Annotated in this window: 54 protein-coding genes and 1 pseudogene (1 of these 55 running past the window's edge); 21 read left to right on the top strand and 34 right to left on the bottom strand. The window is 66.0% G+C overall.

Annotated elements, in window-relative coordinates; all coding sequences use genetic code 11:
* Positions 1-329: the beginning of a glucokinase gene (glk, locus tag CFR72_RS09535; protein WP_110913725.1), read on the bottom strand. The gene continues 640 nt to the left of window position 1, outside the view; only the first 329 of its 969 coding nucleotides appear in the window; its start codon is at positions 327-329; its stop codon lies beyond the left edge, outside the window.
* Between the two features lie 208 nt (positions 330-537).
* Positions 538-1,371: an SDR family NAD(P)-dependent oxidoreductase gene (locus CFR72_RS09530; protein WP_110913724.1), complete on the bottom strand. Its 834-nt coding sequence runs from the start codon at positions 1,369-1,371 to the stop codon at positions 538-540.
* A gap of 153 nt (positions 1,372-1,524) precedes the next feature.
* On the opposite strand from CFR72_RS09530, the gene CFR72_RS09525 reads away from it, so the two are divergent.
* Complete coding sequence (locus CFR72_RS09525) at positions 1,525-2,694, top strand: hypothetical protein (protein ID WP_110913723.1); 1,170 nt, start codon at positions 1,525-1,527, stop codon at positions 2,692-2,694.
* A gap of 165 nt (positions 2,695-2,859) precedes the next feature.
* Here the strand turns inward: CFR72_RS09525 and thiL are convergent, their stop codons facing one another.
* From thiL to CFR72_RS09470, 11 genes are all read right to left on the bottom strand, one after another.
* Complete coding sequence (thiL, locus tag CFR72_RS09520) at positions 2,860-3,846, bottom strand: thiamine-phosphate kinase (RefSeq protein ID WP_110913722.1); 987 nt, start codon at positions 3,844-3,846, stop codon at positions 2,860-2,862.
* Between the two features lie 41 nt (positions 3,847-3,887).
* The gene (nusB, locus tag CFR72_RS09515; RefSeq protein ID WP_110913721.1) at positions 3,888-4,448 is read right to left on the bottom strand and encodes a transcription antitermination factor NusB; all 561 of its coding nucleotides are present in this window, start codon (positions 4,446-4,448) and stop codon (positions 3,888-3,890) included.
* Between the two features lie 85 nt (positions 4,449-4,533).
* Positions 4,534-5,040, bottom strand: coding sequence for a transcriptional regulator NrdR (gene nrdR / locus CFR72_RS09510; protein ID WP_110913720.1), 507 nt, complete (start codon positions 5,038-5,040; stop codon positions 4,534-4,536).
* Positions 5,041-5,172: 132 nt separating this feature from the next.
* Positions 5,173-7,008 carry a DNA helicase RecQ gene (recQ, locus tag CFR72_RS09505; protein WP_110913719.1) on the bottom strand — a complete coding sequence of 612 codons (1,836 nt, stop codon included), beginning with the start codon at positions 7,006-7,008 and terminating at the stop codon, positions 5,173-5,175.
* A 61-nt stretch (positions 7,009-7,069) separates the two neighbouring features.
* Positions 7,070-7,444, bottom strand: coding sequence for an OmpA family protein (locus tag CFR72_RS09500; RefSeq protein ID WP_110913718.1), 375 nt, complete (start codon positions 7,442-7,444; stop codon positions 7,070-7,072).
* A gap of 152 nt (positions 7,445-7,596) precedes the next feature.
* A complete protein-coding gene (cydC, locus tag CFR72_RS09495) occupies positions 7,597-9,294 on the bottom strand; it encodes a thiol reductant ABC exporter subunit CydC (protein WP_110913745.1) in 1,698 nt (565 codons plus the stop codon).
* Positions 9,294-11,018 (bottom strand): thiol reductant ABC exporter subunit CydD, encoded by a 1,725-nt coding sequence (cydD, locus tag CFR72_RS09490; protein WP_110913717.1) that lies wholly within the window; start codon positions 11,016-11,018, stop codon positions 9,294-9,296. Before cydD ends, cydC begins: the two co-directional genes overlap by 1 nt.
* A gap of 96 nt (positions 11,019-11,114) precedes the next feature.
* Positions 11,115-12,926 carry a sensor histidine kinase gene (locus CFR72_RS09485; RefSeq protein ID WP_390670335.1) on the bottom strand — a complete coding sequence of 604 codons (1,812 nt, stop codon included), beginning with the start codon at positions 12,924-12,926 and terminating at the stop codon, positions 11,115-11,117.
* Positions 12,927-13,109: a NepR family anti-sigma factor gene (locus tag CFR72_RS09480; RefSeq protein WP_110913743.1), complete on the bottom strand. Its 183-nt coding sequence runs from the start codon at positions 13,107-13,109 to the stop codon at positions 12,927-12,929.
* 176 nt (positions 13,110-13,285) lie between these two features.
* The gene (locus tag CFR72_RS09475; RefSeq protein WP_110913716.1) at positions 13,286-13,858 is read right to left on the bottom strand and encodes a sigma-70 family RNA polymerase sigma factor; all 573 of its coding nucleotides are present in this window, start codon (positions 13,856-13,858) and stop codon (positions 13,286-13,288) included.
* Positions 13,859-13,964: 106 nt separating this feature from the next.
* A complete protein-coding gene (locus tag CFR72_RS09470) occupies positions 13,965-14,510 on the bottom strand; it encodes a sigma-70 family RNA polymerase sigma factor (RefSeq protein ID WP_244182239.1) in 546 nt (181 codons plus the stop codon).
* 99 nt (positions 14,511-14,609) lie between these two features.
* Here CFR72_RS09470 and CFR72_RS09465 point away from each other — a divergent pair, with 99 nt between their 5' ends.
* The 3 genes from CFR72_RS09465 to CFR72_RS09455 all read left to right on the top strand — a co-directional run bounded on the left by CFR72_RS09465 (position 14,610) and on the right by CFR72_RS09455 (position 18,801).
* The gene (locus CFR72_RS09465; RefSeq protein ID WP_110913715.1) at positions 14,610-15,347 is read left to right on the top strand and encodes a response regulator; all 738 of its coding nucleotides are present in this window, start codon (positions 14,610-14,612) and stop codon (positions 15,345-15,347) included.
* 210 nt (positions 15,348-15,557) lie between these two features.
* Entirely contained in the window at positions 15,558-16,934 is a 1,377-nt protein-coding gene (locus tag CFR72_RS09460) for an alpha,alpha-trehalose-phosphate synthase (UDP-forming) (RefSeq protein ID WP_110913741.1), read from the top strand.
* 55 nt (positions 16,935-16,989) lie between these two features.
* The gene (locus tag CFR72_RS09455; RefSeq protein WP_110913714.1) at positions 16,990-18,801 is read left to right on the top strand and encodes an ABC-F family ATP-binding cassette domain-containing protein; all 1,812 of its coding nucleotides are present in this window, start codon (positions 16,990-16,992) and stop codon (positions 18,799-18,801) included.
* A gap of 114 nt (positions 18,802-18,915) precedes the next feature.
* On the opposite strand, the gene CFR72_RS09450 is transcribed toward CFR72_RS09455, so the two are convergent.
* The gene (locus CFR72_RS09450; protein WP_110913713.1) at positions 18,916-19,929 is read right to left on the bottom strand and encodes a Gfo/Idh/MocA family protein; all 1,014 of its coding nucleotides are present in this window, start codon (positions 19,927-19,929) and stop codon (positions 18,916-18,918) included.
* 294 nt (positions 19,930-20,223) lie between these two features.
* Here CFR72_RS09450 and secD point away from each other — a divergent pair, with 294 nt between their 5' ends.
* Together secD and secF are read left to right on the top strand one after the other, a co-directional pair.
* On the top strand, positions 20,224-21,777 hold the full coding sequence (gene secD / locus CFR72_RS09445; RefSeq protein ID WP_110913712.1) for a protein translocase subunit SecD: 1,554 nt from the start codon (positions 20,224-20,226) through the stop codon (positions 21,775-21,777).
* Positions 21,778-21,788: 11 nt separating this feature from the next.
* Complete coding sequence (gene secF, locus CFR72_RS09440) at positions 21,789-22,742, top strand: protein translocase subunit SecF (protein ID WP_110913711.1); 954 nt, start codon at positions 21,789-21,791, stop codon at positions 22,740-22,742.
* A gap of 128 nt (positions 22,743-22,870) precedes the next feature.
* Here secF and CFR72_RS09435 read toward each other — a convergent pair whose 3' ends face one another.
* Together CFR72_RS09435 and mscL are read right to left on the bottom strand one after the other, a co-directional pair.
* Positions 22,871-23,257, bottom strand: a complete 387-nt coding sequence (locus CFR72_RS09435) for a hypothetical protein (protein WP_110913710.1) — start codon at positions 23,255-23,257, stop codon at positions 22,871-22,873.
* 190 nt (positions 23,258-23,447) lie between these two features.
* Complete coding sequence (mscL, locus tag CFR72_RS09430) at positions 23,448-23,939, bottom strand: large-conductance mechanosensitive channel protein MscL (protein ID WP_110913709.1); 492 nt, start codon at positions 23,937-23,939, stop codon at positions 23,448-23,450.
* Between the two features lie 307 nt (positions 23,940-24,246).
* On the opposite strand from mscL, the gene rpmE reads away from it, so the two are divergent.
* The 3 genes from rpmE (at position 24,247) to CFR72_RS09415 (ending at position 26,104) form a co-directional block, all read left to right on the top strand.
* Positions 24,247-24,477 (top strand): 50S ribosomal protein L31, encoded by a 231-nt coding sequence (gene rpmE / locus CFR72_RS09425; RefSeq protein ID WP_110913708.1) that lies wholly within the window; start codon positions 24,247-24,249, stop codon positions 24,475-24,477.
* A gap of 206 nt (positions 24,478-24,683) precedes the next feature.
* Positions 24,684-25,274 (top strand): Hsp20 family protein, encoded by a 591-nt coding sequence (locus CFR72_RS09420; RefSeq protein WP_233045115.1) that lies wholly within the window; start codon positions 24,684-24,686, stop codon positions 25,272-25,274.
* Between the two features lie 251 nt (positions 25,275-25,525).
* The gene (locus CFR72_RS09415; RefSeq protein ID WP_110913740.1) at positions 25,526-26,104 is read left to right on the top strand and encodes a DUF1013 domain-containing protein; all 579 of its coding nucleotides are present in this window, start codon (positions 25,526-25,528) and stop codon (positions 26,102-26,104) included.
* A 62-nt stretch (positions 26,105-26,166) separates the two neighbouring features.
* On the opposite strand, the gene CFR72_RS09410 is transcribed toward CFR72_RS09415, so the two are convergent.
* Positions 26,167-26,337, bottom strand: a complete 171-nt coding sequence (locus tag CFR72_RS09410; protein WP_110913707.1) for a YdcH family protein — start codon at positions 26,335-26,337, stop codon at positions 26,167-26,169.
* 163 nt (positions 26,338-26,500) lie between these two features.
* Between CFR72_RS09410 and CFR72_RS09405 the strand changes: the two genes are divergently transcribed.
* From CFR72_RS09405 to CFR72_RS09395, 3 genes are read left to right on the top strand one after another with little or no spacing between them, the layout of a single operon-like run.
* Entirely contained in the window at positions 26,501-26,701 is a 201-nt protein-coding gene (locus CFR72_RS09405) for a YdcH family protein (protein WP_110094011.1), read from the top strand.
* A 30-nt stretch (positions 26,702-26,731) separates the two neighbouring features.
* Entirely contained in the window at positions 26,732-27,292 is a 561-nt protein-coding gene (gene purE / locus CFR72_RS09400) for a 5-(carboxyamino)imidazole ribonucleotide mutase (RefSeq protein ID WP_261310365.1), read from the top strand.
* Positions 27,289-28,437 (top strand): 5-(carboxyamino)imidazole ribonucleotide synthase, encoded by a 1,149-nt coding sequence (locus CFR72_RS09395; protein ID WP_110913706.1) that lies wholly within the window; start codon positions 27,289-27,291, stop codon positions 28,435-28,437. Before purE ends, CFR72_RS09395 begins: the two co-directional genes overlap by 4 nt.
* Positions 28,438-28,553: 116 nt before the next feature.
* On the opposite strand, the gene CFR72_RS09390 is transcribed toward CFR72_RS09395, so the two are convergent.
* Positions 28,554-29,243 (bottom strand): JAB domain-containing protein, encoded by a 690-nt coding sequence (locus CFR72_RS09390; RefSeq protein WP_167400344.1) that lies wholly within the window; start codon positions 29,241-29,243, stop codon positions 28,554-28,556.
* Positions 29,244-29,348: 105 nt separating this feature from the next.
* Here CFR72_RS09390 and CFR72_RS09385 point away from each other — a divergent pair, with 105 nt between their 5' ends.
* Positions 29,349-30,050, top strand: coding sequence for an HAD hydrolase-like protein (locus CFR72_RS09385; RefSeq protein WP_110913705.1), 702 nt, complete (start codon positions 29,349-29,351; stop codon positions 30,048-30,050).
* A gap of 3 nt (positions 30,051-30,053) precedes the next feature.
* Here the strand turns inward: CFR72_RS09385 and CFR72_RS09380 are convergent, their stop codons facing one another.
* On the bottom strand, positions 30,054-30,761 hold the full coding sequence (locus CFR72_RS09380) for a JAB domain-containing protein (RefSeq protein WP_233045111.1): 708 nt from the start codon (positions 30,759-30,761) through the stop codon (positions 30,054-30,056).
* A gap of 129 nt (positions 30,762-30,890) precedes the next feature.
* Between CFR72_RS09380 and CFR72_RS09375 the strand changes: the two genes are divergently transcribed.
* From CFR72_RS09375 to CFR72_RS09355, 5 genes are all read left to right on the top strand, one after another.
* Positions 30,891-33,131: an ATP-dependent helicase gene (locus tag CFR72_RS09375; protein WP_110913736.1), complete on the top strand. Its 2,241-nt coding sequence runs from the start codon at positions 30,891-30,893 to the stop codon at positions 33,129-33,131.
* Positions 33,128-34,030, top strand: coding sequence for a 50S ribosomal protein L11 methyltransferase (locus tag CFR72_RS09370; protein ID WP_110913704.1), 903 nt, complete (start codon positions 33,128-33,130; stop codon positions 34,028-34,030). The genes CFR72_RS09375 and CFR72_RS09370 overlap by 4 nt, the downstream gene beginning before the upstream one ends.
* Entirely contained in the window at positions 34,023-34,544 is a 522-nt protein-coding gene (locus CFR72_RS09365; protein WP_110913703.1) for a GNAT family N-acetyltransferase, read from the top strand. Before CFR72_RS09370 ends, CFR72_RS09365 begins: the two co-directional genes overlap by 8 nt.
* Before the next feature lie 61 nt (positions 34,545-34,605).
* On the top strand, positions 34,606-36,378 hold the full coding sequence (locus CFR72_RS09360; protein WP_110913702.1) for an aminopeptidase P family protein: 1,773 nt from the start codon (positions 34,606-34,608) through the stop codon (positions 36,376-36,378).
* 177 nt (positions 36,379-36,555) lie between these two features.
* Positions 36,556-37,584: an isocitrate/isopropylmalate dehydrogenase family protein gene (locus tag CFR72_RS09355; RefSeq protein WP_110527166.1), complete on the top strand. Its 1,029-nt coding sequence runs from the start codon at positions 36,556-36,558 to the stop codon at positions 37,582-37,584.
* Positions 37,585-37,761: 177 nt separating this feature from the next.
* Here CFR72_RS09355 and uraH read toward each other — a convergent pair whose 3' ends face one another.
* From uraH to CFR72_RS09285, 15 genes are all read right to left on the bottom strand, one after another.
* Positions 37,762-38,118 carry a hydroxyisourate hydrolase gene (gene uraH, locus CFR72_RS09350; RefSeq protein WP_110913701.1) on the bottom strand — a complete coding sequence of 119 codons (357 nt, stop codon included), beginning with the start codon at positions 38,116-38,118 and terminating at the stop codon, positions 37,762-37,764.
* Positions 38,115-38,642, bottom strand: coding sequence for a 2-oxo-4-hydroxy-4-carboxy-5-ureidoimidazoline decarboxylase (uraD, locus tag CFR72_RS09345; protein WP_110913700.1), 528 nt, complete (start codon positions 38,640-38,642; stop codon positions 38,115-38,117). The genes uraH and uraD overlap by 4 nt, the downstream gene beginning before the upstream one ends.
* Complete coding sequence (gene puuE, locus CFR72_RS09340; RefSeq protein ID WP_110913735.1) at positions 38,639-39,550, bottom strand: allantoinase PuuE; 912 nt, start codon at positions 39,548-39,550, stop codon at positions 38,639-38,641. The genes uraD and puuE overlap by 4 nt, the downstream gene beginning before the upstream one ends.
* A gap of 4 nt (positions 39,551-39,554) precedes the next feature.
* Positions 39,555-40,784 carry a pyridoxal-phosphate-dependent aminotransferase family protein gene (locus CFR72_RS09335; protein ID WP_110913699.1) on the bottom strand — a complete coding sequence of 410 codons (1,230 nt, stop codon included), beginning with the start codon at positions 40,782-40,784 and terminating at the stop codon, positions 39,555-39,557.
* A complete protein-coding gene (locus CFR72_RS09330; protein WP_110913698.1) occupies positions 40,784-42,052 on the bottom strand; it encodes an allantoate amidohydrolase in 1,269 nt (422 codons plus the stop codon). The genes CFR72_RS09335 and CFR72_RS09330 overlap by 1 nt, the downstream gene beginning before the upstream one ends.
* Positions 42,046-43,641: a gamma-glutamyltransferase family protein gene (locus tag CFR72_RS09325; protein WP_110913697.1), complete on the bottom strand. Its 1,596-nt coding sequence runs from the start codon at positions 43,639-43,641 to the stop codon at positions 42,046-42,048. The genes CFR72_RS09330 and CFR72_RS09325 overlap by 7 nt, the downstream gene beginning before the upstream one ends.
* 6 nt (positions 43,642-43,647) lie before the next feature.
* The gene (locus tag CFR72_RS09320) at positions 43,648-45,015 is read right to left on the bottom strand and encodes an AtzE family amidohydrolase (RefSeq protein WP_110913696.1); all 1,368 of its coding nucleotides are present in this window, start codon (positions 45,013-45,015) and stop codon (positions 43,648-43,650) included.
* Complete coding sequence (locus CFR72_RS09315; protein WP_110913695.1) at positions 45,012-45,242, bottom strand: DUF4089 domain-containing protein; 231 nt, start codon at positions 45,240-45,242, stop codon at positions 45,012-45,014. Before CFR72_RS09315 ends, CFR72_RS09320 begins: the two co-directional genes overlap by 4 nt.
* A gap of 42 nt (positions 45,243-45,284) precedes the next feature.
* The gene (locus CFR72_RS09310; protein WP_208629999.1) at positions 45,285-46,751 is read right to left on the bottom strand and encodes an NAD(P)-binding domain-containing protein; all 1,467 of its coding nucleotides are present in this window, start codon (positions 46,749-46,751) and stop codon (positions 45,285-45,287) included.
* Between the two features lie 189 nt (positions 46,752-46,940).
* Positions 46,941-47,897: a LysR family transcriptional regulator gene (locus CFR72_RS09305; RefSeq protein WP_110913694.1), complete on the bottom strand. Its 957-nt coding sequence runs from the start codon at positions 47,895-47,897 to the stop codon at positions 46,941-46,943.
* A complete protein-coding gene (locus CFR72_RS17205; RefSeq protein ID WP_146220700.1) occupies positions 47,894-48,091 on the bottom strand; it encodes a hypothetical protein in 198 nt (65 codons plus the stop codon). Before CFR72_RS17205 ends, CFR72_RS09305 begins: the two co-directional genes overlap by 4 nt.
* A 45-nt stretch (positions 48,092-48,136) precedes the next feature.
* Positions 48,137-49,489 (bottom strand): amidohydrolase family protein, encoded by a 1,353-nt coding sequence (locus CFR72_RS09300; protein WP_244182238.1) that lies wholly within the window; start codon positions 49,487-49,489, stop codon positions 48,137-48,139.
* Positions 49,490-49,574: 85 nt separating this feature from the next.
* Positions 49,575-51,062 (bottom strand): Ppx/GppA family phosphatase, encoded by a 1,488-nt coding sequence (locus tag CFR72_RS09295; protein ID WP_110913693.1) that lies wholly within the window; start codon positions 51,060-51,062, stop codon positions 49,575-49,577.
* Between the two features lie 80 nt (positions 51,063-51,142).
* Positions 51,143-53,281: an RNA degradosome polyphosphate kinase gene (locus CFR72_RS09290; protein ID WP_227744541.1), complete on the bottom strand. Its 2,139-nt coding sequence runs from the start codon at positions 53,279-53,281 to the stop codon at positions 51,143-51,145.
* A 278-nt stretch (positions 53,282-53,559) separates the two neighbouring features.
* Entirely contained in the window at positions 53,560-54,333 is a 774-nt protein-coding gene (locus CFR72_RS09285) for a P-loop NTPase family protein (RefSeq protein ID WP_227744539.1), read from the bottom strand.
* 173 nt (positions 54,334-54,506) lie between these two features.
* Here CFR72_RS09285 and purM point away from each other — a divergent pair, with 173 nt between their 5' ends.
* The 3 genes and pseudogenes from purM to CFR72_RS18040 form a co-directional block, all read left to right on the top strand.
* Positions 54,507-55,625, top strand: a complete 1,119-nt coding sequence (gene purM / locus CFR72_RS09280) for a phosphoribosylformylglycinamidine cyclo-ligase (protein WP_110913691.1) — start codon at positions 54,507-54,509, stop codon at positions 55,623-55,625.
* A gap of 2 nt (positions 55,626-55,627) precedes the next feature.
* The gene (gene purN, locus CFR72_RS09275) at positions 55,628-56,254 is read left to right on the top strand and encodes a phosphoribosylglycinamide formyltransferase (protein ID WP_110913690.1); all 627 of its coding nucleotides are present in this window, start codon (positions 55,628-55,630) and stop codon (positions 56,252-56,254) included.
* A 133-nt stretch (positions 56,255-56,387) separates the two neighbouring features.
* Positions 56,388-56,510: pseudogene (locus tag CFR72_RS18040) on the top strand (IS5/IS1182 family transposase); the annotation flags it as partial.

The following is a 56,510-nucleotide window of genomic DNA, read 5'->3' as shown; positions in this document are numbered from 1 at the left end:
GCATGGGCGACAGCGCCGAAATCATTGACCAGCACATGCTCGTCAATGCCCAGCTTGGCCCCCAGTTGCGCGGGCTGGATGACCCACGGGTTGTTCGTCAGCTTCAGGATATCGCCCTTGATCGGGCATGCGACCGCAATGCCCGCCGCACGCGGCAGGGGCTTGCCCACCACGCGGCCAAATGCCTCCCACGCCAGTTGCAGGCTGGCATGTTCGGCGCATTTCAGGGTCGTGGCCTCGCCCAGGCTGACGACACGGCCGCCCTCCACCTGCGCCAGTGCGAAACGGGCATGGGTTCCACCGATATCGACGGCTACAATTTCTTTCATGTGGGATTATTCTCCGCAGTCAGCAGGCAATCTTCTTTCGGGGGTGCGGGCCCGTTGCACGCCATGAAACGTCGCAAGTCCCGTCCCCGTCAAATCAGATCCTCTAAAATAGTGATGGGTTGTCTCCCCAGCTAAGGCAGGGAGATGACGAATGACATTGATAAAAGTCACGTTATCCCATCAATTCCGACATCGGATCGCAGGAATATTATTTTTTCTGTCCATCCTGCGGTGCCTGCCCGCGCGGCACCTGGCCTGCCTTCAGCCGTGACAGGATCCACCGCTTCAGCGGCCATGGCACGATGACGTCCACAAAGCGCAGGATGGAAAACAGGAACGGGAACACCAGATGCGCCTGCCCGCGATCGACCGCATGGGCGATCTGCCGCGCGGCGGAGGCCGGGGTCTGCATGAACGGCTTGAAGCCCACCACGCGGCGGCTCATTGCCGTATCGACAAAGCCGGGGGAAACCAGCGTGACCCCGACCCCATGCGGCGCCAGCGCCATGTGCAGCGATTCCGAAAACCGCTTCAGCCCGGCCTTGGACCCGGAATAGGCGGCGGCGAACGGTATGGCATGGAAGGCCGCGACCGAGCCGATCAGCACGATATGCCCGTGTCCGCGCCGGACCATGGCCTCTGCCGCGGCGGCGGCCATGGCCGACGGGGTGGCGTAATTGACCAGCCCGAGTTCCAGCACCATCTCCGCCTTTTCGGTCACATCGTCGGCGGTCTTCATGTCGCCAAGCCCTGCGGCAAGGATGGCAAGGTCGATGGGGGTGGCGGCGTCATCCTCGCGGTAGGCCGCGATGGCGGCATGCCCGTCCTGCAGGTCAAGCGCGCGCGTCGTGACATTGACCCCGCAACCGCGGCAGTCGCGTGCGATGGCCTCCAGCCGGCCCGCATCACGCCCCCAGAGCAGGAGATTGCGCCCCTTCCGGGCATAAAGCCGCGCCAGTTCCGCGCCGATCCCCCCCGATGCACCGGTAATCAGCACCCGTCCATGGGCCCCGTTCATGGTCTGGCTGGGCTGTGCTTCCATTGTCTGTCTTCCTTTCCACCACCATTTTGTGCCATCAGCACAACGAACGGGTTATTCAACCTTTCTACACCACTCGCGGGCATCTCCGCCACGCCGTGCCCCGCCGCGCGGCACTGGCTGATGCGCGCACAGTCAGGAAGCTGCGGACAGGTCATGAACGAAGCCGACCAACTTGTCATTATTCCCGTTTCCGGTTTTCGTCAGATGACCACCTTCATCCAGTTGCCGCGCCTGCTTTATGCGGGGCTGCCGGGATATGTGGCCCCGCTCGACATGGTGCAGCGCGACCTGCTGCTGCCCACCCGCAACCCGTTCTTCCGCCGTGGGCAGGCGCAGTATTTCCTTGCCATGCGCAACGGGCAGGCCGTGGGCCGCATTTCCGCGCAGATCGACCCCGTCGCCATTGCCCATATCGGTGAGAAGGTCGGCTTCTTCGGCGCGCTGGACGCGGTGGACGACCTCAGCGTCGTTTCCGCGCTGATCGACGCGGCGGCGATGTGGCTGCGTGAACGCGGGATGAAGGTCATGCGCGGCCCGCAGACCCCCAACAGCAATGGCGAGTTCGGGATGATGATCGAGGGGCAGCACGAACTGCCCATGGTCGCCATGCCGTGGCATCCGCACTGGCTGCCGGGCATGATGGCGGCATGCGGGATGGTCGGGCAGGAAGACCTCCTTGCCTATCGCATCTTCACCGGCCCCGATGCGGAGGAAGCGCACCTTGTCCCCTCCAGCCTCAGGATGGGCGAAGGGCGACTGGGCAGCATCACCACGAGCGGGCTGGACATGAGCAGGCTGCATGAGGAAGGGGAGACCCTGCGCCAGCTTTACAACGATGCATGGCGCAACAACTGGGGCTCCCTGCCGCTGACCCGTGACGAGATGAACGGCATGATCAGCGAGCTTCGCCCCCTGCTCAGGCCCGAGCATTACGTCCTGATCGAGCAGGACAGCCAGCCCGTGGCCTTCGCGCTGGTGGTGCCCAATGTGTATGACATTTCTGCCGACCTTGGCGGCGCGCCGTCGCCCGTGGGGTGGCTGAAACTGGGCAAGCGGCTGTTGCGGCATGAATTCCATTCCGCCCGCGTCATCCTGCTTGGCGTCAGTTCCCGGCTGGAGGGAACGGCGCTTGGTGCGATCATGCCCGCGCTTGCGATCTCCGAACTCATGAAACGCGGGCGCAGCCTGCCCTACCGGACGGTGGAGCTTGGCTGGGTGCTGGAAAGCAACCTGCCGATCCGCCGCCTGATCGAACGGATCGCGCCACAGCCCTACAAGCGCTATCGCGTGTATGACCGCGCCCTGACCGACGACGACCTGTAAGCCACGGGGGGCCACCCTGTTTCTTGGGTGCCGGGCTGTGTGGGAGCTGCCGTTTTTCATTGGGGTGAGGCTTTTTGAAGCTTTTTGAAAAAAGCTTCACCAAAAACTTTTATAACCTTCAGTATATTACTGAAAACATCATCCCAAAAAAGAACCCTGCCGCCCCTACAGATGGCTCCACCCCGTGCGCGCGACCTTCACCGCAGCACCCTGCGCATCACGCAGCCGCACGCCAGCACCCCCTGCAGGATCGACGAAACGCCCGATGCGCGTCATGCGCACCCCGTGATGACGACCGCGCGCCAGCAGCGCCTGTTCATGCTCCGGCGGCACTGCAAGCAGCAGTTCGTAATCATCCCCACCCGTCAGGCAGGTTTCACGCCATTGCGGTCCCGCCGCCCGCGCGGCATCGGACAGGGGCACGCGATCGACCTCGATCACCACCCCCACCCCGCTCTCGCGCGCCAGATGGCCCGCATCCTGCACCAGCCCGTCGGAGACATCCATCGCGGCGGAGGCGATCCCATGCAGTCCCAGCCCAAGGCGCGGGCATGGCAGGCGATAACGCGTGGCAAGGACATGGCCCGGATCCGGCACCTGCCCACGCAGCGCCAGAAGCCCAAGCGCACCGTCCCCGATCGTGCCCGTCACCCACAGCCCATCGCCCACACGCGCCGTCGTACGGCGCAGCGCGCACCCGGGGGCCACATGCCCCACGATCGTCAGGGACAGCACCAGCGGCCCCGTGGTGGATGTCGTATCCCCACCCAGCAGGCCCAGCCCATACGTCTCCTGATCGGCATGCAGGCCGGCAGCAAAGGAGGTAAACCAGCCCTCCGCAACATGGCGGGGACGCGCCACCGTCAGCAGGTAGCCCAGCGGCGTCGCATCCATGGCGGCAAGGTCCGACAGGTTGCAGCGCAGCAGCTTGCGTCCCACCGTATCGGCGGGGTCATCGGGCAGGAAATGCACGCCCTCGACCATCGCATCGACCGCCATCACCATCTGCCGCCCCGCAGGCGGGGTCAGGACAGCGGCGTCGTCACGCAGGTCCAGCGCCCCCTCCCCCGCCAGCGGGCGGAATATGCGGCCGATGAAGCCGAATTCCGCAGGCAGGGCGTCAGTTTCGCCTGATGGGTGGGGGGTGGACATACCGTTCTCTCCAACCGGTCCCTGCGACATCCCGCGCGGGGTCAGGGGACCGAAGGTTCACCATCGGCCGCCGGAGTCGCAGGGGCGGCTTCGCCGCCCGCGATACGACGTGACATCGCATCGAGAACGCCGTTGAGCATGCGCGGTTCATCGCCGGAAAAGAAACCGTGCGCGACATCCATGTACTCATTGATGATCACGCGGCTTGGCGCCGGATCCTGCGCGGTCAGTTCCCCGCCCGCCGCACGCAGCAGCGCGCGCAGCACGGGATCAAGCCGTTCCATCGGCCAGGAGGACGGCAGGACATCGACCACCATCGCGTCGATCTCCTTCTGCCGGGCCACGCTGCCACGCACGATGGCGGTGAACAGGCGCACATCGGCGTCAGGCACCAGCCCTTCGGCATAACCGGACGAGGCCTTGCCGGTCGCAAGGCGATGGCGGGTGAACTGCGACACCACGGCTTCGGCATTGTCGCCCGCCTGCTCGATCTGGAACAGGGCCTGCACCGCGCCCACGCGCGATGCCGTACGTGAACGGTTCCTGCCGCCGCGGGGTGTCTCGCCCGAAGGGGTGTCACCGGGGGCACCTGTCTGTGTCATCTCAACTGTCTCCTGCTGTCGGGCGTCGTGCGCAATGCAGGGCTTCATCGCCTCTTTGGCGCATGGGGTCCATAGGCTTTTGCCGTCATTTGTCCTCCACGGGCGGGTTCTCCCCGTCCTGAGGGGCCGCATCCGCCGCGACCGAGGTGGAGATCGTCTCCAGTATCGCGGCGAAATCCTTGGTTTCCCTGAAATCCCAGTGCACGCTGGCAAAGCGGATATAGGCGACCGAATCGACTTCCCGCAAAGTTTCCATGACCCGCCGCCCGATATCGACCGACTTGATATCAGGCTCGCCCGCCGCCTCAAGGTGACGGACCAGTCCGTTGACGATGCGTTCGATACGTTCCTCGTCCACCGGGCGCTTGCGCAGCGCGATGCGCACGGACCGCGCCAGCTTGTCGCGTTCGAACGGCACGCGCCGGCCGTCCGCCTTGACCACGATCAGGTCACGCAACTGGATGCGCTCGATCGTCGTGAAACGCTGCCCGCATGACGCGCAGATGCGACGCCTGCGGATCGCGGCCCCGTCCTCGTGCGGGCGGCTGTCCTTGACCTGGGTATCTTCATGTCCACAAAATGGGCAACGCATGGCAACCACTCGATTCAGGCGGGAATACTGCGGGCCATGGGACCACACAATCCCGCATCTTCACATTATCATTAGCAGAAAAACATGTCCTTCGCAGGACCGGCATCAGGGGAACACGGCGTGGGACAGGCGTCAGGCCGTCGGTGTCGTGGACAGGACCTGCAGCACCGCATCGCCATAGCGTTCCAGCTTGGACGACCCCACCCCCTTTATGGTGCCGAGTTCATGCAGCGTGGTGGGATGTTCCTGCGCGATGTCATGCAGCACCGCGTCGTGGAAGATCACATAAGGCGGGATTTCCTGCTCCCGCGCCTCCCCCAGCCGCCATGCCTTGAGCGCGCGGTACACCGCCGCCACGTCGGGCGGCAGGGTATCGGGATCGAACCGGCCGCTGCCGCCACGCTTTTCCCCCGCCGCCGCGCGCAGGTCCTCGGTCGCGTCCTCCCGCAGGGAGACCACCTCCTCCCCCCGCAGGATGGGACGCGCGCGCGCCTCGTCAAGGGAGAGGGCATTATATTCGCCGCTGACACGGATGGCGCCACGCGCGATCAGTTGCCGGATCACGCCGCGCCAGAACGCCTCCGGCCGGTCCTTGCCAATGCCATAGACACTCAGCCGGTCATGGCCATGGCGCGCGGCCATGTCGGACGCCTTGCCGCGCAGGACGGTGGCCACATGCACCGCGCCAAAACGCTGCCCCGTGCGATAGATGGCCGAAAGCACCTTCTGCGCCGCCACCGTGCCGTCGAACGTGACCGCCGGGTTGCGGCAGTTGTCGCAATGGCCGCAGGGCTGTTCCAGCCGTTCGCCAAAGCATGCCAGCAGCGCCTCCGTCCGGCATCCCGTCGTCTCCGCCAGCGCGATCATCGCCTCCAGCCGTGCGCTCATGATGCGGCGCTGGGCCTCCGGCGCATTGGACTGCTCCAGCCAGTAGCGGGCGCGTGCGATGTCGTCGCCACCATACAGCAGCACCGTTTCCGCCGGTTCGCCGTCGCGTCCCGCACGCCCGATCTGCTGGTAATACCCCTCGGGCGAGGAGGGCATGTCCAGATGCACCACCGTGCGCACGTCGGGACGGTCGATCCCCATGCCGAACGCGATGGTCGCCACGATGACCACCGCCTCGCCCGAGCGGAAGCGCATCAGGGCGGCGCGCTTTTCCACCGGAGACAGGCCCGCATGGAACGCCAGCGCGACATAGCCGCGATCGCACAGGGATTTCGCAATCCGCTCCGTCTTGTTGCGGCTACCGCAATAGACGATCCCCGCCTCCCCCCTGTGACGGTCGAGGATGCTGACAAGCTGGCGCATCTCCGACGTCTTGGGACGTACCACGACGTCAAGGTTGGGGCGATGGAAGCTGGCCTTCAGCACCGTGGCGTCGGGCATCGCCAGTGCTTCGAGGATGTCGCTCTGCGTGCGCGGGTCCGCCGTCGCGGTCAGCGCGATGCGCGGCACGCCGGGAAAATGGTCCGGCAGGGTGGCAAGCGCGCGGTATTCAGGACGGAATTCATGCCCCCACGCGGAAATGCAGTGGGCCTCGTCAATCGCGATGACCGACAGCGTCAGCCGTGAGAGGCGTTCAAGCATGCCCGGCGACAGAAGACGCTCTGGCGAGACATAGAGGATGTCCAGACGCCCCGCCGCAAGGTCGGAGCGCACGCGCGTCGCGTCGTCGGCCTCCTGCTCGGAATGCAGGGCGCCCGCATTGACGCCAAGCTGCCGCAGGGCCGCGACCTGGTCATCCATCAGCGCGATCAGCGGGGAAATGACAAGCCCGGTGCCCGGACGGCTGAGGGCCGGCACCTGATAACAGACGCTCTTTCCCCCGCCCGTCGGCATCAGGACGAGGCAGTCCTGCCCGGCCATGACCTGATCCACCGCCTGCTGCTGCAGGCCGCGGAAATCAGGGAAGCCGAAGACACGCGACAATATGCCGCGCGGGGATGTGTCGATATCCGCAGCCATCGTCACACACCCGTCACGGCCGCAGGGGTCCACGCCATGCGCAAACGCGTCCCGTCGGGGATCAGTTGCGGGTGACCTCGATCTCGACCCGGCGGGAGGCAAGGGCGCCGTCCTCGTTGTTCACGGGACCACGGGGCTGCTGGCGGATGCGGCTGGCGTCCACGCCATCGACGACAAGCTGGCGGCCCACGATCTTGGCGCGGTCGATGGCAAGCAGTTCGTCAGCGGACAGGTCCTTGGACGCGGCGGCGTAGCCTTCGACGCGAACGGTGCCGTGACCGGCCAGCGCGCGCTGCGCCGCCTGCGAGATGACCGTCTGGGCGGGGGTGTCAAGCTGGGTGGAGTTCTGGGTGAAGAAAACAACGAACTTCGCGGGATGTCCCCCCGCGCAACCCGTCAGCAGACCAAGACCCAGAAGGAGAGACAGGCGACGCATGATGGACCACTCCATGATAAAAATATATTTACACGGGATCGTCGCGGCCGCGTTCCCTTGTTGTTACGCGGGTGCGATGTGACCCCTAATTTCCGCTACTTCGTGCCCGCTGAGTGCCCCTGCGTCAATCCTTTCCGGCCGCAGGGCGCCCATTACCGCGTCACCGCGACGGCCTGACCGCCCGAAATACGCCATATTTGATCCAGTTGCTCCACCCCCGTCAGGCGATGGGCGATCAGGATGACGGTACGCCCCTGCGTCACTTCGTTCAGGGTGCGCAGGAAATCCTGCTCCGTCGCGGCATCCAGTCCGGTGGCGGGTTCGTCAAGGATCAGGATCGGCGCCTGCGACAGCAGCGTCCGCGCCAGCGCGATGCGCCGCCCCTGCCCGCCGGAAACACGCGCGCCCCCTTCGCCCAGCCATGTATCGAGGCCTTCGGGCATGTCGCGCACCAGGTCGCCCACGCGCGCACGGTCAAGCGCCACCCACAGGTCGTCTTCGGTCGCATCGGGCCGGCCAAGCAGCAGGTTGGCCCGAATCGTATCCTCGAACAGGTGCGTCGCCTGCGACAGCCACGCCATGCGCTGGCGCAGGGCATCATCGTCGATGGTGGCGATATCCACCCCGCCCAGCAGCACACGCCCCGCATCCGGGGCCACGACTTTCAGCAGCAGCGCCGCCAGCGTGGACTTGCCCGCGCCGGACGGCCCCAGAACGGCCACGCGGCTTCCGGCGGGGATCTCCAGCGACAGGCCATAGAACACCGGCACGCGGTCGCTGGACCAGCGGAAATGGATGTCCTCGAACCGGATGTCCGTGCCCGCGGGCGCCGGGGCCGTGCCCTGCGTCGTCGCGCCATGGGGGTTTTCATCCACCGCGACCACACGTTCGGCCGCCCGCGTCACGTTCCCCGCCAGCGCGCCGGCGCGGGTCAGGCCGCCGATGCTTTCGAACGCCGCGACCGTCAAGAACAGCACGCCCGCCGCGGGCAGCGGGGCCAGCGGTCCCATGCCGCCGATGCCAAGTGCCGCCGCCAGCACGACGACCACCGCCACCTGCCCGCACAGGTACGACGCCATCCCCGCCAGCGCCAGCGCGCGTGACTGGCGCATCTGCGCGCGGTACAGGGCATCATCGCGCGCCGTGACATGCGCCAGCATGCGCCCTTCGGCGCCAAAGGTACGGATTTCACGCAGGCCACTGACCATGTCCAGCACGCCAATGCGCAACTGCGCCGCCTGATGGTTGACCAGTCCCCCGTCGCGTCGCGCCAGCACGGCGGCGCAGGCGGGCATCACGAACGCGCCAAGCGCGAACAGGATCGCAATGGCGATGGCCAGCGGCGAATTGACCAGGTTGATGGCAATGAACAGGAACGGCAGCACCAGCAGGGCACCGGCCAGCGGCACGATGATGCGCAGGTACAGGCCGTCCAGCGTCTCCACATCCGAGACCAGCCGCGACAGCAGGTCCCCCGCGCGCCGGAAGCCAAGCCCCGCCGCCGCACCGCGCGCCAGGTGGCGGAAGAACCAGACGCGCACGTCCGCCAGCGCGCGGAACATCGCATCATGGGTGACCAGACGTTCCACATACCGCATGACAACGCGCGCGACACCCAGCACGCGCAGCGCCGCGACCGTGATCACGATGCCGCCCATCGCCATGCCCGCGACACGGATCCCCGCCTCACGCATCAGCAGCAGGCCACACAGCAGCGCCAGCAGCGACAGGATGCACCCCGCCGTCAGCAATGGCGCACGCTGCCGCCAGATCGACAGGATCGTCAGGACAGGCCCCAGCACATGCACCCGCTGTCCGGTATGGTGACGATGTTCCGTGCGCGAGCGCATCATGCCGCCGTTTCCCCTGAAATCACCTGTCCATGGTCAAGATCGACCCGCTGCCCCGTAAACATGCCCACCGCCGTGGAATGGCTGGCCAGGATCACGGTGCGCCCCTGCGCCAGCCTGCGCAGGCAGTCGAAGACGTCCACCTCCGTCGCGGGATCGAGGTGCGACGTCGGTTCGTCAAGCAGCAGCAGCGGCGCATCCTTGAGGAAGGCGCGCGCAATCGCGATGCGCTGCGCCTGTCCGCCCGACAGGCCGAACCCACCTTCGCCAATGCGGGTTTCCAGTCCCTGCGGCAGACCATCGGCAAAGCGATCGACCGCAGCCGCGCGGATCGCCGCCTGCACGGCGGCCTCATCCGCGTCGGGACGGGCAAAAAGGATGTTTTCACGCAAGCTGCCCGCGAACAGGACCGGCTTCTGCCCGATCCATGAAATCATCTCGCTCAGCGCCTGCGGCATGATCGTCGTGATGTCGGTGTCATTGAACAGCACCCGCCCCTGCGCGGGCGTGATGAAGCCCAGCAGCATTTCCATGATGCTCGACTTGCCCGACCCCGACGGCCCGGCAAGGATCAGCGTCTGGCCCGCAGGCACGCTGAAGCTGACATCACGCAGGGTCGGCCCACGCGCCGCGTCCCATGTGAAATCGACATGTTCGAACCGCACGCCGACGCCATGACCGCCCGTGGCACCGGTGCCAAGGATCCTGTCCTCCGCCGTGCGGACCTGCGTCGCCGATGGCAGGGCCACCATGGCCGCCGCCGCACCCGAGGCATGGGCACGGTCCTGGTACGCCAGCGCCAGCCCCCGGAACGGCGCGAAGAATTCCGGCACCAGGAGCACCACGAACAGCGCGCGCACGGCGGTTTCCGTCATCTGCGCCGCCGGTGCCCCGGACTGGTGCAGCGCCATCAGCACGGCCCCGTTGCGCAGCGCGATCACCACCAGCGCTACCACCATGGCACAGTCGATGGAGGCCGAGGACAGGAACGCCACGCGCAGCACCTTCATCGTGCGCCGCCGCAGGTCATCGGCGGAGGCGGCCAGCCTGCGGGCCTCGTCCTCCGTCCGGCCGGCCAGCACGATGGTCGCGATCCCGCGCACGCGGTCAAGGAAACGCGCCTGAAGCCGCTGCATCGCAAGGAACTGGTTGCGGGAGGCGACGGCCGCGCCAATGCCGAAGATCGCCTGCCCGAACGGCACGGCAATCCCGCACAGCGCCATGACCAGCGCCGATCCCGGCTGCACGAAGGCCGCGATGACGCCAAGGATGAAGGGGGCGGCCATCCACAGGATGGATGCGGGGAGCCAGCGGGCGAAGAAACCGTCCAGTGCCTCGATCCGGTCCACCGCCAGCGCCGTCAGCGCGCCGCTGTGCTGCTGGCGCAGCAGGGCGGGGCCGCCATGGAGGATGGATGACACGACCTCACCACGCAGCCGCCTGCGTGCCTGCATGCCCGCGCGCGCCGCCGCCATGTCCGAAAGCGCCTGGCACACGGCCCGCAGCAGCGCGAGGACCACCAGTCCCGCCAGCGACCATCGCGCAGGTGTGCCCGCATCGGACGGCAGCAGCACATGGCCAAGGACATTGGCCACGCACCACACCTGCCCCGCCCCCAGCATGCTGGAGATCAGGCCAAGGCACACGACGGGCATGGCCTGCCTGCGCCCCAGACGTGACTGCGCCCGCGTCCACGCCTTCATCACTGTCTTGTCATCACTCATGATCGCTCCCTATACCGAATGAACCGGATCAGGGACAGTCATCAGGCCCCGTGGGGGTGTAACGCTGGCATGGGGCAGCCATGCAATTTTTGCCCCTCAGATATCATCCTGATCGGGTTCGGGCTGCTGCAGGACGAACACCAGCACGTAGCGCGTGCCGTTTTCCTCGAACATCTGTAACTCCCCGCCCAACTGCCGGGCGAACCCGCGGATCAGTTGCAGCCCGATGCCGCTGCGCTCCTCGCTCCCGCGGCGCACGCGCCCCGCCGCCATGCCCACGCCGTCATCGGCGATCCACAGGCAGGCGCGCATCTTGTCCACCTGCCGCAACCCGACCTCCAGCGTGCCGCGCGCACCATCGGGGAAGGCGTATTTTATGGTATTACTGACCGCCTCGGTCACGATCAGGGCCAGCGGCACCGCCTGGTCGGGGACCATCAGCAGGTCCTCCACCTGGATGTCGAGCGTGATGCGCCCGTCATCTGCCTCCCCGATCGCATGCATGATCTGCCCGCACAGTTCGCGCACGAAGCTCTGCATGTTCAGGTTGTACAGCCCCCCCTCGGCATAGAGGTAGCGGTGCAGCGTCGCCAGCGCGCGCACGCGGTCGCGGGCCTGGGCGAATTCCTCCCGCGCGGCAGGCTGCGTGATGCGCCCGGCCTGCAGGTTGAGCAGGGAGGCCACGATCTGCAGGTTGTTCTTGACCCGATGGTGCATTTCCTTGAGCAGCAGTTCCTGCCGCACGGCCGCGCGTTCCAGCCTGCGTTCATGCCGGGCAAGCCTGCGCGTCGCCTTGCTGAAGGCATGGGCAAGCTGGCGCACCTCGAACGGCATGGCCCAGTTGGAGCGGACATCATACACGCCGCCCAACTGCCACAGATTGACCGATGCCGTCAGCTTGCGCAGGGGGGAGACAATCAGCACGTCCGCGCTTTTCGACGCGCCCAGCAGGCCCGTCAGCAGCAGCAGCCCACCACCGACCAGCGCTATGGCGAACATCAGCACGGCGTGGCGTTCATTGGCGTTGCGCCGCGTCACCGCCAGCACGAAGACACCGCCTTCGACACGGCCAAGGGAGAATGCACCATCCGGCAGGGCGCCACTCGCATGGTCATGGCCACCGCGCATGATCCGCCGCACCCGCTCCATCAGCATGGCGGACGGCATGCGGGGCCAGTCGCAGTCCCCGCACAGGGGCGCCGCGGCGGAGCCATCGGGACTGAGCAGCCAGATCGCAACGGGATTGTCGCGCTGCACGATATCCAGGCGCGGGTCGCCCGGACGCAGTTTCCCGTCATCCCACGACAGCGGCATGATGGCCGTCAGGAAACCGCTGCGGGCAAGGTGGCCGCTGCCATCGCCGATCATGGTGGCGACGGTCACGCGAAAGGCGACGGGAATCCCGTGGGAATCCGCGCCCCCGTTGATGGCGGAAACACGCACATCCCCCTGGAAGCGCGGCATGTCGTCAAGCACGAGGCGCCTGCGTCCCTCCGCCCTGCCGACCTGCGTCACGATGTTGCCCAGCGCATCCACCAGCGCGATCTGGTCGTAATGATGCCCCGTCAGGGACTGCGCCAGTTCCAGCATGCGCCGGATACCTTCGTCATCCAGCGCCATATGGCCGACGACACGCAGCATGCTGCCCAGGTCATCGACCTCATGGCGGATCTCGAGGTTGAGGCGCTCCAGCGTCAGGTCGGTGCGGAAGCCGGGGGCGGCAATCGTCTTGTCATAATTGCGCCAGGCCTGCACCGCACCGATCAGGGCGATCGGCATCGCCGCGAACAGGATGATGGCCATCATGCGCATCCGCACCGCATCGAACAGCCGACCGATACGGAGCAGGGTGCGCCAGGGCCTGCCCTCGCCATTCCGGGATGCGGAACGGCGGAACATGGTTTTCATCTATTTCTTGCGCTCGCGGTCGTTTTCTATCAATCGCAGCAGTTCGTCAGGTACCGGTTCGTTGGCGACATCATCGAACAATTGGTGCAGTCCCCGCTTCAACCACAGTTCGAATGCGTCATTCGACCCGTTTTTGCTTTTCTTATCTGGTTGCCTAGGAGGACAGTTCTCCTTTAACGGCATCTCATTTTCCCGAAGCTTATACTCATCTACCCACAAACTTCGGATAAGCATCGCAGTTGCAATCTATTTTCCGAAAGAAGTCGGGAGCAAACCAGTTCCCGCCCCTTTCCCGTGCCACATTTTGATCACAATTCAAAGCATCATTTTAAGAATTGGTTACGTTCCCGATCCCTTCATCAGCCCATCTGGGTGCGCGCGGCGTCACGCGTGGCGCCCCCTGCGCGCAGGCGGGCGACGACACCACGCAGGCGCACCGTCTCCGTGCTATGCTCCTCGCCCTCGAGCCAGGTCTCAAGCTGGCGGCGGGCGCGAAAGACGCGGCTCTTGGCAGTCCCCACGGCGCAGCCACTGGCTTCGGCAAGTTCCTCGTAGCTCATGCCCTGCATGACGACCATCACCAGCGCCTCGCGCTGGTCGGCGGGCAGGCGGTCCATCGCGCTGGCGAGTTCCTTGACCGCGAGGCGTTCCTCATGCGCGCCGCTGCACGCCAGCGCGGAGGTGGGCACATCCTCGATATCGCCGGTCTCGCGCTTCTTGCGCAGGTCGGAGATGAAACGGTTGCGCAGGATACGGTGCATCCATGCGGGGAAATTCGTTCCGGGAGTAAAGCTGTGCTGCGCCGAAAGCGCATTGCACACCGCGTCCTGCACAAGGTCATCGGCAGCGGCGCGGTTGCGTGTCAAGGACAGGGCCTGGACCCGCAGTCGGGGCAGGAGGGCAATCACCTGGTCGTGAAAGTCATTTGTCATTGTCGTGTCCCCTTTCATACACGTCCAATGGACGGGCCGGCGAAAGGGTTGCATATAAAATGTAACGAAACCGTGAGTTGCAGCACATTCCCGCAACGCCACGGCCTCAGTCCTGTCCCCCGGGGTCGGGCGGTGGCGTTCCGTCAGGCGCGCTGGCGACCATCGCCATGATCTGCGCGCGTGCACGCGACACCCGCGCCTTGAGCGTGCCGACACTGACGCCGCAGACCTCCGCCGCCTCGGCATAGGTCATTTCCTGCACCCCCACGAGCAGCAGCGCCTCGCGCAGGCGGGGCGTCAGCCGCCAGATCACCTCGTCAAGGTCGCGCAGGTCGTCCCCCCTGCTGGCTGGCGCGTCGGCGCGGGCGAGGTCGGGGCTGGCGGCGTAATCGGACATCACGTCGCGTTCACGCCTGCGCCGGCGCGCGGTTTCATAAAAAAGGTTGCGTGCTATGGTATAGAGCCATGCACGCAGGTTCGTGCCCGGCTGGAACTGTTCCAGCGCGGCAAGCGCGCGCAGCACCGTTTCCTGCACCAGGTCATCGGCCGAGGAGACCTCCCCGGTCAAAAATCTGGCAAAGCCCCGCAATTGCGGCAAAATAGACATGATCTCCTTGCGCAGTTGGGTTACGGTCTGCGAATTGGCTGACATGCTCTGGGTCAGTGTGTTTGACTCTCCGTGTTCCGGCAGCGCAGCCTAACGCCGTAATGGTTTACGGTGTAACAATTTCTTCGGGGAGATGAAGTCCACATGCCGCTTTCCCGGCGTCAAGATCTGCTCCGCGCCCTTCCCTATGCCAGACGCTATGCAAGGGCGCTGTCCGGCAGCCAGTCACGGGGGGATCTCCTCGTGGCCGAGAGTCTGCGTGAACTTATCGCCGTCGATGATCCCGCCATGCGTCCGCGCCTGCGCCTGTACCAGTGGATATCGCGTCACTACACCTCCTCCACCACGCCGCCCGCGTCGGGCGACCTGACGGTGCTCGACCGGCAGTTGCTGCTGCTGACCGCACTGGAGGAACTCAGCCTTGCGGATGCCGCGCGCGTGCTGGGACTGGACGAGGCGACGGCGCGCACGACACTGGAACATGCCTATGCGGGCCTGCGTTCGTGCGCGCAGACGAATGTCCTGATCATCGAGGACGAACCCATCATCGCGATGGATATCGAGGAACTGGTCCACAAATGCGGGCACAAGATCGCCGGTGTCGCCGCGACGGAAAAGGAAGCGATCGAGATCGCGACCCGCACGCGCCCGGGCCTGATCCTTGCCGACATCAACCTTGGCGCGGGGGGCGACGGCATGACGGCGGTGTCGCAGATCCTGCAGCAGCAGAACATTCCCGTGATCTTCGTCACCGCCTACCCCGAGCGCCTTCTGACGGGCGAGAGGATCGAACCCGCCTTTGTCATCACCAAGCCGTTTGAGCCGCTGACACTGGCGATCGCGACCTATCAGGCGGTCAGCGGCGGCCTGCCGCTGGGCTGATCCCCGGCACGGCCGCCCCGGCACGCCGGCATGACCGACCGCCCGCGATGGCGGGATGCGGCAGATGGACGCAGAACAGTTACGCGATACAGGCATGACGATGACTGCCTTGCATCCGCTGCACACCCTGCGACATTGTGATTGCACCCGGATCACGCATGCCTGCGCAATGCACGCATCCCACGTGCGGACAGATTGGAAGAGGAAAACATGAAACGGCTGGTCATCGTCTCCAATCGCGTCCCCGTCCCCAAGGAAGGCCTGCGGCCCGGGGGGCTGGCGGTGGTGCTGCATGACCTGCTGGCGCTGCAGGGCGGGATGTGGTTCGGCTGGAACGGCACCACCAGTCCCGATGCGGAAACGACCCCGCCGCAGATCCAGCATGCAGGCGGCGTCGAATACGCCACGATCGGCCTGACGCCTGCCGAGCACAGGCATTACTATACCGGCTTTTCCAATTCGACCCTGTGTCCGATGATGCACTCCCTGCCGGAGTTCATCCATTTCGAACGCCGCGAACTCTCGACCTACTGGGCGGTGAACGAACGGTTCTGCGACAACCTGCTGCCGCTGCTGCGCGAAGACGACACGATCTGGATCCACGACTACCACCTGCTGCCCCTCGCCGCGCAACTGCGCCGCAAGGGCGTGCGCATGCCGATCGGCTTTTTCCTGCACACCCCCTTCCCCGCGCCGGACATGCTGGCCATAGCACCCGACGGGGGCACGTTCCTGCGTGACCTGCTGTGCGCGGACCTGCTGGGGTTCCAGACCGGCGACGACACCGCCAACTTCATCTTCGCCGCGCAACGCACGGCGGGCGCCAGGCTGGTCGCCCCCGACACGCTCTCGTTCGAGGGGCATACGGTGCGCGTCGGTGCCTTTGCGGTGGAAATCGACCCCGATGCCTTTGCCAAGACGGCAACCGACGCGGCGGAGGCCCCGGAACTGAAGCAGCTTCGCACCTCCCTTGCCGGGCGCAAGCTGATCTTCGGCGTGGACCGGATGGACCCGACCAAGGGCCTGTGCGACCGGCTTGCGGGTTATGACCGGCTGCTCGAAAGCTATCCCATCTGGCAGCGCAACGTCACATTCCTGCAGATCGCCGCCGAAAGCCGGGTGGACGTCGCCGCCTACAAGGCGCTGCGCAACGAGCTTGAAAGCATGATCGGGCGGCTCAACGCCAGGCGCGGGCAGCCCGACTGGACGCCGCTGCGCTTCCTGACGCGCGGCAGTCCGCGCCGCGTCGTGGCGGGCTACATGCGCCAGGCGCAGATCGGCTACATCACGCCGCTGCGCGACGGGATGAACCTTGTGGCCAAGGAATATATCGCAGCCCAGGACCCCGACGATCCGGGCGTGCTGATCCTGTCACGCATGGCCGGGGCCGCCAAGCAGCTTGAGGCGGCGCTGCTGGTCAACCCGCTGGACCATGACGACCTTGCCGATGCGCTGAACCGGGCCTTGGGCATGCCCAAGGCCGAACGCCGCGACCGCTGGCAGGCGTGCCGCGCGCACCTTGATGGCTGCACCGCGCTGGGCTGGGGGCAGGCGTTCCTGCGCACGCTCGAAGCCACGGTGGCCTGAACGCGCGGCCCATCGTTTCCCTTGCACGGGCGGCGGGAGTAGGTGACAAACGCGCATGGCCTTACCTCCGCTTCTTCTCCTTCAGGATATCACCCTGACCCTCGGTGGCGCGCCGCTCCTTGACGGGGCGGGTTTTGGCGTCGCCCCCGGCGAACGCATCTGCCTTGTCGGGCGCAATGGCTGTGGCAAGTCAACGCTGCTGCGCATCGCCACGGGCGAACTGCAGGCCGATGGCGGGACGCGCTTCCTCCAGCCCGGCACGACCGTGCGTTACCTGCCGCAGGAACCGGACCTGTCGGGGTTCGAGACCACGCTGGACTACGTTCTGGCGGGCATGGGACCGGGCGACCCGGATTACCGCGCGGCGGCGCTGCTGTCGGAACTGGGCATGACGGGACGCGAAAACCCGGCCAACCTGTCGGGGGGCGAGGCCCGGCGCTGCGCGCTGGCGCGGGCCCTTGAGCCGGAGCCTGACCTGCTGCTGCTGGATGAACCGACAAACCACCTCGACATGCCGACCATCGAATGGCTGGAACGCGAACTGCTGTCGCTGTCGTCGGCCATGGTCATCATCAGCCATGACCGCCGCCTGCTTGAAACGCTGTCACGTTCCGTCGTGTGGCTGGACCGTGGGGTGACGCGCCGGCTGGACCATGGGTTCGCGAAGTTCGAGGCCTGGCGCGAAGAAGTGCTGGAGCAGGAGGAACGCGACGCGCACAAGCCTGACCGCCAGATCGCGCGCGAAGAAGACTGGATGCGCTATGGCGTGACGGCACGGCGCAAGCGCAACGTCCGCCGCGTGGCCGAACTCGCCACCCTGCGCCAGACCCGGCGCGAGGCGATCAAGCCCGCCGTGGGTGCAAAGATGGAAGCGCGCGAGGCCGAACTGTCGGGCAAGCTGGTTTCCGTCGCCGAAGGCCTGTGCAAGTCCTATGGCGAACATGACATCGTGCGCGACCTTGACCTGCGTATCCTGCGCGGCGACAGGCTGGGCATTGTGGGCGCCAACGGGGCGGGCAAGAGTACGCTGCTGCGCCTGATGACGGGGCAGGACACGCCCGACAGCGGCACGGTCACGGTCGGCACGGCCCTGTCGATCGTGACGCTGGACCAGCAGCGCCGGCAGCTTGACCCCAACCGCACCCTTGCCGACACGCTGACGGGCGGTTGGGGTGACATGGTGCAGGTCGGGCACGAAAAGCGCCATGTCATCGGATACATGAAGGATTTCATGTTCCGCCCCGAACAGGCCCGCACCCCGGTCGGCGTCCTGTCGGGGGGGGAACGTGGGCGCCTGATGCTGGCCTGCGCGCTGGCGCGGCCGTCGAACCTGCTGGTGCTTGACGAACCGACCAACGACCTTGACCTTGAAACGCTCGACCTGCTTCAGGACATGCTGGCGCAGTATTCCGGCACCGTGCTGCTGGTCAGCCATGACCATGACTTCCTCGACCGTGTCGCTTCCTCCGTCCTGATGGCGGAAGGGGCAGGCCGGTGGGTCGAATATGCCGGTGGTTACAGCGACATGCTGGCACAGCGGCAGGACGAGACACTTGCCACCCGGCACGAGGCCCCTGCCCCGGCCAAGGCACGCCCGGCGCAGCAGCCTGCCGCGAAACCCGCCAGCCGCAAGCTGTCCTACAAGGACCAGCATGCGCTGGAGCGCCTGCCCGGACAGATCGCGGAGCTTGAGGCTGAGATCGAGGGCCTGCGCGCCACCCTGGCCGATCCCAACCTCTATGCCCGTGACCCGGACGGCTTCACCGCCACCACGCAGAAACTGGAGGACGCGCAGGCGAAGCTGACGGCGGCGGAAGAACGGTGGCTGGAGTTGGAGATGCTCAAGGAAACGCTGAAATCCGGCTAATCGAATTAGCAAAGTAGATAAAAGTTTCTGGGTGCCGCCTTTTTTAAAAAGGTGGCGTCTTTCGAAGCTTTTTGAAAAAAGCTTCACCAAAAACTTTTATCTTTGAATATCCTTTCACTCCGGGACGTGCAGCAGTCCCGACGCCTCCATGCGTGCGCGGGTATCGGCAATGCTCTGCCCCACGGCGAGGGCGGCGGCCAGCGCACGCCGCCCGGCCTGCGCATCCACCAGCACCGGCGCACCATCAAGGCAGGAGGCGGCAAAGGCCTCATGCTCCGCCGCCAGCGTGTCATGGTCGCTCCATGTCACGCTCTGCCGCCGGAAGCCTCCCGTCCCCGGCAGGGGCAGGCCGCTCCTGCGCCCGATCATCGTCAGTTCACGACGCACGAAATCGGCAGACAGGTAGCCTTCCTGCGAAAACAGGCGCATCCGCCGCTCGGTCTTGAGTGAAATGCGGCTGGCGGTGATGGTCGCGACACAGCCATTTTCAAACCGGACGCGGGCGTTGGCGATGTCTTCATGCTCCGAACTGACGGCGGCACCCAGCGCATCGACGCTGGCGATGGGGCTGTCCACGATTGCCAGCACCAGGTCGAGGTCATGGATCATCAGGTCGAGGATGACGGAAACATCCGTCCCGCGCGGCTTGTACGGCGCGATGCGCGTGGCCTCGATATACAGGGGGCGGCTGATACGTTCGGTAATTGCACGGTGTTCGGCCGAATAACGCAGAAGGTGGCCGACCTGCAGCACAAGCCCCCGCGCGGACGCCAGGGCGGCAAGGCGGTCGGCCTGCTCCAGCGTCGCGGCAATCGGCTTTTCCACCAGAACGTGACGCCCGGCCTCCAGCGCCTGCTGCGCCAGTTCGAAATGATACTCGGCAGGGGCCGCCACCACGATGGCGTCCGAGACCTCCAGCAGGTGCGCATATGACAGCGCAGGCGCCCCCCCGGCCTCCCGCCCGACCTTTTCGGCGCGCGCATGGTCGGGGTCGTAGATGCCCGAGAGGATTTCACGCGCGGACGCCGCAACCTTGAGCGCATGGTACCGCCCGAAATGCCCGGCCCCCGCGATTCCAACCCGCAGGCGGCGCCGCACCGCCGCGCCATCCGATCGTGCCTGCACCATGAACGCCGCTCCCAACCATCATTCCGCGTGCCTGAAGCAGTCTCATGAATGGGCGCGTTTCACAACCCGCCCCACGGACGCAGCCGCCATACAGGGCCGCCCCGGACCTCACGCAGATGCGACAAAACGGCAACGCAATGACCCTGACCACCGCAACAGCGGTTGCATCCTGCGCTGTGGACCGGCATGTTCCCGCCCTGTTGTCATTGCGCCATGACGCCATGACGCCACAGATACGACACCAACAGACAGGGAGCCGGTCGCGGCCGGGCGTGGGGAGCACTCCTTTCAGTCATGATGTATTATAGTCGGCTCAAGATGGCTTCGGTCATTGGCATATGCCTGATCGGCCTGGCGCTGTGCCTGCCCAATTTCATACGCCAGCCCGCAGCCTCGATCCCGTGGCGGCAGATCCACCTCGGGCTTGACCTGCGCGGCGGGTCCTACCTGCTGCTGCAGGTGGACATGCACAGCGTCACCTCCGACCGCCTGCGCACGCTGACCGATGAAACCCGCCAGACGCTGCTGAAGAACGGTCTGGGTTACCGCAACCTCACGACCGGGGCGCAGGCGGTGACCTTCACCCCGCGCGCACCGACGGAGGCCGAGGCCGACCTGAAGGCGCTGCGGGCGATGCCGATGAACGTGCCCTCGGAGTTCAGCGTCAGCCAGACGCCCGACGGCCTGATTTCCGTCGCCCTGTCTGAAGAAGCCAGCCACCAGCGCGCCCGCGACGCGATCACGCAGTCGATCGAGATCGTGCGCCGCCGCATTGACGCCACCGGCGCGATCGACCCGCAGATCACCCGCCAGGGCGAGGACCGGATCATCGTCGAACTGCCCGGCATCAGCGACCACGAGCGTGTGAAGCACCTGCTGGGCACCACGGCGAAGATGACCTTCCACCTTGTCGCGGATTCCGCGATCGGCTCCGCCGTGCCGCCTCCGGGCGTAAGCATCCTGCCGATGAGCGAGGCCGCGCAGGGCACGCTTCCGGTCTATAACCATGTGGATGTCGATGGCGCGGACCTGACGAACGCATCGGCCTCGATCGACCAGCAGAGTGGCGAGTGGGCCGTCAACTTCACCTTTGATTCCGTCGGCGCCCGCCAGTTTGGCGAGGTCACGCGCGCCAATGTCGGCAAGCGCTTTGCCATCGTGCTCGACAACAAGGTGATCGAGGCCCCGGTCATCCGCACCGCCATCACCGGCGGGTCGGGCCAGATCACCGGCGGGTTCAGCGCGCAGCAGGCGACCGACATGGCGCTGCTGCTGCGTGCCGGTGCGCTTCCCGCGCCGCTGAACGTGATCGAGCAGCGCTCCATCGGGCCGTCGCTGGGCGCCGATTCGATCCGTGCCGGCGCGATGAGCCTGCTGGCGGGCCTTGTCCTCGTCATCGCGTTCATGACGCTGTTCTATGGCCGGTTTGGCTGGTACGCGAACATCGCGCTGCTGGCGAACCTGGTGCTGATGATCGCCATCCTGTCGATGTTCGAGGCGACGCTGACGTTGCCGGGCATGGCGGGCATGCTGCTGACCCTTGGCATGGCGGTGGACGCCAACATCCTGATCAACGAACGCATCCGCGAGGAAATCGCGCGTGGCCGAACCGCGCTGCAGGCGATGCAGGCGGGATTTGAACGCGCGACCTCCACCATCATCGACAGCAATGCCACCGCGCTGCTGGCGCATGTCATGCTGTTCGTATTCGGAACCGGGCCGGTCAAGGGGTTCGCCCTGACCATCACGATCGGCATCGTGACGACCCTGTTCACCACCCTTGTGCTGTCACGGATGCTGATGGTGCGCTGGTATGCGCGCACCCGTCCGACAGTCCTGCCGGTCTGAGGCGCGCTGACATGATCCTTGATCGTCCCCTTCTGCGTTTTGTCCCCCGTGGCACGAAGATCGACTTCATGCGCGGGCGCTTCATCGGGCTTGCGACGTCGGCCGTGCTGTCGATCGCATCGCTGATCCTGTTCTTCCATCCCGGCCTGACGCTCGGCCTCGATTTCCGGGGCGGCATCGTCGTCGAAGCCCATACGCAGGGACCGGCCGACGTATCGGCCATCCGCACGGCCTTGGCGGCACAGCATGTCACGGCGGCGGGGGTGCAGTCCTTCGGCGGTCCCGATGACGTGCTGATCCGCCTCGACACCCCATCGCAGAGCGATCCCGCGCATGAGGCGCAGACACAGGCGCTGGTGGATTCCGTGCGCCATGCCATCGGCACCATTCCCGGCGCGCAGGTCCTGCGCGCGGATGCGGTCGGGGCCTCCGTCTCGGCCGAACTGTTCCGCAACGGCATGCTGGCGCTGGGCATCAGCCTGCTGATGATCCTCGCCTATATCTGGTTCCGCTTTGAGTGGGAGTTCGCGGTCAGCGCCGTGGTTACACTGGTGCTGGACCTGACCAAGACGGTCGGTTTCCTTGTGCTGACGCATTTCGAATTCGACCTTGTGATGGTCGCGGCGATCCTGACGATCCTTGGCTACTCCACCAATGACAAGGTGGTGGTGTATGACCGCATCCGCGAAAACCTGCGCAAGTACCGCTCCATGCCGCTGGCGGAACTGATCAACCTGTCGATCAATGAAACGCTGAGCCGCACGCTGGGCACGTCATCCACCGTGTTCCTTGCCGCGCTGCCGCTCGCACTGTTCGGGGGGGCAAGCCTGTCGGGCTTTGCGTGGGTCATGCTGTTCGGGATCGTGGTCGGCACGTCCTCGTCCATCTTCATCGCCGCCCCCCTGCTGCTCCTGCTTGGTGAAAAGCGGCTTCGGCGCAACGCACGGCCGGCCGTGCGGAAGTGAAAGCTGCCGGGGCAGTCATTTCATAAAGTCAGGAAAATTCCGGATGCCGCCCTTTTTCATAAGGGCGGCATTCTTTTTTGGAGCTTCGTGAACAAAGCCTTCACCCGGAACTTCTGTTTCCCAACGGGTTATCGTCCGGCATTCTTCAGCAGGGCGCGGGCGTCGGGGATGCAGCGCGGCGCGGGTGGTGCGTCCTTGCCCGACATATCCGGCTGGTCCGTGCAGGCGATGATCAGTTCGACCGCCTGGCGCGCGCGTTCACGCCTGCGGCGCGAGGGGTGCATCAGGTTGTTCAGGATCATCAGCTTGCCGTATTTCAGCGAAATCGACATGTCCTGCACCTGCTCACGCGACAGGGCCCCATCCTGCACACGGCTGAGCAGCCCTCCTTCGGCCATCGCATAGGACGTGACCAGCAGGTAGCTCTGCACATCGGGGGGCAGATGATTGACGTCGCGCACCTGCCCATGACAGGCCGCAAGGGTGCAGCAGCCGGCCATGGCGATAACCGACATGCGTAATTGCCTGAAAATACTTTTCATCAGGCCCCAAGCCTAGCACGTTCCCGCACGCCATGGGCAAGGGATCAGATCACGCGCCCTGTCCCGCCGGGGGCACGATGGCGCGGTGGATATAAAAAAAGGGCGGGCCCGGCGCACTGCCGGAACCCGCCCCGTCATGGACGTAACCACGCGTGACCGCGGATCAGGCGGTGGGCGGCGTCTTCGTCTTTTCCTGCGCCTTGAGGACATCAAGGATATACTGCAGCAGGAGTTCGCTGCGCGGCGGCGGCGGGGGTGCTGCGGGCGCTTCCTTCTTCGCGGCGAAGCGGGAAATGATCCGCACCACCCAGAAAATCACGAAACCGATGATGATGAACTGGATCACGGCGTTGAGGAACACGCCGATATTGAGCGTCACCGCACCGGCCTTCTGCGCATCCGCCAGGGTGGCCATGTGCGGGCCGCGCAGGGTGATGAACAGGTTGGTAAAGTCGATGCCCCCGATCAGCAGCCCGAGGAACGGAGTAAAGATGTCCTTCACCAGGCTGTTGACGATTGCAGTGAAGGCCGCGCCGATGATCACACCGACCGCAAGGTCCACCACGTTTCCGCGCATCAGGAACGCACGGAAATCCCCCAGCCAGCTTGGGGCATGGATGTCGGGCACATGCAGATGCGTAGGCTTTTGCGCCATCTGTATCTTCCTCTGAAAAGTATATTCTTCGATCTGTCTAACAACCCCCCGCCTTATTTACGACAGGGGAAATGACACGGTGTGTCATCAACAGTGCAGGTGAGGCTTACAGGTGACAGAATTCCGTCATTTGCACTGATATTTGTAACGTGGCGGATACATTTTGGATCCCGCCGAAGCGTGCAGATGCGCCATGGCCCGGCCCGCGGGCAATCAGATGTTGATCGGGCGTGCGTCCTCGTCTATACGCCAGCAAAAGTCATGCCCCGGTCGGCATCGGGGTCCTTCAGCGCGAAAGTTTTTGAACATGAAGTCCGGCATCCACCCCGATTACCACGAAATCAACGTCATCATGACCGATGGCACCGAATACAAGACCCGCTCCTGCTATGGCACGCCCGGCGCGACGCTGCGCCTTGATGTCGATCCGAAGTCGCATCCGGCGTGGACTGGCGTGCAGCGCATGCTCGACACCTGGGGCCAGGTTGCCAAGTTCAACAAGAAGTTCGGCGGTCTGGGCCAGCGCAAGAAGGGCTGAGGCACGTAACGCCTCCCTGTTTGTGTGTCAGGTCTGCCTGTCAGTATGCAAATGCCCGGCCCTTGAAAAAGGGACCGGGCATTTCCATTTCCAAGGGGTCGCAATGCCGCATGCCGGGTTGCGATGGATACCGACAGTACCGCGGTCCGCTCCGGCGTGAGGGACCGCATGACAGTAGACCTTGCTCTTATTCAGGAGGTTTTCTCATGAGTTACGATTTTGCCCCCCTGTTCCGCAGCGCCATCGGTTTCGACCGTCTGGCGCAACTGGTGGATACGGCGGCACAGAACCCCGTCAGCCCGTCCTATCCCCCTTACAATATCGAGAAGGTGGCGGATTCGCAGTATATGCTGACGATGGCGGTGGCGGGTTTCGGCCCTGACGACATCGAACTGACGGTGCAGGACAATACGCTGATCGTGGCCGGGCGCGTCGCCAGCACCCAGCCTGAACGTGAAATCCTGTATCGTGGCATCGCCAGGCGCGCGTTTGAACGCCGCTTCGTCCTTGCGGACCATATCGTGGTGGAAAATGCCAACCTCGATAACGGCCTGCTGTGCATCGCGGTGCGCCATGTCGTCCCCGAGGCGCTGAAGCCGCGCCGCATTCCCATCTCCTCGGGCACGCCCGCGACGGTGGAACAGGCGACGGCGGAACAGGCCGGGGCGGACGCATCCCCCGCAACGCAGGCCCTGCCTGCCGCCATACAGGATGAGGCCACGCCACAGTCACCCGCCATGCCCGCGCCCTTTGCGGGAACACCAAAGGACGCCACGCCATCCCGGCAGGCGGCCTGAGATCGTCCGGTGCGGACATGTGGGGAGGCTGCTTCTGCGGCCTCCCTTTTTTCATGCCCGGATTTTATGGCCTCCGCACGCACACGGCCCTTGACCTTTTGGGTGCGTCCCCTTCATATCCCTTGCTTCAAGTGCTTTTGTTTTTTGCGCGCCAGCAGGCACGCATGGTGTCGCCGGCGGCACTGACGATCTGCCCTTTCCCCAAGGTGCCTGCGCGTGGCGCCATCACACGCAGTAGGACCTGTTTTGCAATGAACGCTCTGCCCCTTATGCCCAAGGCCACCGCAGTGTGGCTGATTGAAAAGACTGCGCTGACCTTTACCCAGATCGCCGAATTCTGCGGCATGCACCCGCTTGAGGTGCAGGCCATCGCCGATGGTGAGGTCGCACAGGGGATCGTGGGCTACAACCCGGTGAAGAACCACCAGGTGACGCAGGCGGAAATCGAACGCTGTGAAAAGGACCCGGCCCAGCGCCTGAAGATCCTGCCTGCCCCCAACCCGATCCACCGCCGTTCCAAGGGCGCGCGCTATACCCCCGTGGCCAAGCGCAACGACCGCCCGGACGCGATTGCGTTCCTGCTGCGCAATTTCCCGCAACTGTCGGAAGTGCATATGGTCAAGCTGCTGGGCACGACCAAGGACACGATCGAAAAGGTCCGCACCCGCCAGCACTGGAACAGCGCGAACATCAAGCCGCGTGACCCGGTCATCCTTGGCCTGTGCAGCCAGACCGACCTCAATGCGATGGTCAATGCCGCCAACGAGCGCCTTGCCCGCGAAGGGCAGGCCGTGCCGCAGCCGATCGAACTCGACAACGACCCGATCTGATGGCGTGTTCCGGCCCCTGCCATTCCCATGGCGGGGCCGGATGATGCGCGATGGCGCGGGGTTCAGCCCCGCACGCTGAGCCGCTCGATCTCCTCCTTGAGCCGCAGCTTTTCAAGCTTGAGTCGCATCAGCACCCGCTGGTCGGGCATCGGTCGCCTGTCCTCGTCAAATATCCGGTCATCCAGACGGGCGTGACGTGTCTTGAGGCTGTTGATACGTGCTTCGTACAGCATGGACTCTCCTCCAGCATGTTTGGCTACGACGCGCGTACGCTAACGCAAGGCGCGCGCCAGATGCCATGACAAAATCGCAGGTGACGGCGAATTCGCGACCATTTCGTTTTTCGCGCGCGATGTGGTTAGGATGGGATCATGTTCATGTGCTGGATGGAGCGCCATGCTGACAGACCGGGATACCCTCCTTCGCAAGCTGCACGAACTGCGCAGCGAGCATCGCGATCTTGACACCGTCATCAGCCGGATGGGTGAGCAACCCGTGGACCAGTTGCAGATCCAGCGCCTCAAGAAGCGCAAGCTGCTGCTCAAGGACGAGATCATGTGGCTTGAAAGCCGGCTGATCCCCGACAGCATTGCCTGATCGCGGCGTTTCACCTATCTGCCGCAGGGAATGTCCCTCCCCCAGACCGAAAGCCGTGAAAGTAAAGACGCCGTGACCAATTCCCCCGCCCCCACCGCCCCCAGCGACAGCGCCGTGCGCGTGGGCCTGATCATGGGCAGCCAGTCCGACTGGGAAACGATGCGCCACGCCGCCGCCGTGCTGGAGGCGCTGGAGATTCCGCACGAAATCCGCATCGTCTCCGCCCACCGCACGCCCGACCGGCTGGCGGAATACGCCCGCACGGCGCGCGCGCGGGGGCTTTCGGTCATCATCGCGGGCGCGGGCGGCGCCGCCCACCTGCCGGGCATGTGCGCGGCATGGACCAGCCTGCCGGTGCTGGGTGTCCCGGTGGAATCGCAGGCGCTCAAGGGCATGGACAGCCTGCTGTCGATCGTGCAGATGCCCGGCGGCGTGCCGGTCGGCACCCTTGCGATCGGTCGCGCCGGGGCCAAGAACGCCGGACTGCTTGCGGCGTCGATCCTGTCGCTTGGTGATGGGGCGCTGGCGCAGCGCCTGGATAACTGGCGCGCGGAACAGACGGAGTCCGTGGCACAGGAACCCGTGACATGAAGCCGCTTTCCCCGAACGCCGTCCTTGGCATCGTCGGCGGCGGCCAGCTTGGCCGCATGTCGGCGGTGGCGGCCGCGCGCCTTGGCTTTCGCGCCCACATCCTGACGACGGAGGCCGATGGCCCCGCCGCACAGGTGGCGCATGCGGTGACCGTGGGTGCCTATGACGATCATGACGCGCTGCGCCGCTTTGCCAATGCGGTCGATGTCGTGACGTTCGAGTTCGAGAATATCAGCGCCGACGGACTGGACCTGCTGTCCTCGCTCCGGCCGGTGCACCCGTCGGGCCACATCCTGCGCATCAGCCAGGACCGCATCGCGGAGAAGACGTTCCTGCACGATGCCGGCATCCCGCTGGCCCCGTTCCATCTGGTCAAAAGCGAATCGGACCTGCAGGTCGCGGCGGATGCGCTGGGCTATCCCTTCATCCTCAAGACCACGCGCCTGGGATATGACGGCAAGGGGCAGGCGAGCCTCCATGCGCCCGAAGACCTTGCCCCCGCCTTCGCCCGCCTGTCGCCGCATCCGCTGGTGGCCGAGGGCATGGTCGATTTCTCCTGCGAGGTCAGCGTCATGGTCTCGCGCAATGCCGCGGGCGAGGTCGTGACGTTCGATGCGACGGAAAACCGCCACCGCAACGGCATCCTCGACCTCAGCCTCGCCCCTGCGCGTATTCCCGCCGAACTCGCCACCCGTGCGCGCGGCCTTGCGACGGACATCGCCTGCGCGCTCGACCTGATCGGCATCATGGGGGTGGAGATGTTCGTCGATCGCGATGGCGGGCTTCTGGTCAATGAAATCGCGCCGCGCCCGCACAATTCGGGCCACTGGACGATGAATGCCTGTCCCGTGGACCAGTTCGAGATGCATGTCCGCGCGGTAACCGGGCTGCCCATGCCGCCCGCGACACGCCACAGCGACGCGGTGATGAAAAACCTGATCGGGCCGGACGACATGGCGCTGTGGCCGCAGGTCATGGCGACACCCGGCCTGCTGGCGCACCATTATGGCAAGGCGCAGGCCCGTCCCGGCCGCAAGATGGGGCATGTCAACGTGCTGTTCCCCCATGGCGGCCTGCCCGGCGAATTCGGGGTGCAGGACGCGCTTGGCCCCTTGGCGACACCTGCGGACGCCAGCGCGGAATAAGAGGCCGATCAAAAAGGATGAAAGTTTTTGGGTGCGCCTTTCGCGATCAAAAGGCGGCACCTTTCGACGATTTTCCAAAAACCTTTATGGTTTCAGCACATTACGGGATACGCCCCCTAGATCAGGCCCATCTTTCGGAAACTGATGCTGCGTCCATTCCCGACCACGAAATGATCGTGCAGGTGGATGCCCATGACACTGGCCACCTGCTGTATATGCAGGGTCATCTGGATATCCGGGGCCGAGGGCGTGGGATCGCCGCTGGGATGGTTGTGCGCAAGGATCAGGATGCGCGCATCAAGGTCGAGGGCGCGGCGCATGACCTCACGCGGGTAGACCGGGGCCTGGTCCACGGTGCCGATCCCCATGATGCGGTCCTCGATCAGGCGATGTTCCCCGTCAAGGAACAGCACCCGGAACTGCTCCGTGCTGTCATGCGCCATGACCGCCTGCAGGTAATCCACGACCCTCTGGTGCCCTGACAGGGCATCGCCCTGACGGACATAGGCGCGATGCAGGCGCAGGGCCGCTTCGCGCACGGTGGCGATCATGGGGGACAGTGACGGGTAGGCGCCAAGCACCGCATCAAGGTCATTCGGATGGGCCGACAGCGCCATTCCGGCGGACCCGAACCGCGCAAGCAGCACGTCGACGAGCATGTCGGTATCGACACTCCCCGCCTCCAGCGTGCACAGCACATGGCGCAGCAGCGCCCGGTCGTCCATGCCCGTGCTGTCCTCGGCACTGTCGCGGGGGCCATCCCACGGCGCGGGCAGGGCATGAGGATCGGGGGCATAGGTTCCCATTTGCGGGCATATCCGTGCAGATGTCGATAAATTCGGGACAGATGGCCCGACGACAGGGCATAGTAGGGTCCAATAATCGATAACAGACGGAGGTTACATACCCGCATGAATTTTTCCGCACCCCACGCCCCGCGCAATGCGGTCCTGTTCGACCTTGATGGCACGATCATCCGTTCCCACGACGGCATCATCGAATCCATCCATGCCGTGCTGCGCGACATGGGGCATGAACCGGACCTGTCGGTTGACCTGACATGGGTGGTGGGGCCGCCGCTGCGCGATCTTCTGGGCCATATCCTCGCCCATTACGGCGATGACCGCGTGGACGAGGCGATGGAGCTGTACCGCAAGCATTACGAAGGCGGCGGCATGCGCAAAAGCCCCCTGTTCGACGGGATGCGCCATGTGATCGAAAGCCTGCACGCGGCGGGGACGCGACTGTTTGTCGCCACGTCGAAGCCGCGCTACCTCGCGCGCAAGATCCTGCACCTGCGCGACCTGTCGCAATATTTCGACGGCCTGTCGGGCGCACGCGCGGATGACAGCGGCGCGGAAAAGCCCGAACTGATCGCCGCCCTCCTGCGGGAACATGACGTCGCGCGCAACCATGCGCTGATGATCGGGGACCGGCGTTTCGACATCACCGGCGCGCATGCGAACCATGTCCGCGCGCTTGGCGTGCTGTGGGGATATGGGGGCCGCGACGAACTGATCGCCGCCGGCGCCGACGCGCTGGTCAGCCAGCCTGACGAACTGCTCGAGGCCATCGACACGCAGTTCAGGCTGATGGCCAAACACGCCGCCTGAGCGCTACAGCATCTTCTCCCGCCGCAGGGAGGTCCAGCCTTCCTCCCCCGCGATGATGCAGTCATGCATGACCGTGGACAGCAGGCGGCCATGGGCCTCCACCTGCCGCATGACGGTGGCCGCCCCCTCCATCTGGCGGGGCGTGGGCGGGAATGTCCCGTCATCCCACACCACCACGATCGAGACCGCATGCAGCCGCAGCACGCGTTGCAGGATATCGCGGCACATGTCGGCAGGCGGCCCGTCCGGCACCTGCTCCTCCCCCACCAGGCGGTTGGTCGCATTGAGCAGCAGGAGGGTCACCCGTCCTGCCGCCGGACGGCCCCGTGCGGGCAGGGCGGCGCGCGTGGTGGCGTAATGGCTCCATGCCGCATGCAGGTCGTGGATATAGGGCTGCGGCCGCGCATCCCCCCGGCACAGGCGTCCCGCCACCATGGCAGGCAGGCCCAGCACCGCGCAGGCGCGTGGCCCCACGCCCGCCGCGCGCAGGGCATCATGGCCCGCCGACAGCACCGCGGAAAGCGACCCGAACCGCGCGATCAGGTCCTTGGCCAGCGGCTTGGTGTCGCGACGCGGGATCCCGGCGAACAGCAGCACCTCCAGGATCTCGTAATCCGCCAGCGACGCCCCGCCCGCCGCACGGATGCGCGCGCGCATGCGGGCGCGATGGCCGCCGGGGCCGGTCCTGCCACTGACTGCGCGTGATGCCACATATCCTCCCGCCTTTTTGCCTTTCGCCATGCGCATCATGGCCGATGGCGGGCCCTCACCACAATGATGCAGGTCTGGTGCGCGTGGTCATGGCCTGCCGGGACCGACATTGCTATAGATGGCCGCGTGATGGACAGTCCTTTCCCCCCCGCCCGCGTTCCCGACGGAGACGCGCCCGATTACCTTGCCCGGCTCAACCCGGAGCAACGCGCCGCGATCGAGACGACGGACGGCCCGCTGCTGGTCCTTGCCGGCGCGGGCACGGGCAAGACGCGCGTGCTGACGACGCGTTTCGCCCATATCCTGCTGTCGGGACGCGCGCGCCCGAACCAGATCCTCGCCGTGACCTTCACCAACAAGGCCGCCCGCGAAATGCGCGAGCGAATCGGCGCACTGCTCGGCGCGCCGGTGGAAGGACTGTGGCTGGGGACGTTCCATTCCCTGTGCGCGCGCATGCTGCGCCGCCATGCGGAATATGTCGGGCTGTCGAGCAGCTTCACCATCCTCGACACCGATGACCAGATCCGCCTGCTCAAGCAAGTGATCGAACCGCGTCGCATCGACACCAAGCGCTGGCCCCCGCAGGGGATCATGGGTGTCATCCAGCGCTGGAAGGACCGTGGCCTGACGCCGCAGCGTGTCAGCAAGGCGGAGGACTGCGACTTTGCCGACGGCAAATGCCGCGAGATCTATGCCGATTACCAGAAGCGCCTGATCCAGCTTAACGCCTGCGACTTTGGCGACCTGATGCTGCACATGACGGAGATCATGCGCACCCACCCCGACGTTCTGGCGCAGTATCACCGCTTCTTCCGCTACATCCTGGTCGATGAGTACCAGGACACCAACACGATCCAGTACCTGTGGCTGCGCCTGCTGGCCCAGCGTGGGGAGGGACCGGCGAACATCTGCTGCGTGGGCGATGATGACCAGTCGATCTATTCCTGGCGCGGGGCGGAGGTGGAGAACATCCTGCGTTTCGAGCGTGACTTCCCCGGCGCCCATGTCGTACGGCTGGAACGCAACTACCGCTCCACCCGGCAGATCCTTGGCGCGGCGTCGGGCCTGATCGCCCATAACGAGGAACGGCTGGGCAAGACGCTGCATCCCGGGCGCGAGGATGCGGAGGGCGAGAAGGTGCGCGTCATCTCCGTATGGGATTCGGATGACGAGGCCCGCATGGTGGGCGAGGAACTGGAGCGCCTGCACAATGACGGCCATCCCCTGTCGGAATGCGCCATCCTGGTGCGCGCGGGATTCCAGACCCGCGCGTTCGAGGAACGGCTGATCACCATCGGCCTGCCCTATCGCGTGGTGGGGGGGCTGCGCTTTTACGAACGCGCGGAAATCCGCGACGCGCTGGCATACATGCGGGTGCTGTCGCAGCCCTCGGACGACCTTGCGTTCGAACGCATCATCAATGTCCCGCGCCGGGGCATCGGCAATACCGGCCTGCAGAAACTGCACCTGCATGCCCGTGCGCGCGACATCCCCCTGACCGCCGCCGTGCTGGAGATGCTGGCGGCGGGGCAGATCAAGGGCCGCGCGCGCGAACACCTTGCCGCCCTGATGAAATGCTTCGGGCAGTGCCGCGAGGACCTGCCCCGCGAAGGACATGTGGTGGTGGTCGAACGCCTGCTTGAGGAGAGCGGCTACCTCGACATGTGGAAGGCGGACAAGTCGCCCGATGCGCCGGGACGTCTGGACAACCTCAAGGAACTGGTGCGCGCGCTGGCGGATTTCGAGAGCCTTGGCGGGTTCCTCGAACATGTGGCGCTGGTGATGGAGACGGAGGAGAACGCGGGCAACGAACGGCTGAGCATCATGACGCTGCACGGCGCCAAGGGGCTGGAGTTCGATACCGTGTTCCTGCCGGGATGGGAGGAAGGGGTCTTCCCCTCCCAGCGCACGCTTGACGAAGGGGGGGCGAAGGGGCTGGAGGAAGAGCGCCGCCTTGCCTATGTCGGGATCACGCGCGCACGCCTGCGCGCGATCATCAGCCATGCCGCCAACCGCCGCATCTATGGCAACTGGCAGTCCGCGATCCCCAGCCGCTTTGTCGAGGAACTGCCCCCCGAATACGTGCACGCCACCGGGGATGCGACGCGCGCGCGCCATAATGGCGCAATGCGCAGCCCGGTGTTCGGGGCCACGCCCTTTCCGGTCGTGGCGCGCCGCCGCGCCGTCGTGGACATCACGACATCGGACACACCGGCGCGCAAGACGGCCTTTCCCATTGGCACGCGTGTCTTCCACCAGAAATTCGGCTACGGCACCGTAACGTCCGTCGAAGGCAACCGCCTGGAGGTCGCGTTTGAAAAAGCCGGCCCCAAACGGGTGATCGACACTTTTGTTGAGCAGGTATCATGACCATTCCCCCCCGCCGCCACGCCACCGAACTGGAGACCATTGCGGTCACCGTCCCGCCGGAGGCCGTGGAAGCCTATGAAAACGCGCTGTCCATCGTCTGCGCGACCATCGGCATTTTCGAAGTGGACGACGCGCAGACCCAGTGGCGGGTCGAGGGCGTGCGCGATATTGGCAACGGGGAAGACGAACTGCGCACCGCCCTTGTGCTGGCGGCGGCGCTGACGGGGGTGGACGCGCCGCTTGAACGCACGCCCACCGAATCCGAAGGATGGCTTGCCCGCACGTACGAGGCGTTCCCCGAACAGACGGCGGGCCGTCGCTTCGCCATTCGCGGCACCCACCTCGAACCCGGCACGAACCCGCAGCGCATCACCCTCGTGCTTGATGCAGGCGTTGCGTTCGGGTCGGGGGAACATGGCTCCACGCGCGGGTGCCTGCGTGCGCTGGAAATGATCGCCCACCGCCGCCCGCGCCGCATCCTTGACCTTGGCTGCGGTTCGGGCATCCTCGCCATGGCGGCGGCGGCACTGCTGAAGCAGCCCGTGCTCGCCACCGACATCGATCCGTGGTCGGTGCGCGTCACCCGGCGCAATGCGCGGATGAACGGGCTGTCGCACCTGCTGTCGTGCCATCTGGGCAATGGGTGGAGCACGCCTGCCATCCGCAGGCATGCGCCCTATGACCTCGTGTTCGCCAACATCCTCGCCCGCCCGCTGTGTTCGATGGCGGCCGACCTTGCGCACAACCTGCTGCCCGGCGGCACGGCCATCCTTGCCGGGCTGCTCAACACGCAGGTGCGCATGGTGCTGTCGGCGCATCGTCGGCAGGGGCTGGTGCTTGAACGCCGCCTGCGCGAGGGGGACTGGGCCACGCTGATCCTGAGGAAGCCCGATGCCTGACCCCGTCACGGACATCCATATCCGGCCCGCGACGCCCGAGGACATTCCCGCGATCGTGGACATCATCAACGATGCCATCCGCAACAGCACGACATTGTGGGAAACGCGCGAAACCACGGTGGCGGTGCGCCTCGACTGGCTGCGTGACAGCAATGCGCAGGGCTTTCCCATCCTTGTCGCGGTGACACCCGACGGCACGGTGGCGGGATATTGTAGCTGGAAGACGTTCCGCCCGTTCTCGGGCTATGCCCACACGGTCGAACATTCCATCTACATCGCCCCGGCCTACAAGCGGCGCGGCATCGGCAGCCTGCTGCTTGGCCATCTGTGCGACCTTGCGCGCAGATCGGACGTGCATGTGATGGTGGCAGCCATCACCGCGTCGAACACGCCCTCCCGCCTGCTGCATGAACGCTTCGATTTCCAGCCCGGCGGCATGATCCCGCAATGCGGGACGAAGTTCGGCAGGTGGATGGACCTGATGTTCCTGTACAAACTCGTCCCCAACGACTGACCGCCGTCATGGACATGACGCGCCCCAGCCTTTCCACCTTTTCCAACCGGAGCCACGTTCCATGACGGATGCCCCCACCCGCCTTCACGCATTACGCGAAACCCTGCGACAGGCCAGCGTCGATGGCTTCATCCTGCCGCGCGGGGATGAACATCTGGGCGAATATGTCGCCCCCTGTTCCGAACGGCTTGCCTGGCTGACGGATTTCACCGGCAGCGCGGGCATGGCGGCGGTGCTGATGGACCACGCGGCGGTCTTTTCCGATGGCCGTTACACCACGCAGATGGAACATCAGGTCAACGGCCTGTGCTGGGAACGGCTGCACCTGATCGAAACGCCCCCCGCACAATGGCTGGCGCAGCACGGGGCGAACGCGCGCATCGGGTACGACCCGCGCCTGCTGAGCGAAAAGGCGCTGCTGCCGTTCCTTGAGGCGGGGCTGACGCTTGTGCCGCTGGTGCGCAACCCGGTGGACGCCATCTGGACCGACCGGCCGATGCCGCCCTGCACCCCATGCCTTGAACAGCCGCTTGAATATAGCGGCCTCGACAGCGCGACAAAGCGCGCGACGCTTGCGACACAACTGCGCGACTCGGGCGCGGACTGCGTCGTGCTCAGCGACCCGGCCTCCATCGCCTGGCTGCTCAACATCCGGGGCAACGATGTGCCCTATACGCCGCTCAGCCTGTGCTTCGCCATTGTCCATGCCGATGCGACCGTCTCACTGTTCATCGACCCGGCAAAGCTGACGCCGCGTACGCGCGAATGGCTGGGCGAGGAGGTGCGCACCTTCCTCCCCGATGACCTGCCGGCACACCTTGCGGCACTGGCGGAACGTCGGGTGCAGGTGGACCCGGCCGCCAACTCCGTGTGGTTCATCCAGACGCTGGAGCAGGCCGGGGCCACCGTCCTGCGCGCCACAGACCCGTGCGTGCTGCCCAAGGCGATCAAGAACCCGGTGGAACAGGACGGTGCGCGCCGCGCCCACGAACACGACGCAGTGGCCATCTGCCGTTTCCTGCACTGGCTGCAGACCGAGGGCGTCGGCACGGGCGAACTCGAAGCGACCGAGCGCCTCGACGCCTTCCGCAAGCAGTGCCTGGATTACCGGGAGGAAAGCTTCCCCGCCATTTCAGGTTCCGGCCCCAATGGCGCGATCATCCATTACCGCGTAACACCGGACACCGACCGCATCCTGCGCCATAACGAGGTGTACCTGATCGACAGCGGGGCGCAGTATCCCTATGGCACGACGGACATCACCCGCACGGTCTGGACCGGCCCCGAACAGCCCGACGATGATGTGTGCGACGCCTTCACCCGTGTCCTGCGCGGGCATATCGCGCTGGCGCGGGCGCATTTCCCGCAGGGGACCACGGGCCATGCGCTCGACGTGCTGGCGCGTCAGGCGCTGTGGGAAGGCGGGCTGAATTACGACCATGGCACCGGCCATGGAATCGGCAGCTACCTGTCGGTGCATGAAGGGCCGTGCAACATCTCCACCCATTACCGTCCCGTCCCGCTCGAGGCCGGGATGATCATCTCCAACGAACCCGGCTATTACCGCCCCGGCGCGTTCGGCATCCGGCTGGAGAACCTGCTGCTGGTCCAGCCTGCGGTCACCAATGGCGAAAACCGTCCCTTCCTTGCGTTCGAGGTGCTGACCCTCGCGCCGTTCGATCGCCGCCTGATTGCGGTGGACATGCTCAACACCACCGAAATCGCGTGGCTCGACGCCTATCATGCACGGGTTTTTGAACAGGTGGCCCCACATCTGGACAATGTCGGGCAGACATGGCTGGAGGCGGCCTGCGCACCGCTGAGCGCCAGATAATGTGACCACGAATATGGTCCCGGACGGGGGTGATGGAATTGTCACATGCCGGTCTGGGGCCTAGGACTTTTTACCAGTTCCGACGCAACTGGATCCGACAGCGATACACGGAAACAGCCAAGCCGGTGCGCAACCTGACCCGCAGTCAGGTGCAAGCACGATAGGGAGACGTTCAAAATGTCCGCAGAAAAAACAATTCCCGCCACCCTGATCCCCGGCGACGGGATCGGCCCCGAAATTGTTGACTCCGTCATCGAAATCCTTGACGCCGTCGGCGCACCGTTCAAGTGGGAGAAGGCGCTCGGCGGTGTGGCCGCCCTTGACGCCACCGGCAGCCCGCTCCCCAAGGAAACCATCGAAAGCATCCGTCGCACCGGCCTCGCGCTGAAGGGTCCGCTGACCACCCCCGTCGGTGGTGGCTTCAAGTCCATCAACGTGACACTGCGTCAGGAGTTCGGTCTGTTCGCGAATGTCCGTCCCACAAAGACGATCGTGCCGGGCGGCCGCTTCGACAACATCAACCTCGTCATCTTCCGCGAGAACCTCGAGGGCTACTACGCCGCGCTCGAAAACTACATCCCGGTCGGTGATGACCCGCATGCCATCGCCACCAGTGCTGGCTACACCTCGCGCGCGGAATGCAACCGCATCGTCCGCTATGCCTTTGAATACGCGGTCAAGAACAACCGCAAGCGCGTGACGCTGGTGCACAAGGCCAACATCCTGAAGCTGCTGACCGGCCTGTTCCTTGAGGAAGGCCGCAAGGTCGCGAAGGAATATGAAGGCCGCGTCGAAGTGAACGAGCGCATCGTCGATGCCTGCGCCATGCAGCTTGTGACCGATCCGTGGCAGTTCGACTGCATTGTCACCACCAACCTGTTCGGTGACATCCTGTCCGACCTGACGGCGGGCCTGGTCGGTGGCCTCGGCCTCGCCCCCGGCGCGAACATCGGTGAAAAGGCCGCCGTGTTCGAGGCGGTCCATGGGTCCGCCCCCGACATCGCGGGCCAGAACAAGGCCAACCCGACCGCGCTGCTGCTGGCGGCGAACATGATGCTGCAGCATGTCGGCCGCAAGGACCTTGCCGACCGCATCGACAGCGCCATCAACAAGGTCATCACCTCCGGCGCGGTGCGCACGGGCGACCTTGGCGGCAAGGCGACCACGACCGACCTGACGGCCGCGCTGAAGCAGGCGCTGGTCTGATCTTTCCTGCCCGTTCCCGCAATGGCGCATTGCCGTTGCGGGACAGGTAAAAAAGAGCCGTGGCATCACCTGCCACGGCCCTTTTTGCGTTCTGTTGTCCTTAAAGACATCAAACGTTTTTGGTGAAGCTTTTTTCAAAAAGCTTCGAAGAATGCAGCCTTTCTGGAAAAGAACCTGTCAGCTTCCGCGATAGGTCGAAAAACCGTAGGGCGAAACCAGAAGCGGCACATGGTAATGCCCCCCCTTCTCCCCCGCCGCGCACTGCGCCATGCCAAATGCGATCGGCACGACATCAAGGAACGGCGGGTCCGACAGCGCCACCCCACGTCCCCGGAAATAGGTCGCGACCCCGAATTCCAGCCGGTAATTCCCGGCTTTCATATCCCCCACCGCCGCCGACAGGTCGGGGCAGCGCCCGTCCGTGTTCGTCACACCGGCAAAGAGGCGTTCATTACCCGACCACAGGGTAATTTCCATTCCCTCTGCCGGCTGCCCCGAAACAAGGTCGAGCACATGGGTCGAAAGGGTACTCATGGTGCGTCCTCCAGCCGTTTGAGGATATCTGCCTGCCGCAGGGCCGCGATCTTCGCGATTTCATCAAGGGCCGTGGCAATCTCCGTCTCCGGGTCATGCGCCAGCCGCCGCTCCATCTCGCCCAGGATCCGCGCCTTGTCCGACAGGCGGACACAGATGATGAACGGGATGCCGAATTTGGCCGCATAGGCATCGTTGAGCGCCCGGAACCGGGCGAATTCCTCCGGCGTCAGGCGATCCAGCCCGGCCGAGGCCTGTTCGGTGGCGGACGCATCCGTCAGTGTCGGATCCACCACGGCCCGCCGCGCAAGTTCGGGATGCGCGCGGATCAGGGCCATCTGCTGCGCATCGGTGGCGCGGCGCATTTCATGCTCCATGACGCGCAGCATGTGCGCTGCGTCATCGAAGGGCCGGTAGTCCAGCGCCTGTTCCGCCACCCATGGGGAATGTTCGAACATCGGGCCGAACAGTTCGATGAAACGTGCCTCGTCCAGCGCATTGGCGCGTGCAATGGCCGATGTCATGCCGGATGCACCGCAAGCCAGTGACGCGCGATGTCCAGCCGGGTCGCAACCCAGACCTGTTCCCTGCTGGCGATGTAGTCAAGGAACCGCGCTACGGCGCGCGCACGCCCCGGACGCCCCGCCACACGGCAATGCAGTCCCACCGACATCATCTTTGGCGCGGCGGCCCCTTCCTCATACAGTTCGTCGAACGTGTCGCGCAGGTAGTTGAAGAACTGCTCCCCTTCGGTAAAGCCGTTCAGGGCGACGAAACGCATGTCATTCACATCGAGCGTATAGGGTACGATCAACTGCGCCCGGCCATTGCTGCGGTCATAGTACGGCAGGTCATCGGCATAGGAATCGGCGTCATAGATAAATCCGCCTTCCTGCGCGACCAGACGCGCGGTATTGGGGCTGGTGCGGCCCTGGTACCAGCCCAGCGGGCGCGAACCCGTCACCTGCGTATGCAGGGCGATGCATTCGGCGATATGTGCGCGCTCCACCGCTTCGGGGATGTGCTGGTAATCGATCCAGCGCAACCCGTGGGAGGCGATTTCCCACCCGGCATCCTTCATCGCGCGCACCGCATCGGGATTGCGGGCCATGGCCATCGCGACACCGAACACCGTCACCGGCTGCTTACGCTGCGTGAAAATCCGGTGCAGGCGCCAGAACCCGGCCCGCGCACCATATTCATACAGGCTTTCCATCGCGATCGCGCGCGCACCGGGGATCGATGGCGCGCCGATCATTTCCGACAGGAACGCCTCCGACCCGCGATCGCCATGCAGGATGGAATTTTCGGCGCCCTCTTCATAATTGATGACAAACTGCACCGCGATACGCGCGCCACCGGGCCATTTCGGGTCAGGCGGTGACCCGGCATAGCCGACCAGGTCACGCGGATATCCGTTGGGCTGCTCCATCACATCACTCCCCATATTCCGCAAGGGCCGCATCCACGGCACGGCCGGAGACAAGGCCATGCCCCTGCTGGCGCAGCACCGCCTCCAGCGCGCCAAGCGTAAGCAGCACCCTGTTCTTCGCCGCGTTGTAGCCCATGGCACCAATCCGCCAGATCCGCCCCTGCAGGGGGCCAAAGGCGGAACCGATCTCGATCTCGAAATCATCGCGCATGCGCGCGCGCACCTTCTCCCCATCGATACCTTCGGGGATGTACACGCCGGTCACGTTGGCCATGCGGTGTGCGTCACTGCCGAACAGGGTCAGTCCCATCGCACGCAGGCCCGCCCCCATCGCGCGGGAGGCTGCGGCATGGCGGGCGAAACGCGCCTCCAGCCCTTCCTCGACCATGATGCGCGCGGCCTCGCGCGCGGCATACAGCATGCTGGTCGCCTCGGTATGGTGGTTCAGGCGCTTTTCGGACCAGTAATCCATGATCATGGACAGGTCGAAATAGTTCGAGGCAATACGCGCGCGCGTCCCGTCCGTGGTATTCGCGCTGCGGATCCCGGCCTCCACATGGCGGCGCGACATGATGTATGCGGCGGCACGGTCCGAAATCGTGATGGGCGAGGACCCCGGCGGCCCCCCCATGCATTTCTGCAACCCGCCCGTCACGATATCCACGCCCCACCGGTCGGTTGCAACCGGCATCCCGCCCAGCGTCGCCGTCGCATCGACATAGGACAGGACATCATGCCTGCGGCACAGTTCCCCTACCCCGTCGAGTGGCTGCGCCATGGTGGTCGATGTATCGCCATGGATGCACGCCAGCACGTTGGGGCGGTGCGCGATGATGCCGTCCTCGATCTGTTTCAGGGTCGCGACCTCGCCCCACGGGATGTCGATGGTGAAGATTTCCGCGCCGATCCGCTGCGCGATTTCCGACAGCAGCAGCCCGAACCGCCCCGCCCGCACGATCAGCAGCCGAGATCCCGGTTCCAGCAGCGAGACCAGCGCCGCCTCGATCCCCGCGCGGGCCGTGCCATCGACCAGGAACGTCCAGCGGTTTTCGGTCATGAAGACCGTCCGGTACAACGCCATCGTCTGGTTCATGTAGTCCGTCATTTCCGGGTCGAACTGCCCCAGCATGTCGGCCGCCATGGCGCGCAGCACGCGCGGATGAACGTTGACCGGCCCCGGTCCCATCAACATGCGTGAGGGAGGGTCGATCTGGCCAAAAATGTTCTGTGTCATCAGGAACGTCTTTCAAAAAGGCACACGAAATCCGTCAGCGCGCGCAGGGCGACCTCCACATCCGCCGCCGTCACGGCTTCGGCGGGGTTGTGGCTGATGCCCTTTTCACAACGGATGAACAGCATGGAGACGGGGACACGGTGCGCCATGACCATCGCATCATGGCCCGCGCCACTGACCAGCACGCGCGCGGGCGTCCCGGTCACGTCCGCCACCGCCTGCTCCATCAGGACGGTCAGGCGCGGATCGCACGGGGTGGCGTCAAGGTCCTGCTGCAACGTCACGTCAAGGATGATGTCGCGCCGGGCGGCAATCTGGCGGATGTCGTCGATGATGGCACGCGCCGCCGCGTCACGCACCGCATTGGTGCCCGCACGGACGTCGATGGTGAACATCACGTCGCCGGGCACGACATTGGCCGCGCCGGGCTGTACCTCAAGCCGTCCCACCGTCGCGACAAGGTCGGCGGGGCCTGCATTGCCAACCCGTTCCACCGTGCCGATCGCCTCCGCCGCCGCCGCCAGCGCATCGCGGCGCAGGTGCATGGCGATCGTGCCCGCATGGCCCGCCATGCCCTGCATCGTCACACGGTAACGGTGCTGTGCCGCGATCGCGCTGACCACGCCCACGGCGCGGCCTTCGGCCTCCAGCACCGGCCCCTGCTCGATATGCGCCTCGACATAGGCCAGCACGCGATCGGGGGCGATCCGGGCTTCGTCGATCCCCGCAAGGTCGAGGCCGAATTCCGCCAGTGCCTCGGCCAGCGTGACCCCGTCACGATCGGCCATCGACAGGTCGAACCCGTCACGCACCCCCGCCACCGTGCGCGAGGTCAGCATGGCGGCAGGAAAGCGCGACCCTTCCTCATCCCCGAACCCGATCACTTCGATCGCGAAGGGAAAGCGCCGTCCGGCCCGCGCGAAACCGGCCACCACCTCAACCCCGAGGATGACGCCCAGCATCCCGTCATACCGGCCACCATTGCGCACGCTGTCCACGTGCGAACCGATCAGCAGCGACGGTGCATCGGGCACAGTGCCTTCGTAACGTCCCACCACATTGCCCACGGCATCGACACGCACGGACATGCCGGCCTCATCCATCCATCCCGCGATCCGGTCCAGCGTCGCGCGATACCCCGCCCCGAGGTAAGGACGGAACAGGCCATCCGTGTCATCGGAATAGGGCGCGCGTCCCAGCAGGTCACACCGCGCCACGGCGCGCTGGCCCGAGGGGGGAAGCGCGGAAATCGGCGACAATCCTACCATGCTGCCACGCCTCCGTCGCTGCGCGGGTCGGTGGCCCCTTCGATCAGGCCGGTCCTGTCATGCCGCACAAGTGCGCCCGCATGCCCCATGGTGGAGGTGAACGGCCCCATCCGCTCCATCTGGTGACCTGCGGCCTGCATGCGCGCAATCAGTTCGGGGTCAAAGCGGTCCTCGTATTTCAGGCTGACGCTTTCCTCCCCCCATGTCCGGCCCAGCAGCCAGCGCGGCGCGGTGACCGCACGCTGCAGCGGCACGCCATAGCAGGCATAGCGGGTAAAGACGGCCGCCTGCGTCTGTGGCTGCCCCTCGCCTCCCATGGTGCCATAGACCATGGTCCGCCCGTCATCGAGGCGCGCGCCTGCCGGATTGAGGGTATGGAACGGCTTGCGCCCCGGACGCAGACCGTTCCACCCGTCGGGGTCCATGCCAAAGCTGGTGCCGCGATTCTGCCACACCACGCCGGTGCGCGGCAGGACGACGCCCGATCCATATTCGAAATACAGGCTCTGGATCATGCTGACGGCAAGCCCGTCGGAATCGATCACGCCCAGCCACACCGTATCGCCCGCCTGCGACGGATGGGGCCACGGGGCCGCGCGCTGCGGGTCGATGGAGGCCGCCATCCGGTCCAGCGCGCCCGCATCATCAAGGATATCCTGCGCCTGCACCGTCATCAGCGCCGGGTCGCCCACATGCGTGTCGCGATAGCGAAAGGCAAGCTTCGTCGCCTCCACCAGCGTATGCATGTAGTCGTAGCTGTCCACCTTCGCCGCGCGCAGGCGGTCGAACAGCGACAGGATCAGCAGGGAGGCCACGCCCTGCGTCGGCGGCGCCACGTTATAGAGGTCCGCCCCACGGATGCGTGCATGCAGCGCAGGCTGGTGCACGCCACGATGGGATTGCAGGTCCGACAGCGCAAGCGGACTGCCCAGCGCCGAAAGGTCGGCGGCAAGGTCGGCGGCGATACGCCCGCGATAGAAACTGTCCAGCCCCTCGTCCGCCAGCGCGCGCAGCGTACGGGCAAGGCGCGGGTTGTGCAGGATGTCGACCGCCTGCGGCAGGCGGCCTGCTGGCATGAACTGATCGGCGAAACCGGGGACGGCGCGCAGTTCATCGACCTTGGCGCGCGTGATGTCCGCCATCCCCGCCGTGACCGGAACACCCTGTTCGGCGTAATAGATCGCATCGCGCAGCACCCGGCCAAGCGGCAGCCCGGGCTGTAGCGCATGGCTCCATGACAGGGCCATGTCCCACCCGGACACCGTGCCCGCGACCGTGTTCGCCGCCAGCGGCCCACGCCACGGGATACGGTCCATCCCGGCATTGCGGTAGAACGCAACGTCGGCCTTCATCGCCGCCGCCACGCTGGCGTCGATGCTTTCCGCGCGTCCGTCCGGCCACAGCGTCAGCCAGAACGCATCACCGCCAATGCCGGTCATGTGCGGATAGACCACCGCCAGCGCTGCCGCCGTGGCGACGGCGGCCTCGATCGCCGTGCCCCCGGCCTTGAGGATATCCAGCCCTGCCTGGCTGGCGAGGTGATGGGGCGATGTCACCATCCCCCGGCACGAACGCGGCGTGTTGAGCATGGTCGGTCAGCCCCCCGTGGTCAGCGGTGTGCAGCGGGCAAGTCCCGCGCGTTGCAGTTCCCCGGCCACGGCGAACAGGGCGGCCTCCGCCCCCGGCGCACCGATCAGTTGCAGCCCCAGCGGCAGGCCCGACGGATGCGCCAGCGGCGCCGACAGCACCGGCACCCCCGCAAGGCTGATGGGCTGGGTGAACAGGCCAAGGTTGGCGCGGGCCGGAACCTCCCGCCCCTCGACCATGATGGTCGGCTGGTCGATGCGCGGCGCGGGGCCCACGGTCGCGGGTGCCACCAGAACGTCATGCTGGCTGAACAGTTCATGGATGCGCGCACGAAACCAGCGACGGAAGCGCTGCGCCTGCACCAGGGTGGCCGACGGCAGCATCGCACCCGCCATCAGGCGGCTGCGCGTGGCGGGGTCGTACTGCATCGCGCGCTGGCGCAGGCGAGCGAGGTGCAGGCTGCCGCCCTCGGCCGCGGTGATCAGGAAGGATGCGGCGCGCGCACGCGCGGCCTCGGGCAGTTCGATGACCGTCGTGCTGCCCAGATGACGCATCACTTCGTCAATGGCGGCAACGAAACCGGCATCGATATTGCGCGCGAACCATCCGCCAAGCCGCGCGATCCGCAGCGACGCGACATCGGGTAGCGCCTCGGGCGCGCGACCATCCATGACCGCGAACACGGCGCGCAGGTCCTCCACCGTGTCCGCCATCGGCCCCACGACATCAAGGCTGGCGGCAAAGGGATAGGCGCCTTCACGCGGGATGCGGCCGAATGTCGGCTTCAGCCCCCATACACCGCACAGCGCGGCCGGCAGGCGGATGGAGCCATTGGTGTCCGACCCCAGCGTGAACGGCATCAGTCCCGCCGCCACCGCCGCCGCCGAACCGCCCGACGACCCACCGGCAAGGCAGGCGGTGTCATGCGGGTTGCGCGTCGTGCCGGTATGCGCGTTCTCCGTGGAGAAGCCATAGGCGAACTCGTCCATGTTCAGGCTGGCCACCGCGATCGCGCCCTGCGCCTGAAGGCGCGCGACGACCGTTGCATCGTGCGTCGCGGGCGGGTTGCCACGCAGGACGATGGAGCCTGCCGTCGTCACCTCGCCCGCGATGTCGAACAGGTCCTTGACCCCGAACGGCACGCCCGCCAGCACGCCGGGATCCTCGCCCCGGGCGATGCGCTGGTCGATCTGTTCGGCGCGCGCCACGGCGGCGGGGCCGAAGATGCGCGTCACGCTGTTGAAACGGGTGTCGCGTGCCTCGATATCGGCGATGACGCCGGTAATGACGGAAACGGCGCTGCGCCGTCCCGCGCGGACGTCACTTGCGATCTGCAACGCCCCGGTGGGGTGGCGCGTGTCGTGGGCCTGCGTCACGGGGTGTACTCCCCTGCCGGTTCGCACGTATCTGGCAGGGCAAACCCGTTCAGCAGGTCGGCATATCCCTGCAGCAGCGCGGCATTCGCGGCCACGTCGTTCATGCAGGCCGGCGGGACGGCAAGCCCGATGCAGCGCGCGGCCTGCACCACTGGAAAGATGTCATCGCCGCCCTGCGCCACCGGCATCGGTGGTGGCACCGCATCGTCATTCATGGGGCTGCTCATGCGCTTCGTCTCCCGGAGTTCTGTGTCGTTTACCGGTTTCTTTTAGACGGGATCACATGCGGGGGGGTCAAGGCTGATCAGTTCGGGCGTGTCATAGGACAGCAGGCTGTCGAGGTGGGCCTGACCGTCCGCGACATACAGGTCGCGCCCGATGCCCTGCGCCAGGCGCTCGACGCCGAAGCGCATGCCGCTGATGGAAGCACCCGACAGCCCCATGCTCGGCGTGGCGGAGAAGGTGAAGTTGTGGATGTTCGCCAGCATCGGCGCCAGCGGGTCGGCCGGGTCGCGCGCGACGAACTGGTACCGCTCCCCAAGGTAGGGATAGGTGCCCAGCACCTCGCTTTCCTCGCCCGCGGGCGGGGTATAGCGCTCCCCCCACAATGCCACGGCATGCGCGAACGAACGGGTTTCGGGACGGCGCGACAGGTCCACGGCGAAACCGGTGCCTATGATGACGAAATCGAACGTCATCTCCCCCTTCGGGGTCTGCACCACGATCTCGTCCCCGCGCATGGACACGCCCTGCCACGGGCATCCGGTGTGATAGGCGAAATTCGCATGCCTGCGGCAACGCCAGAACGTGTCCTGCGGCGGTGGCTGGTTCAGTTCGAAGATGCGCCGCATGAAGCCCCAGCGAAGCCGGTCCTCCAGCGCGCAGAAATAGGCGAGGAAGCCCGTATTTTCCATCCAGCGGTACGGGTTGATCGAGGGGATTTCCCGCCGGCGTAGGCATAGCGTGACCGACCCGGCCCCGGCCTCGAGCGCGGTGGCGGCATTGTCGAAGGCCGAAGCCCCCGCGCCCAGCACGCCCACGCGCCTGCCCTTCAGGGCGGCGAAATCAATGGACTCGGACGTATGGGCGAAGCGGTCGCGCGGCAGGCTGTCGCGGATAAAGGCGGGCACATGCCATTCGCCACATCCCTCGATCCCGGTCGCAAGCACCAGCTTGCGCGCGTAATGGACCTGCTGTTCCCCCGACGCGGTGCGAAACGACAGGCGCAGCAGGCCGTCTTCCCACGTCACCCCTTCGAACGCATGGTCATTGGCGACCGGCAGGTCGAGGATGTCGCGATACCAGTCCAGATAGGCCTGCCAGTCCTGGCGCGGGATCTTGTCGAGCTTTTCCCACGCCTGCACGCCATAACGCGCCTCGAACCATGCACGCGGCGTCAGGCTGGGCACGCCAAGGTCGGGGCCGGTGACATATTTGGGCGTGCGCAGGGTAATCATGCGCGCGAACGTGACCCATGGCCCCTCCCCCCCGCGCGGGGCACGGTCGAACACCTGCACGTTGTCGATGCTGCCGCGCTTGAGCGCAAAGGCCGTGGCAAGGCCGCCCTGTCCCGCGCCGATGATCGCGACATCCAGCACGCGCCGCCCGTCATGATAACGCGGCGGCACCCATTCGCGCCGGGGATAGCCAATGACCCCAAGGTCACGGCGCACGGCCCTGCCGAGCGCGTCAAGACCATCGCGTGCGTCCGTGCCGTCATGTCCGTGCATCGTCATCTGCCTGTCCCACCGTCATTCGCGTCGTTACCGATGCAGCGGCCATGGCGTCCCCCGACGCCATGCCAGGCTGTCCCCCCAACCGCACCGTTGATGGAACCAGTGTAATCAGGCAGGCATCTGTTTCGTCCAGTAGAATGATTTGACCATTCTGTTTCCGAAAACAGAACAGCAGGCCCGGACAGGTGCTTACAGGACCTGTTCGTCCCCCACGCCCTGAATGCGGCGCAGTTCCTGGCGCAGTTCCTCGATCACCGTTTCCAGCAATGGCGGCAGCCAGCGCGATTCCCGCACATAAACCCCAAGGTCCGTCACCGCGCGCGTATCGCGCAGCGGCACATGGCACAGGCGTTCATGCCCGGCCTGCATCTCCACCGCCAGGGGCGACTGGAACGCAAGGCCGCTGCCGGCGGCGACCATGCGGTTGGTCAGTTCGATGGACCCCGTATGCAGCACGACATGCAGGTGTTCGTGCCACGGGCGCAGCATCGGTTCCATGACACGGTACAGCGACAGGGTGCGCGTCGGCAGGATCAGGCGATGGCGGACACATTCCTCGATCGTGACTGTGCGCAGGTGGGCGACGGGATGGTCGGGCCGCACCACCGCGCCGACCGGGAAATGCGCCACCGCGACACGGCGCAGGTCGGGATACAGCGCCAGTGAAAACGCGATGCCAAGGTCCACGCTGCCATCCTGCAGGGCGGAGACGATGTTCTTGGGCGAGCCGATTTCCACATTCAGGTCCACGGCCGGATACATCCGCGTGATCCGTTCAAGCAGCGGCGGCAGGAGCTGCCCGGTCACGCCCTCCACCGCCATGATCCGCAACCGCCCGTCCTGACGGCCGGACAGGGCGTTGATCTGCTCCTCCGTGCGGGCGGCGTCCTGCATGACGGTCACGATATGCCGCGCCATGATGCGCCCCACCTCCGTCAGGACCATGCCTTCGGGCAGGCGGTCGAACAGCGGCGCGCCAACCTCCGCCTCCATCTGCGCAAGCTGCCGGGTCAGGGCGGAGGGCGTGACGTTCAGGCGGCGCGCGGCCTCGCGGATGGAGCGGCATTCGCGCACGGCGTTGAAATAGGAAATCCCCCGCGCGTGCAGGCGCATCATGCGCGGGGTGCGCAGGACGGGTTCACTCATGATGCCACCCCTGCGGCGCGACGGGCGGACTCACCATGCCCGCAACCACCATGGCGGCGTGACGCCATCGTTCCACCATCGCGCATCGCACGCCATCTCCCATCAAGGTCCACCCCAGCATCCATCGCATCCGGCACCGCCGCGCCCCCATGGGGACACGGCGGTACGGAACATGCCCCGCGATGATACTTCATTCCCGCGACACCGCCAGAGAGTGCACCGGCAAAAGACGATCCGTGCTATCCCCCCTGCATCGCAAGGTGCGCCCTGCGCCGGATGCGCGCGGCAAGGTCCCGCCCGAAACAGGGCCGGTCAACATGCTGCCCCCCACGCGCCACGCATGGATGTGTCACGGACCACGCCACGGCACCGCCACGCACCACATGCCGGACCGCGCCGGACACGATGGGCGCGCCCGGGCATGGGGACAGCGCCCGCGCCGGTGCCTGCGGATCCCACAGCAGGAGGTCGGCATCCGCCCCCACCATGATCGCGCCCTTGCGGGGATGGATGTTGAATGCGCGCGCCGCATTGGCCGACGTGACGGCCACGAATTCCTCCGCCGACAGGCGACCGGCACACACCCCATGATGCCACAACAGCCCCATGCGCCCCGCAAGGTCGGGCATGGCGTCCGTCCCATCCCCACCCGCGCCGCTGGCACTCATGCCCAGCACGCCCGCCGCCAGCGCGCCCCACAATGGCGCATGCTGCGCACCATCGCGCAGCGGCGGCAGGCCGTCATCGCAGGGCAATGTGTCCACATCGTCCCCCTCCAGCACGAGATGCCGGGGCAGGACCTCCGCACTGACGCGCTGCCCGCGCAGGCGCGCGGCGGCGATGGCGTCCACCGCGTCGCGCGTGGAGACCGGCCCGACATGGACCGGCGCACCCAGCACGCCCGCCATCATGATGGCACGCGCAATGCCGCTTCCCTCGATCGGGGGGGCACAGGACAGGGCCTGCGCCTCCGCCCCCTCGATCCCGGCGCGGTGCAGGCCCGCGCGCAGGTAGGCCGCGACCTGCCCCCCATGGCCGTCGAACGCACATAACGCGCCCAGTTCCAGCGCATGGTCGATCACGCCCATGACCTGCGTATCGTCCATCGCCCCACCGCAGGACAGGCGAAAGGAGTTCACGCCGCACGCCTGCGTCACCTCCGCCATGCCACGCGCGACATCCGCGTCCCAGTGTCCGATCACCATGTGGGCGGACACATCGACCCCTGCCCCGCGCGCGGCCTGCCGCCAGTCCCGCCATGCCGCCCGCAGGCCCTGCCCGCGTGGCGCGGCGACGCAGTCGATCACGGTGGTCGTTCCCGCCGCCAGCAATGCCGCTCCCACACTGCCCATGCGATGTGCATCCGCGCCGATGCGGGTATGCGGGTCCACCACGCCGGGCATCACCAGTAGGTCGCCCGCATCCAGCACGTCACAGCCAGCCGGGATCTCCAGCGACGGGCCGATGGCGGCGATTTCGCCATCGTCGCCACACAGGACGTCGATCCTGAACGAAGCCTCCGCCGTGACCACCGTCCCGCCACGCACCAGCAGCATCATACCCCCGACATGGATAAGTGATTGATAAACCAATAAAAGTTTCCGGGTGCCGGTTTTTTTTCAAAAAGGCGGCGTCCTTCGAAGCTTTTTAATGTTTGCCTCCGGTACGGTCCCGGAATCAGGCGCATTCCTCAATCCCGGTGGCGACCGACAGGCTGCTGCCCAGCCGATCCAGCCTGCGCCGCACGCTTTCGCCCTGAATCACGGCCCGCCCCGACGCAAAGCGCAGGACCAGCCTGTCCCCATCGAACACAAGTTCCGTCCCGCGCAGCAGCGCATCGGTCCCGCCACTGACGCTGTAGGCCAGGCGCAATGCCTGCCCCAGCACCAGTGCGCGTGCGAACTGCGTCTCGTCCAGCAGCAGGCGCGACGGTTCAAGGCATGACGTCGCCATGTCCACGCCATAGCGCACCGCCAGCGTCAGGGCGAGGAAGGCGCGCGCCTCGTGCGAAAATCCCACCCCCTGCATGCGCAGGATCCGCAGGTAGGTCTGCTCCGCCCGGTATTCGGGATGGTCATACGACCCGACATCCGACATCCAGCACGCGGCATGGCGCAGGCGACGGGCCACATCGCCTTCCCCGGGGAAAAGCGGCGCGGTCCATGTCGCAAGGCGCAGCGGCAGCGTCATGCTGCGGCCCAGGCGGCCACACATCTCCCGCGCCACGGCCTCCTGCGGGTCCATGTCGGCCACGGCGGCCGCGACCTTGCGCATGTACCATCCCTCCCGCAGGCCATCGACGCAGAAGACCAGGCGCGCAGGCTGCACCCGGCGGATCAGGCGACGCAGCACGGTGGCGGCAAAGGGCGCATCCTCCAGCCGCTTGCGCGGCACCCCCGGCAGGCGTTCAAGCGTCCGACGCGACGAACCGATGATCCAGTCCGCCATCTCCCGCGCGGCTTCCGCGCCAAGTTCATACAGGTGGACGATATTGAGCGGATAGGACGTGCGCGCGATCTGCAGGCGCGCCAGCGCGCGGAACCCGCCGCCCACCAGATACAGCGACCGTCCCCGCACATCATCCAGCCATCCGATCTGCGACAGGTCGGTGTCCACGACCTGTCGCGCCTGCGCAAGGTCGCCCTGCGCGCGGTCATTGAGGCGGATGACCCCAAGCGGCAGCGTGCAGGCATTGAGTTTCTGCCCCCCCACCAGCCGGATCAGTTCCAGCGAACCGCCACCGATATCGGCCACAAGCCCGTCGGCATCGGGAATCCCGCACAGCACGCCGGTGGCGGAATAATCGGCCTCCTGCTCCCCCGACAGGATGTGGATCGGCACGCCGGGCAGGCGCGCGCGCAGGCCGGCCACGAATTCCGGCCCGTTGGTGGCATCACGCACCGCCGCCGTGGCAAGCACCTCGAACGGGCTTGCATCCATGCCGCGCGCGATCGCGTTGAAACGGGCCATGACCTCCATGGCCATCGGCACCGCCTCCTCGTTCAGGCGGCCCGTCGCGTTGAGGCCACGGCCAAGGCGCAGGACCACCTTTTCGTTGAAGATCGGCACCGGGTTGCGCGAAATCCCGTCAAACACCACCAGGCGCACGGAATTGGAACCCAGGTCGATGACGGCGGAACGGTCCTGCCCCGATGCGCCGCTCATGCCCGGGGTCCGGCCATGGTGGCGGGGGCCGGTGCGCCAGGGATGTCTTTCATGCCGGCCATGACGCTGCTGTCCTTGGTTTAATCCTCAATACTCTGCTCCGTGTGCCACGGCTGTGATGCGCTGACGCGGATACCGCCATCACCGGGGGCACGTCCACCACCCGAGGGATGTTCCATGAAATATTCGTGGGCCGAAAATGGCGCACGCCCCGGCTCCAGCCGTCTCCATACGCCATTTCGCTGCAATATCCATGACTGGAGGTTGTCCTTCAGGTCCGCCATCATGATCTGGTTCAGCACACGGTCATGCACCGCCGGGTCGCGCATGGGCACCATGCTTTCCACCCGCCAGTCCATGTTGCGCACCATCCAGTCGGCCGAGGAGATGTAGAGTTTCGCCTTGCGCGACGGCAGGCGATGCCCGTTGCCAAAGGCATAGATGCGCGCATGTTCGAGGAAGCGGCCCACGATCGACTTCACCCGGATGTTTTCCGAAAGGCCCGGCACACCCGGACGCAGGCAGCAGATGCCGCGCACCACCGCCATGATATGCACCCCCGCGCATGACGCGGCATAAAGCCGGTCGATCAGCCCCGGATCGACAAGGGAGTTCATCTTGAGCCAGATGCGCCCCGGCCGCCCGGCCTTCACATGTTCGATTTCCGCATCGATCAGTTCATTGAGGGTGGAGCGGATGGTCACGGGGGAAAAGGCGATCGCCTCCATCCGCGCGGGCATGGCGTAACCGGTCATGTAATTGAACAGCCGCGCCGAGTCGCGCACCAGTTCCGGGTCGCAGGTAAAGAACGACAGGTCGGTATAGATGCGCGCCGTGATCGGGTGGTAATTGCCGGTCCCGAAATGCGCGTAGGAGCGCAGCGTCCCGCCCTCGCGCCGGACGACGAGGCTGAGCTTCGCATGGGTCTTGAGGTCGGAGAAGCCGAACACGACCTGCACGCCCGCCGCCTCCAGCGCGCGGGCAAGGCGGATGTTCGCCTCCTCGTCGAAACGCGCGCGCAGTTCGACCATCGCGGTGACGGACTTGCCCGCCTCCGCCGCCTCGATCAGGGCCTTGACGATCGGGCTGTCGCGCGACGTGCGGTACAGCGTCTGCTTGATCGCCACCACCGCCGGGTCCAGCGCCGCCTGCCGCAGGAACTGCACCACCACGTCGAAACTCTCGAACGGGTGGTGCACGATCATGTCGCGCGCGCGGATCGCGGCAAAGCAGTCGCCTCCGCAATCAATGATCCGTTCGGGGAAACGCGGCGTATAGGGCGGGAACAGGAGGTCGGGCCGGTCATCGACGATCATCTGCTTGAGATCGACGACACCGATCAGCCCCGACTGCACCAGCACCTCGTCCGGGGGGGCATCAAGGGACGCCGCCATCGACCGGGCAAGGTCCTCGGGCATACGCGCCTCGATATCGAGGTGGATGACCACACCGCGACGCCGGCGTTTCAGCGCGCTTTCATACGAGCGGACCAGGTCCTCGGCCTCGTCCTCGAACTCCACGTCGGTGTCGCGCACGACGCGCATCACGCCCCATTCGCCCGCGACAAGGCCGGGGAACAGGCGGCCGATGCACATCACGATCAGGCGTTCGAGCAGGATGAAGCGCGTCTGTCCCGGCGGCGACAGGGAATCGGGCATGCGGATGAAGCGTTCGATGCGCGAGGGCAGCAGGATCAGCGCCTCCATCACGAACTGCCCGGTGCGCGCGTTCATCAGGCGCAGCGCCTGCGCGATTCCCATGTTGGGAATGAACGGCAGCGGATGGGCCGGGTCGATCGCAAGCGGCGTCAGCACGGGGAAGACCCGCTCCATGAAGCAGGTGTCGAGCCATTCGCGCTCCGCCGTGTCCAGTTGCTCCTCGTCACACAGCACGATGCCCGCGCCGGAGAGTTCATGCAGCAGGTCGCGCCAGATGCGCTGCTGCTCATGCAGGAGGCGGGCGGTACGCTCGCGCACCGCGACAAGCTGCTGCGCCGGGGTCAGGCCATCGGGCGACGGCGCGATCAGCCCCTCGCGCACCTGTCCGACAAGGCCCGCGACACGCACGGAGTAGAATTCGTCAAGGTTGCTGGCGCTGATGGACAGGAACCGCACCCGTTCCAGCAGCGGGTTGCGCGGGTTGTCCGCCTCGTCCACCACGCGCTGGTTGAAGTCCAGCCATGACAGTTCACGGTTGATGAAGCGTTCGGGCGAATTCATGCCGGGGCATGGCGCTTCCGCAACCTGTTCATGCACCACCAGCGCCTGCGAGGGCGGCTCCTTGCGCGTGCGGGCGCGCGGGGCCCGGCGCACGGGACGGCGCGGCGCGTCTTTGCCATCCCCGGCCGCCGGGGTGGTGGAGGCTGACTTGCGCGGAGGTCTGGACAAGGAACTCGATCTCCCGATTGGGGGCCTGCGTGCGGGGGACGGGCATGGCCGGAAGGACAGGTCCACCCACACTAGGCCAGCAGCCCGAACCTTGACCAGAGGGGGCGCGCCTATTCCGCCCCGTCCACCATGATGGCGTCGGCATCCGGGTCGCTGTCCATCCCCATGTCCGCCATGGCCGGGTCATGCGCCAGCAGGTCGCCCAGTTCAGCGATCGCCATCGCGCGCGTCACCGCCCGCCCGGTGGCAAGGGCCACATGGTCCAGCCGCCGCGCCACCTCCAGCATGGTCGCGGCCGTGCGCGGCAGGCGCGGCAGCAGCCAGTCCACGACGGCGGGGGCCACGACGATCTGGCGTTCGGCCAGCAGGCGCAGCAGCACGATACGCAGCAGCATGTCCTCGGGCTGTCGCACCTCCACCGCCATGGTCGCGCGCAGCCTGCTGCCAAGGTCGGGCAATGTGACGGGCCAGTGCGCGGGCGGTCGGCGGCCACTCAGGGCAAGGGCCATGCCATGTTCGCGCGCGCCGTTGAGCAGGTGCAGCACCGCGCGTTCATCCCCGCAGCGTTCGGCATCGTCCACCGCAATGGCCACGATGCCCGACCCGCGTCCCGCGCCAAAGATGCGCGCGACATCCGCGCGCGTCAGGTCCGGCCCCGACAGCAGTACGGCATCATGCTCGGCCGCCCATATTTCCAGCAGGTGCGTCTTGCCACATCCGCGCGCGCCCCACAGGGCAAGCCGCCGGTCGGGCCATGCCGTGCGGCCAAGAAGCCATGCGCGCGCGACCGCGTTGGACGGCGCGGCCACGAAATCCGCGCGCGTGAAGCGTGGCATGTGCGCAAAGGGCAACACAAGCTGCCCGATCGTGTCGCGGATCGGCATTTTCTCCGTTTTCAGCCCCGTGCACCCAACCACCGCTTGGAGCGCGGCCCCGGCTTGACGTAAAGAAGCGCGAAGACCGTATTGACCCCAATGCTGTCGCATCCATCGCGTCCTCCATAGCCTGCGTGCGGGAGTCCGGGGAAGCGATAGTTTGACGATGAAGGCCCTTGCGCATGACCTCCACCCCTTCCACCCCCCTGTCCACCGACGCCACGGACGCGACCGCGGGCGCAACCTATCGCGACGCGGGCGTGGACATCGCCGCGGGCGACGCGCTGGTGGAGGTGATCAAGCCCGCAGCGCGCGCAACCGACCGTCCCGGCACGATGGGGGGACTTGGCGGCTTTGGCGCCCTGTTCGACCTGAAGGCGGCAGGCTTCACCGACCCGGTGCTGGTGTCGTGCACCGATGGCGTGGGCACGAAGCTGATGATCGCGATCGAAAGCGGCCTGCATGAAACGGTGGGCATCGACCTTGTGGCGATGTGCGTGAACGACCTTGTGGTACAGGGGGCGACGCCGCTCTTCTTCCTTGATTATTTCGCAACGGGCCACCTGTCGGTGGACGACGCGGCCAAGGTCGTGCGCGGGATCGCCGCTGGCTGCTCCGGTTCCGGCTGTGCCCTCGTGGGGGGGGAGACGGCGGAAATGCCGGGCATGTATGCCGCGGGCCATTATGACCTTGCCGGGTTCTCGGTCGGGGCGGCTGAACGCACCGCCCTGCTGCCGCGCGACATCCGCCCCGGTGACACGCTGATCGGCCTGCCGTCGGCGGGCGTGCATTCCAACGGCTTCTCGCTGGTGCGCGCCATCGTCAAGCGCTCCGGCCTGGCATGGGACGCGCCGTGCCCCTTTGCCGGGGGGCAGACGCTGGCGCAGGCGCTGATGACCCCGACGAAGCTGTATGTCCACCAGATGCTGAACCTGCATCATGCGGGCCTGCTGCAGGCGGCGGCGCACATCACCGGCGGCGGCCTGCCGGGCAACCTGCCGCGCGTCCTGCCGCGTGGCATGCGCGCCGTGATCGACGCCGCATGGCCCGTCCCGCCCGTGTTCAACTGGCTGGCGAAGACCGGGCAGGTCACGACGGAGGAAATGCTGCGCGTCTTCAACTGCGGCCTTGGCATGGTGCTGGTCACCCGTGACCCCGAAACCGTGATGAAGCGCCTTCACGATGCCGGGGAAGCCGCCCATGTCATCGGCCGGATCGAGGCCGCCGACAGCGCGGACGCGCCGGCGTCGCTGGAGATGAAGGTGTCGCCCGATTTCGGTGTGGCGGGTGCGGGCGCCTGAGGATGACGGTCACGAAGAAACGCCCGATCGGTATCCTCATCAGCGGGCGCGGCAGCAACATGGGCGCGCTGATCGCGGCGTGCGCGGCGGCGGATTACCCGGCGCGCATCGCCATCGTCATCAGCAACAACCCCGACGCGCCGGGACTGGAAACCGCGCGGGCGGCGGGACTTGCGACGAAGGCGATCGACCATCGCACCTTCGGCCGCGACCGCGCGGCGCATGAACGCGTGATCGACGCCACCCTGCGCGATGCGGGGGTGGAGGTCGTCTGCCTTGCCGGATACATGCGCCTGCTGACGCCGTTCCTGACGCAGGCATGGGCGGGGCGGATGCTCAATATCCATCCCAGCCTGCTGCCCTCCTTCCCGGGCCTGCACACGCATGAACGCGCGTTGCAGGCCGGGGTGCGGCTGCATGGATGCACCGTGCATCTGGTCACGGAGGTGATGGACGAAGGCCCGATCATCGGGCAGGCGGCGGTGCCGGTCCTGCATGGTGATACACCCGACAGCCTCGCCGCGCGTATCCTGACGCAGGAACACCTGCTGTATCCGGCGGCGCTGCGCCGGGTGCTGATGCCTGACACACGGCCCGAAGCTACAGCGGACGCGCTGTTGTGTGTCTGAAACAATCTGTTGATAACAAATAAAAGTTTTCGAGTGCCGCCTTTTTCCCAAAAAGGCGGCGTCTCTTGAAGCTTTTTGGGGTCTGTTGGGAATTGTACTTTTTCAAAGTCACCAAATGTGATTCAAAATCCGTATGGATCGCTTCGTACTGACAGATGCCCAATGGGCGAAAATGGAACCGCTGTGCCTTGGCAAGAAAACAGATCGCGGGCGCAGCGGGCAGGACAACCGTCTTTTCATCGAGGCAGTCTTATGG

This window comes from Gluconacetobacter entanii (genome assembly GCF_003206495.1).
Taxonomy (GTDB): domain Bacteria; phylum Pseudomonadota; class Alphaproteobacteria; order Acetobacterales; family Acetobacteraceae; genus Novacetimonas; species Novacetimonas entanii.
The sequence above is the reverse complement of the archived record's forward strand: the minus strand, read 5'-3'. Positions and strand labels throughout refer to the sequence as shown.

What these genes read in the sequence shown, in the direction of transcription:
- CFR72_RS09455 (WP_110913714.1), top strand. Translation starts at nt 16,990, where the DNA reads ATGGCCTTACCTCCGCTTCTTCTCCTTCAGGATATCACCCTGACCCTC.
- cydD (WP_110913717.1), bottom strand. Translation starts at nt 11,018, where the DNA reads ATGAGTGATGACAAGACAGTGATGAAGGCGTGGACGCGGGCGCAGTCA.
- CFR72_RS09415 (WP_110913740.1), top strand. Translation starts at nt 25,526, where the DNA reads ATGAACGCTCTGCCCCTTATGCCCAAGGCCACCGCAGTGTGGCTGATT.
- CFR72_RS09330 (WP_110913698.1), bottom strand. Translation starts at nt 42,052, where the DNA reads ATGGTAGGATTGTCGCCGATTTCCGCGCTTCCCCCCTCGGGCCAGCGC.
- CFR72_RS09470 (WP_244182239.1), bottom strand. Translation starts at nt 14,510, where the DNA reads ATGTCAGCCAATTCGCAGACCGTAACCCAACTGCGCAAGGAGATCATG.
- recQ (WP_110913719.1), bottom strand. Translation starts at nt 7,008, where the DNA reads ATGGCTGCGGATATCGACACATCCCCGCGCGGCATATTGTCGCGTGTC.
- CFR72_RS09310 (WP_208629999.1), bottom strand. Translation starts at nt 46,751, where the DNA reads ATGACGATGCACGGACATGACGGCACGGACGCACGCGATGGTCTTGAC.
- nusB (WP_110913721.1), bottom strand. Translation starts at nt 4,448, where the DNA reads ATGACACAGACAGGTGCCCCCGGTGACACCCCTTCGGGCGAGACACCC.
- CFR72_RS09390 (WP_167400344.1), bottom strand. Translation starts at nt 29,243, where the DNA reads ATGGGAACCTATGCCCCCGATCCTCATGCCCTGCCCGCGCCGTGGGAT.
- purN (WP_110913690.1), top strand. Translation starts at nt 55,628, where the DNA reads ATGACGGTCACGAAGAAACGCCCGATCGGTATCCTCATCAGCGGGCGC.
- cydC (WP_110913745.1), bottom strand. Translation starts at nt 9,294, where the DNA reads ATGCGCTCGCGCACGGAACATCGTCACCATACCGGACAGCGGGTGCAT.
- CFR72_RS09295 (WP_110913693.1), bottom strand. Translation starts at nt 51,062, where the DNA reads ATGAGCGGCGCATCGGGGCAGGACCGTTCCGCCGTCATCGACCTGGGT.
- CFR72_RS09480 (WP_110913743.1), bottom strand. Translation starts at nt 13,109, where the DNA reads ATGCCGTTAAAGGAGAACTGTCCTCCTAGGCAACCAGATAAGAAAAGC.
- CFR72_RS09500 (WP_110913718.1), bottom strand. Translation starts at nt 7,444, where the DNA reads ATGCGTCGCCTGTCTCTCCTTCTGGGTCTTGGTCTGCTGACGGGTTGC.
- secD (WP_110913712.1), top strand. Translation starts at nt 20,224, where the DNA reads ATGATGTATTATAGTCGGCTCAAGATGGCTTCGGTCATTGGCATATGC.
- CFR72_RS09525 (WP_110913723.1), top strand. Translation starts at nt 1,525, where the DNA reads ATGAACGAAGCCGACCAACTTGTCATTATTCCCGTTTCCGGTTTTCGT.
- nrdR (WP_110913720.1), bottom strand. Translation starts at nt 5,040, where the DNA reads ATGCGTTGCCCATTTTGTGGACATGAAGATACCCAGGTCAAGGACAGC.
- CFR72_RS09395 (WP_110913706.1), top strand. Translation starts at nt 27,289, where the DNA reads ATGAAGCCGCTTTCCCCGAACGCCGTCCTTGGCATCGTCGGCGGCGGC.
- CFR72_RS09375 (WP_110913736.1), top strand. Translation starts at nt 30,891, where the DNA reads ATGGACAGTCCTTTCCCCCCCGCCCGCGTTCCCGACGGAGACGCGCCC.
- CFR72_RS09435 (WP_110913710.1), bottom strand. Translation starts at nt 23,257, where the DNA reads ATGTCGGTTATCGCCATGGCCGGCTGCTGCACCCTTGCGGCCTGTCAT.
- CFR72_RS09355 (WP_110527166.1), top strand. Translation starts at nt 36,556, where the DNA reads ATGTCCGCAGAAAAAACAATTCCCGCCACCCTGATCCCCGGCGACGGG.
- CFR72_RS09305 (WP_110913694.1), bottom strand. Translation starts at nt 47,897, where the DNA reads ATGAGTGAACCCGTCCTGCGCACCCCGCGCATGATGCGCCTGCACGCG.
- CFR72_RS09385 (WP_110913705.1), top strand. Translation starts at nt 29,349, where the DNA reads ATGAATTTTTCCGCACCCCACGCCCCGCGCAATGCGGTCCTGTTCGAC.
- CFR72_RS09460 (WP_110913741.1), top strand. Translation starts at nt 15,558, where the DNA reads ATGAAACGGCTGGTCATCGTCTCCAATCGCGTCCCCGTCCCCAAGGAA.
- CFR72_RS09475 (WP_110913716.1), bottom strand. Translation starts at nt 13,858, where the DNA reads ATGACAAATGACTTTCACGACCAGGTGATTGCCCTCCTGCCCCGACTG.
- thiL (WP_110913722.1), bottom strand. Translation starts at nt 3,846, where the DNA reads ATGTCCACCCCCCACCCATCAGGCGAAACTGACGCCCTGCCTGCGGAA.
- uraH (WP_110913701.1), bottom strand. Translation starts at nt 38,118, where the DNA reads ATGAGTACCCTTTCGACCCATGTGCTCGACCTTGTTTCGGGGCAGCCG.
- CFR72_RS09420 (WP_233045115.1), top strand. Translation starts at nt 24,684, where the DNA reads ATGAGTTACGATTTTGCCCCCCTGTTCCGCAGCGCCATCGGTTTCGAC.
- CFR72_RS09450 (WP_110913713.1), bottom strand. Translation starts at nt 19,929, where the DNA reads ATGGTGCAGGCACGATCGGATGGCGCGGCGGTGCGGCGCCGCCTGCGG.
- CFR72_RS09365 (WP_110913703.1), top strand. Translation starts at nt 34,023, where the DNA reads ATGCCTGACCCCGTCACGGACATCCATATCCGGCCCGCGACGCCCGAG.
- rpmE (WP_110913708.1), top strand. Translation starts at nt 24,247, where the DNA reads ATGAAGTCCGGCATCCACCCCGATTACCACGAAATCAACGTCATCATG.
- CFR72_RS09465 (WP_110913715.1), top strand. Translation starts at nt 14,610, where the DNA reads ATGCCGCTTTCCCGGCGTCAAGATCTGCTCCGCGCCCTTCCCTATGCC.
- CFR72_RS09360 (WP_110913702.1), top strand. Translation starts at nt 34,606, where the DNA reads ATGACGGATGCCCCCACCCGCCTTCACGCATTACGCGAAACCCTGCGA.
- CFR72_RS09290 (WP_227744541.1), bottom strand. Translation starts at nt 53,281, where the DNA reads ATGAATTCGCCCGAACGCTTCATCAACCGTGAACTGTCATGGCTGGAC.
- purM (WP_110913691.1), top strand. Translation starts at nt 54,507, where the DNA reads ATGACCTCCACCCCTTCCACCCCCCTGTCCACCGACGCCACGGACGCG.
- secF (WP_110913711.1), top strand. Translation starts at nt 21,789, where the DNA reads ATGATCCTTGATCGTCCCCTTCTGCGTTTTGTCCCCCGTGGCACGAAG.
- uraD (WP_110913700.1), bottom strand. Translation starts at nt 38,642, where the DNA reads ATGACATCGGCCATTGCACGCGCCAATGCGCTGGACGAGGCACGTTTC.
- CFR72_RS09325 (WP_110913697.1), bottom strand. Translation starts at nt 43,641, where the DNA reads ATGCTCAACACGCCGCGTTCGTGCCGGGGGATGGTGACATCGCCCCAT.
- CFR72_RS09410 (WP_110913707.1), bottom strand. Translation starts at nt 26,337, where the DNA reads ATGCTGTACGAAGCACGTATCAACAGCCTCAAGACACGTCACGCCCGT.
- CFR72_RS09335 (WP_110913699.1), bottom strand. Translation starts at nt 40,784, where the DNA reads ATGACACAGAACATTTTTGGCCAGATCGACCCTCCCTCACGCATGTTG.
- CFR72_RS09530 (WP_110913724.1), bottom strand. Translation starts at nt 1,371, where the DNA reads ATGGAAGCACAGCCCAGCCAGACCATGAACGGGGCCCATGGACGGGTG.
- mscL (WP_110913709.1), bottom strand. Translation starts at nt 23,939, where the DNA reads ATGGCGCAAAAGCCTACGCATCTGCATGTGCCCGACATCCATGCCCCA.
- CFR72_RS09315 (WP_110913695.1), bottom strand. Translation starts at nt 45,242, where the DNA reads ATGAGCAGCCCCATGAATGACGATGCGGTGCCACCACCGATGCCGGTG.
- purE (WP_261310365.1), top strand. Translation starts at nt 26,732, where the DNA reads ATGTCCCTCCCCCAGACCGAAAGCCGTGAAAGTAAAGACGCCGTGACC.
- CFR72_RS09285 (WP_227744539.1), bottom strand. Translation starts at nt 54,333, where the DNA reads ATGCCGATCCGCGACACGATCGGGCAGCTTGTGTTGCCCTTTGCGCAC.
- CFR72_RS09405 (WP_110094011.1), top strand. Translation starts at nt 26,501, where the DNA reads ATGCTGACAGACCGGGATACCCTCCTTCGCAAGCTGCACGAACTGCGC.
- CFR72_RS09370 (WP_110913704.1), top strand. Translation starts at nt 33,128, where the DNA reads ATGACCATTCCCCCCCGCCGCCACGCCACCGAACTGGAGACCATTGCG.
- CFR72_RS17205 (WP_146220700.1), bottom strand. Translation starts at nt 48,091, where the DNA reads ATGAAGTATCATCGCGGGGCATGTTCCGTACCGCCGTGTCCCCATGGG.
- puuE (WP_110913735.1), bottom strand. Translation starts at nt 39,550, where the DNA reads ATGGAGCAGCCCAACGGATATCCGCGTGACCTGGTCGGCTATGCCGGG.
- CFR72_RS09485 (WP_390670335.1), bottom strand. Translation starts at nt 12,926, where the DNA reads ATGAAAACCATGTTCCGCCGTTCCGCATCCCGGAATGGCGAGGGCAGG.